The sequence below is a fragment of the Pseudomonas sp. No.21 genome, assembly GCF_054558415.1.
The window spans coordinates 1-57,544 of the sequence record NZ_BAAJNO010000010.1; the positions used below are offsets into that span (position 1 = coordinate 1).

The following is a 57,544-nucleotide window of genomic DNA, read 5'->3' on the forward strand; positions in this document are numbered from 1 at the left end:
GCACCGTCATAGCCGTTGAGGGTGTCATTGCCCTTGCCGCCGATGATGATGTCGTTACCGAAGCCGCCGAAGATGGAGTCGTTGCCACTCAGCCCCAATATATAGTTGTTGTTAGCCGTACCTATCAGCGCGTCGTTGGAGTCGCTGCCCAGTTGAATATGCTGAGAGCTAAGCTCGGCTATCTGGTCGCGAAACTCATTAATCTCCACTGCGGATAACTGATCTACTATTGCAGGAATGAAAGAGAGCTTTAAAGAGTCGGCTGATTTTTTGTCTTTCCAAGCTTGGGAGAATTCTAATGCGTCGCTAATAGCCTTGAGTGGATTTTCACTCGCTATAGTTGCGAATAGCGTGTGCATCTGATTGTAATCAGGCTCCATCCCGGCATTCGTGATATTTAGATTAATTGCATCTACATATGTTTTTAGGCGAGTCTGCAGTAATAGCCCATCGTAGATGGACTGCTTGAGGCTTTCGTAAGCCTGATTCAATAAGCTGGCTTGTCCAGCATTCAGTGATAGTTGTTTTTCGTTGATTACTACGTTGCCTTGGGCAGTGTTGTAAGTGCTATTGCTGCTGCCAGCACCAATGCTAATTGACAACGTCAGACTGTTTGCCCCAGCTTTCACCTTGCCGAACTCTAGGATGTTCTGCGCATTGAACACTTCCAGCGCTTTCACACGCTCAAGAAGCTTCCGGGTGTTCTGCTGCGCTTCGGTCGGTTGAGTGCCGCTGGCTTCCCAGGAGTACTGGAAGCGTACATCGGTGGTGCCGTCATCCAGCGCATCGATGCGCTTATCGAAGGTCTGGTAGTCGGCGCTCTTGGCCCATTCGGCGATCAGCTGATCCAGCAGGCCCATCTGTTCTTCGCGGGTCTGCGCCTGGGAGTAAGTGGTCAGCAGGGTCTTGAGCTCGGCGTTGAGCATCGAGGCTTCGCGCAGGTCACGCACCGCGCCGGAGCCTTTCATGTCCGGCAGGGCCTTGGCCGTGTCGTCAAGGGCGATGTGGTCGGTGAATTCGCGATAGAAGGGGTTGCTGGCCAGGTCCAGATTGGCGGCCAGGCTTTGGTTGGCGTTGACGGTGCCTTCGCTGCCATCGCCACGGACGAAGCTGCCGACGGCGCTGATCAGGTTGCCGTTGGAGTTGTAGCTGCTCACCGTCGAATCCAGGTTGATGGCGACGATATTGTGCTCGGCCAAGGTCTTGAGTTCGCCCGCCTGGGCGATGCCGTCCTGGTTGGCGTCCTGCCAGATCTTCACATTGGCGAACTGGGTGTCCCGGGCATCGAAGACGCCATCGCCGTTGCTGTCGAAATCCTTTAGCGCATCGAAGCCATTGCTGGCCTTCTGGCCGTTGGCCTTGACGGTGTCGACGCCGAACAGCTCGCCGCCATTGTCGATCTGGCCGTTGCCATTACGGTCCAGCACGAGGAAGCCGTCGTCGCCCTTGACCCAGCCGGTACCGGTCTTCAGGCCATCGCCATCGAAGTCGAAGGTGATGCCGGTATTGGCGCCGACGGTTTCAATGCCGTCGCCGTCCAGATCGAGACTGAGGGGGTCATAGCGGCGTTCGACGAAGGCGTTTGCTTCGTTGAAGCGCTGGTTGGTTTCTGCTTTGACTTGGGCCTGATTTCTTTTCCGCACCCATACGATGTAGGAGTCGGTAGTTTCACCATTGACGAATGCGTCCGTATATTCATCACGGCTTCCCAAAAGCTGACCAACACCAGAGTTTTCAACCGCAGCGTAAGCGGTGTCAGCGATCTCAGGCAGTGTCATGCCAAATATCTGGAGTTCGCCATCGAGTGACCATCCATCTTGTGGCGTCCACTCCAGTTTCACACCAACGCTTACAAACATGACTCTTTTACCAAGAGACAGCGGGGTCCCAGAGATAGTGGCTCTCTCTATGCTGGTCTTCCCGTCAGCCCCTATTTTGGAGACGATAGTTGTCTCGCCTGGTCCTCGTTCTGTATGAAGCGTTACAGTTCCGTCCGTCTCTACCTTTATGGTGGAATTTCCAGAGACATAGGTAACTGATGAACCGTCGAAGCTCGGTTCGAAGATGTTTCCGTGTTTGTCTTTGAATACAACGGATCCATCCAGTCCTATTTCAGCCTCATACCCGCCCGTATCATAAACACGCAGGCCATCTGTGCTGATAACTACGTGGTCGCGGGGTTGTTCTTCATTAGACATCGTACGTTCCTTGTCTTTATTGAGTATTGAATTTTGAAGTGGAAGAGTGGTGTTACCGCTCCCCCAAACTCTCATCCTGATATTCCTTCAACGGACTCAGGAAATAATCGATCACCTTTCGCTTGTCCGTCTTCACCTCCGCCCGCACGGCCATGCCGGGGGAGAGTTCGATGCGGTTGTCGCCGACCTGGATGCTGTTTTCCTTGAGCAGGATGCGGGTGCTGTAGACCAGGCCGCGCTTTTCGTCGTCGATGGCGTCGTTGGAGATACTTTGCACGGTGCCGTGCACCACGCCGTATTTGGTGAAGGTGAAGGTTTCGACCTTGATCTCCACTTCCTGGCCGGGGTGGACGAAGCCGATGTCCTTGTTCTCCAGCATCGCTTCCACTTCCACCGGCTGGTCGCTGGGCACGATGACCATCAGTGGCTGGGCTTCGGTGACCACGCCGCCGTTGGTGTGGATGGCCAGTTGCTGCACGGTGCCGTCCACCGGGGCGGTGAGGCGCATCAGGCGGTCGCGCTGTTCGGCCTTCTTCAGCTCCTGGGCGAGGGAGGCGGCGCGTTGCTCGGATTCGTGCTGCAGGTCGAGCATGGCGCGGCGGGTCTGGGCCAGCACGGTGTTGCGCTGGCGTTCGGCGGCGCTGCGGGCAGCGGTGAGTTCGATGACACGGGCCTGCTGGATGGCCAGTTCGCGCTCCTGGTCGAGGCGCGCCTGTTCCTTCTCCAGGTAGGCGTGCTTGGCCACATAGGCCTTGTCCAGCAGGCGCTTGTAGTCGGCGGAGAGCTGGCGGGTGATGGGCAGGGATTCCTCCAGCTTGGCCACCCAGGCCTTGGCCGCCTGGATCTCGGCGACGCGCTGGTCGATCTCGGCGTCGGCCTGGTCGAGGGTGCTGCGCAGTTCCAGGTACTGGCCCTGCAGCCAGCGCTGGGCGGCCAGTTGCTGCTCGGGGCTGGCCTCGGGGATCAGCGCGGCGAGGGAGGTGGGTTCGCCGCCGTCCTGGATGGCATCGAGCAGGGCGCGGGCGCGGGCGCTGTCCACCTGGGCGGCGAGCAGGTCGCTCTTCAGGCGGTCGACGTCGGCGCCGGTGATCTGTGCGTCGAGGTCCACCAGCAGGTCGCCGGCCTTGACCTTCTGCCCGTCGTAGACGTGGATCGCCTTGACCACCGCCACCTCGCTGGGCTGGATGATCTTGGTCTTGCCGCTGGGCACGATCTTGCCGGTGGCGGTGGCCACCACGTCGATCTCGCCGACGCAGGCCCAGACCAGCGCGAGCGCGGCGAAGGCGATGATCGCCCACTGGATGTAGCGCGGTGCCGGGTGTGGCGGCTGCTCCTGCAGGGCCAGGGCGGCGGGGAGGAATTGCACCTCGTGGCTCAGGCGCTGCGGGGCGTCCATGGCCTTGCGGTGGCGCCAGGCGTGACGCCAGGCGGTGCGGTAGCGGTTGATCAGTTCGCGTTTGGCGCCCATGGCTTACCCCTGCTGCAGTCGGTGCAGGCGCGAGTAATGCCCGGCCTGGTGGGTGAGCAGTTCGGCGTGGGTGCCCTGCTCGACGATCTGCCCGCGGTCCATCACCACGATGCGGTTGGCATCGCGAACGGCAGAGAGGCGATGGGCGATGATGATCACCGTGCGGCCCCGGCAGATGTCCTTCATGTTCTGCTGGATGATGCGTTCGGACTCATAGTCCAGTGCACTGGTGGCCTCGTCGAAGATGAGGATGCGCGGGTTGCCGATCAGCGCCCGGGCGATGGCCACGCGCTGGCGTTGGCCGCCGGAGAGCGAGGCACCGTGCTCGCCCACCACCGTGTCATAGCCCTCGGGCAGCTCGAGGATGAACTCGTGGGCACCGGCCAGCTTGGCCGCCTGCATCACCACCTCGATGGGCGCGCCGGGGTCGGTGAGGGCGATGTTCTCGCGGATGCTGCGGGCGAACAGCATGTTGTCCTGCAGCACCACGCCTATCTGCCGGCGCAGCGAGGACACGTCCGCCAGCGCCAGGTCCATGCCGTCCACCAGCACCCGCCCGCGCTCGGGCGTGTAGAGGCGTTGCAGCAGGCGGGTGAGGGTACTCTTGCCGGAGCCGGAGCGGCCGACCACGCCTATCACCTCGCCGGCCTGGATGCTCAGGCTCACCCCGCGCAGCACCTCGGAACCATCCGGGCGATAGCGGAAGTGCACCTGGTCGAACTCGACGTTGCCACGGATCGGCGGCAACGCACTGCGCGCCGCCTGGGACAGTTCGGTACGGGTGTTGAGGATGTCCCCCAGGCGCTGCACCGAGACGCCGGTCTGCTGGAAGTTGGTCCACAGCTGGGCCAGGCGCATGATCGGCTGCGACACCCGCCCGGCGAGCATGTTGAAGGCGATTAGCTGGCCGACGCTGAGGTCGCCGTCGATCACCAGCCGCGCACCCAGCCACAGGGTCGCCACGGTAACCAGCTTGCCCACCAGCCCCACGCCCTCGTTGGCGATGGTCGACAGGGTCTGGGTCTTGAAGCTCGCCGCCACGTAGCCGGCCAGCTGGTTGTCCCACTTGCGGTTGATCTGCGGTTCCACCGCCATCGCCTTGAGCGTGTCGATGCCATTGACCGTCTCCACCAGGAAGGCCTGGTTCTCCGCACCGCGGGCGAAGCTCTCGTTGATCCGTGCGCGCAGCACCGGGGTGATGATCAGGGAAATGAGGAAGTACAGCGGCAGCGACAGCAGCACCACCAGCGTCAGCCAGCCGCTGTAGAAGAACATCACGGCGATGAACACCACCGAGAACAGCACGTCCAGCACCAGGGTGATGGCGTTGCCGGTGAGGAAGCTGCGGATGTTCTCCAGCTCACGCACCCGCGCCACCGAGTCGCCCACCCGGCGCGCCTGGAAGTAGGCCAGCGGCAGGGTCACCAGGTGGCGGAACAGCCGTGAACCCAGCTCCACGTCTATGCGGCTGGCGGTGTGGACGAACACGTAGCTGCGCAGGCCCGACAGCGCCGTCTCGAACAGCATGATGCCGAGCAGGCCGATGGCGATCACATCCAGGGTCGACAGGCCGCGGTGCACCAGCACCTTGTCCATCACCACCTGGAAGAACAGCGGAGTCAGCAGCGCGAAGATCTGCAGCACGAAGGACACCAGCAGCACTTCGCCCAGCAGCTTGCGGTACTTGACGATGGCGGGGATGAACCAGGTGAAGTCGAACTTCGCCAGTTCGCCGGCCAGGGAGGCCTCGGAGCGGATCAGGATCAGCTCGCCGCCCCAGCGCTCGGCCAGGGCCTCGAACTCCAGCACCTCGGGGCGTTGGGCGCGCGGGTCGTGGATCAGCGCCTTGCCGTCGTCCAGCCGCGCGATGATGAAGAAGCCACCCTCGCGGTCACAGGCGATCGCCGGCAGCGGCGTGCGCTCCAGGCGGGCGATGGTGCTGCGGGCGGGGCGTGCCTTGAGGCCGAGCTTCTTGGCGGCGAGCAGCAGCTCGGCCTTGCCGAATGGGTGGCCGTCTTCGGCGAATTCGTGGGCGAGTTGTTCGGGGGAAGCGGCGACGTTATGGAAACGCGCAAGCATGACCAGGCATGCGAGGCCCGCGTCGAGCCCTTGCCCTGGCTCGTTAGGGGTGCTGTCCTGCATCAGGAGTCCGTCCTTGGTGGTGGCATAGCGCCATGCAATGCGCGCGTCATTCTGCCAATGCTCGGCCAAGCCGCAAAGCAGGCAGTTGATGAGCGGTTCTCATTCTGCGTGGCGAAAGTCCGGGAGGCCCGGGTTTGACCGCTCCGATGGCGGCGTCCTGCCATCTTTCCCGGGCGAAACGGGCACAACTAGCTACATTTTCCTCAGGCAGCGCTCGGCGCTGTGCACCACAGCCCAGCGGTCACCAGGGAATCGGCGACGCGTTGGGCGCCCGTCTACGGGTCTTGCGCATCCATTCCAGGGACAGCCGATGAACGCTACCGCCAGCATCGACGAAAGAAGTTTCCGCCGCATCCTCTCCCGCAATGTGGCCCTGCCGATCGGCATTGGCGTGCTCGGCGCCGCGCTGTTCATCGCCCTGATCGGTTACCTGCTGTACGTGCTGAGCTGGGTCGAGCACACCGACATGGTCATGGCCAAGGCCAATGAAGGCTTCCGCTACACGCTGGATCGTGAATCGAGCCTGCGCGGCTACCTGATCGCCGGGGAAGACGAGTTCCTCGACCCGTTCGAAGAGGCCACGCCGCGCCTGGAGTCGCGGATGGAGGAACTGGCCGAGCTGGTCGGGGACAATGCCGTCCAGCTGGAGAAGGTGCGTCGCATCCAGGCCATGCAGGAGCGCTGGGGCACCTTCGCCCAGGAGATGATCGAGCGCCGCCGCGCCAACCAGGACATCACCACCGCCATCCGCGAGAAGCGGGGCAAGCAGTTGGTGGACGGCATCCGCCGGACCTTCGCTGATTTCATCGCTGCCGAGCAGCAGCTGCGCCACGAGCGCAACGAGCGGGCGAGCAACACCGCCATCTTTACCGTCGTCGCCTACCTGCTGTTCAGCCTCGGTTTCAGCGGGTTGCTGGCGTTCGTCGGGCGGCGTGAGCTGCTGGGCCTTTCCCGCGCCTACGGCGCCACGCTGGAGCGCCAGCTCGCCGACAACCGGAAGCTGCAGCAGCAGGCCTGGCTGCGTGAAGGGCAGTCGCGCCTGGCCGAGTCCATCATCGGCCAGCAGACCTCCACCAGCATCGGGCGGGCGGTGCTGGATTTCCTCGCCCAATACATGGGCATGGTGGTGGGTGCGCTCTACGTGCGGCAGGAGAGCGGTGAGCTGCGCCGCGTGGCGGACTACGGCTTCTCCCCCGAGGAGCGGGCCCGCGAGCAGGCCTTCGCCGATGGCGCCGGTATGGTCGGCCAGGTGGCGGTGGAGCGTCGCTCCCGCGTACTGGAGGGTCTCGCCCCTGGCTACCTCAAGGTTAATTCCGGGTTGGGCAGCGACGATCCGCTCTCGGTGATGCTCGCGCCCACGGCCACCGAAGGCAGCGTCAACGGCATCGTCGAGCTGGGCTTCCTGCGGCCGCTGGATGAGCGTGACCAGGCTTTCCTCGATGCCATCGGCGGCAGCCTCGGGGCCTCCATCGAGGCTGCGCGTTATCGCCAGCGCCTGCACGACGTGCTCACCGAGACCCAGCAGCTCAATGAGGAGCTGCAGGTGCAGCAGGAAGAGCTGCGCACCGCCAACGAGGAGTTGGAGGACCAGGCGCGGCTGATCCGCGAATCCCAGGCCAGCCTGGAGACCCAGCAGGCCGAGCTGGAACAGACCAACGAGCAGCTCAACGAGAAGACCCTGCGCCTGGTGGAGCAGCGCGACACCCTGGACGAGCGCAACCATGCCCTCGACCGGGCGCGCAAGGAGCTGGAGCAGCGGGCCGAGGAGCTGGAGCGGGCCAGCCGCTACAAGTCCGAGTTCCTCGCCAACATGTCCCATGAGCTGCGCACGCCGCTGAACAGTTCGCTGATCCTCTCCAAGCTGCTGGCGGAGAACCGCAAGGGCAACCTCGACGGGCAGCAGGTGAAATACGCCGAGCTGATCTACTCCTCCGGCACCGACCTGCTGAAGCTGATCAACGACATCCTCGACATCGCCAAGGTCGAGGCCGGGCGCCTGGAGATACGCCCGGAACAGACCGAGCTGGCGCGCATGGTGGAGAACCTGGAGAACCTCTTCCGGCCACAGGCGACGGAGAAGCAGCTGGCGTTCGAGGTGCAGGTGGACGCCGCCGCGCCCCGGCAGTTCTTCAGCGACAGCCAGCGGGTGGAGCAGATCCTCAAGAACCTGCTTTCCAACGCCTTCAAGTTCACCCATGAGGGCAGCGTGCGCCTGCGCGTGCGCCCGGCGGAGGGCGGCATCGCCTTCGATGTCGCCGACACCGGCATCGGCATCAGCCAGGAACAGCAGAACTTCATCTTCGAGGCCTTCCGCCAGGCCGACGGCACCACCAACCGGCGCTTCGGCGGCACCGGCCTGGGGCTGTCGATCTCGCGCAACCTGGCGCAGATGCTCGGTGGCAGCATCGAGCTGCGCAGCGAGCCGGGGCAGGGCAGCCTGTTCACCCTTTGGTTGCCGGAGAGCTACCAGGCCGAGGAGGCGACCCCGGAGCCCGCCGAGCCGGCCCCCTTGCCCGAGCCGACGCCGGCCCCGGACGAGGAGAAGCCGGAGGTGCCGGCCTTCCCCGACGACCGCGGCCTGGCCGACCAGGACGGGCGTTGCGTGCTGGTGATCGAGGACGAGCCCAAGTTCGCGCAGATCCTCTACGACCTGGCCCACGAGCTCGGCTACCGCTGCCTGGTGGCGCAGAGCGCCGGCGAGGGGCTGCGCCTGGCGGGCGCGCACGGGCCGGATGCCATCCTTCTCGACATGCGCCTGCCGGACGACTCCGGCCTCTCGGTGCTGCAACGGCTCAAGGACGACCCGCACACCCGCCACATTCCCGTGCACGTCGTCTCCACCGACGATCGCACCGAGCCCGCGCTGCACCTGGGCGCCATCGGCTATGCGCAGAAGCCCACCACCCGTGAGCTGCTGGTGGACGTCTTCTCGCGCCTGGAGGCCAAGCTCACGCAGAAGGTCAAGCGTGTGCTGGTGGTCGAGGGCGACGCTTCGCAGCGCGACGGCATCGCCCGCCTGGTGGGCGACGAGGACATCCAGGTGGTCGCCGCCGAACGGGGCGAGGAGGCCCTGGCGCGGCTGCGCGAAACCCAGTTCGACTGCATGATCATCGACCTCAAGCTGCCCGACATGCATGGCAACGAGCTGCTCAAGCGCATGGCCGCCGAAGACCTCGGCACCTTCCCGCCGGTGATCGTCTACAGCTCGCGCAACCTCACCCGTGACGAGGAGGAGGACCTGCTCAAGCATTCGCGCTCGATCATCATCAAGGGCGCGCGCTCGCCCGAGCGCCTGCTGGACGAGGTCACGCTGTTCCTGCACAAGGTCGAGTCATCGCTTTCCAGCGAACGCCAGCGGATGCTGCAGACCGCGCGCAACCGCGACAAGGTGTTCGAGAAGCGCAAGGTGCTGGTGGTGGACGACGACGTGCGCAACATCTTCGCCCTCATCAGCGCGCTGGACGAGAAGGGCGCCCAGGTGGTGACTGCGCGCAACGGCCAGGAGGCCATCGAGAAGCTCGAGGAGAACCCCGACATCGACCTGGTGCTGATGGACGTGATGATGCCGGTGATGGATGGCTACGAGGCCACCCGGCGCATCCGCCAGGAGCCGCGCTGGGCCAGGCTGCCGATCATCGCCGTCACTGCCAAGGCGATGAAGGATGACCAGGAGCAGTGCATGAAGGCCGGCGCCAGCGACTACCTGGCCAAGCCCATCGACCTGGAGCGCCTGTTCTCGCTGATCCGCGTCTGGCTACCGCAGCTGGAGCGTTTCTGAGTGTTTTCAGCGACCTCGATCGGGCGCTGACGCTGAAGCAGGGAGGTCATCATGGTCGATCATGTGAACGCGGTATCCGGGTTGCGCTGGCAGCCGTACCGGGGCGAGTCGGTCCGAAATTGCGCAGCTTGTACCGCGGCCGGGGCCGTCAACCTGACGGTTGGGCACTCGAGCATTTCTTCCTCCCATGTCGCTCAGGCCCGGGAAACCGGGGACTGCCAGACGACCATGGGGCCCGATACCAAGGCCCAGGCCATTGCGATCGCCGACTATGTCGCCGTCAATACCGGCCGAAAGGCCATTCACTCGGGTGACGCCCTCGATCGCGCCGATGCCGAGGCGTGGATGCGGGGCCAGCCGGAGAAGACCGTTTTCGCGGTGCTGGCGTCGGGTTTCGTTCCTCATGACAGCGAGAACAAGTGCCATTGGCTGAACGCGATACTGGCCGGGGGAACGCTCCGCTATTTCGACTTCCAGACCATGCGGCCGAGCCGGTTGGGGGGTGACTTCGTGGGTAGCCGCAATCCCTCGACCTCGACCGCCCCCTTCGTCGGCGTGATAACCCAGTCGCAGAACGATGCGAACCACTGGCAGATGCACAGCGCCCGGCAACCGGGCTCTTTCGATGGCTCGGTGAAGCTGACGGTCATTGCCTTCCCGCCAGCCTGACTACTCCGCTTACCGTCAATCATCAGCCTTGCGGTTCAGGCGCACGCCGCGCGGCGGCTTGGCCAGGTAGCTCCACAGGGCGTTGGCGATGGCGTTGTGGTTGAGGCCGTCGCCGAACAGCTGCTGGCCGATGCACAGGCCGAGCTGGCGGTAGCTCTCGAACTGGGCCTCGTCGAAGAACTGGTCGGCGGTGCTCTGGTTGGGGAATACCGGGTTGGCGCGGGCGTAGTTGAACACGTCCACCGGCAGCGATTCGATCAACCGCGGCTTGAGCAGGAGGATGCGGCTGGTGAGGGTGCGCGGAGCCTCGGCGTCGTCGCGTTCGCCGCTGCTGAAGACGTTGAGCAGCATGGCGCAATGGCGATCGGTGGGCGTCGGTGGTTGGCGGAAAGCCTCGAGGCTGGCGAACACCTGCGACAGCAGCGGGTGGTCGAGCACGTCGGTGTCTTCCTCGATCTCCAGGGCGTGGTCGATGCGTGACAGGCGGATGAGGTTGGCCAGGTCGTCGAAGCGGTAGTCCGGGTCGCAGCCGCAGTCGCACATGACGATCAGTTCGATGTCGCGCTCTGGGCGTACCAGTTCGTAGGTGGCGGTGTTCTCGAAGTGGCCGCCGTCGGTGAGGTAGAGCTTGTCGCGGCGATGGCCGTGGAAGTGCGCGGTGAGTTCGTAGAACAGGTAGGTCTGCGCCGGCAGCCAGCGCGACAGGCGCTCGGAGTTCTTCGACGGGCCGGCCTGGCGCGGCGGGAAGTTGCTCTGCCACCAGGTGCCCAGGCGCACGTTGGCCAGGCCCAGGGCCAGGGAGGTGCCCAGGCTGGTGGCGCGGCCCAGGCCGGTGCTGAAGGCGGCGCCGGAGGTGGCCACCCATTGGCCGAGGGACAGCGGCTGGTTGATCTCGCCCTTGCCGCTGGGCGCGATGCGCACCTTGCGCTCGCCGTCGAGGATGAAGCTCACCGCCTCGGCGCCGGGGTTGCCCGGGGCGTACCAGTAGGGCGCCACGCACAGCGGCTTGCCCTTGCGGTCGCGCTGCACCAGTTGCTCGGAGGGGTCGACCGTGAGGTTCATGGTGACGTTGATCAGGTGCAGCGGGCCGGCGGTACGGGTGCGGTAGTAGGCGTCCAGGGCGATGTCGTCGCGGGACAGGGTTTGCGCCACGCTCATGCGCTTGCGGCTCTGCCGGCTGGGCACGTCGAAGCGCTGGCCGTTGGAAGCGCCGAGGTAGGCACGGGTCAGGCGGGCGGCGTAGAAGGCCTGCAGGGTGGAAAGGTTGATGAAGCCGATGAACTGCCCGGAGACCCAGGCCAGCAGCGCAGCCACGACGGCGAGCCCGGTGAGGCGCTGCAGGGCGAAGGGCGGCATGACATCCGGGCCGGGCACCTGGCCGTTCCAGGCCACCCATTGCACCAGCAGGCCCCAGAGCAGGGCGATGCAGACCAGCATGACGATGCCGGCGACCAGGGCGATGACGTCCAGCGGCAGCTTGCTGAGCCAGCTGGGTAGCGGCTTGTCGTCACTGGCACGGGCCAGGTGGCGGGCGATCCAGGCCAGCGCCGGCAGCAACGCGGCGGGAGCGGACGCCTGCCAGTAGCCCCGGGCGAGCACCACGTAGAGCTCCTGGGCCAGTTGGTGGAGCAGCACCAGGGCCAGCAGCGCGCCGGTGAAGGTGATCGCCTGGCTCAGCGCGCGGGTGACCCGCAGCCGGTAGTTGCGCACGTTGTTGGCGTCGAGGCCGGCGTCATCGGGGGTCGAGCCGTGGTCCTGGGTGAAGACCAGCGCCGCGCACCAGAGCAGCCCGAGCACGGTGACGATGATGGTCAGCCACAGCAGGATTTCCACCGGGTTGGTGGTGTCGGGCGTGTGCAGTTGCAGGTAGAGGGCGGGGATGGCCATGGCGATGACGATCACCACGGCGCACAGGGTCGCCCAGTTGGCCAGGGCCGGGGGCTCGTCCTGGCTCTTGCGCGAGTAGATCAGCCAGTAGGCGAGCATCAGCGGTGCCACGCTGAGCAGCGCCACCCCGCCGGGCACCAGCAGCAGGCTGGCGCAGAGCGGGCAGGTCGGCCAGAGGTGGCAGACGACACCCTGGGCGAGGGCGATCAGGGCCAGCACCAGCAGCATCGGCATGCCGATCACGTACTGCACCGAGAGCCAGTTGCGCCAGGTCATCGCCAGGGCGTAGATCAGGTCGCCGGCACCGGTGGGTGTCAGGTAGCGACCGTTCTCCCGCAGCCAGGCGGTGGGGCCGGCGCCCACCGGGGCGTCCCGGTAGTTGTCGGAGGAGTGGATGCGCCCCGGCGGCTGGTAGCGCATCACCCGGTAGGCGTCGAGGGCGGCCTGGCGGGCCTTTTCCTGCTCGTCGCCATTGACCGGTCGCAGCCGCTCGGGCTGGAACAGGCTGGAGAAGAACGAGCCCATGTAGCCGCCGCCACTGACGGTGGAGAGGTAGTCGAACCGCGGCAGCAGGCGTGCGTGCGGGTCGTCTTCGTCGCCTTTCGATGGGCGATTGGCGCCGGGGTCGATGGGCGCGCGGGCCAGGGCCTGGAGCACGCCGAAGCAGAAGGTGGCGCTGCGGATGCCGCCACCGGAAAGGGCCAGGGCCCAGGGGCGTCTCGGTGTCTCGTTGCCGCTATCGAGGCCCAGGGCCTTGCGGCGCCAGGTGATCCGGTCCTGTTCCGCCTTGTACTGGTCTTCCATCGCGCCGCTCCCTGGTCGTCATCGCTCGTCGAAGTCCGCCAAGTAAAGCAGGAGTCGGGCCGATTGCCATCATGGCAAGCGGGGTGGCAGGGGGCTGCCGCATCCGGCAAGCACTGGCCCATGCAGTCTCGTCGAGGGCTGCAGGCCGCGGCTGGCGTGGGTTTTCAAGCCGTTGAAGGCAAAGGTTTTTGTCGCCGGGTGCCCTGTGTGGCCGGTGGCTGGCACGGCCATTGCTCCCCAGGCCCTGTGCTTGAAATTCCGTATGGCAGCACACGCCGGCTTGGTGCAGTTGCAAGCCCCAGCCCCCCAACCCCGGCAGCGGTTCGCCGGGCACGGCCAAAAGGAAACCCCATGAAGATCAACGCAGGAGTGAACGACTGGTATTCCTACATCAGGCAGTCCAACGCGATGAAAGACCCCTCGATCTCCGCCCTCGACAGGTCCGTCCAGGTCCAGGAGGACAACGCTTCCCGCTACCAGGACAGGGTGACCATCTCCGAGGAGGCCAGGAGCCTTCTCGACCAGGTCGGTGGAGGTGACCCTGGCTTCGCTGACGATCCGTCGAGCCAGGCGGCGCCCAAGGCGGTCTACAGCCCCGCCAGCCAGCAATCCTCCGCCGCCAGCGATCCGCAAGCGCAGGCGGCCACCCGCGATGGCGTGGCCGTCGACGCGTCCGGCCCGCCCTGGCGCGTCCTCTCCGCCGGCCAGCCCCTGACCGCCATCAGCCCGGCCGAGGCCGAGGCGCGTATCGATGAGGTCACCCGCCAACGCGTCGCCCTCTATCAGAGGGCCGTGGAGGCCGGTGCCAGTGACGAGGAGATCGGGCGGCAGATGGCCGCCTTCAACGCGGCGTTGCAGGGTGACGGCAAGGCCCCTGCCGACAAGACCGAAGACCCCGCCGCTGCGCTGCGGGCGATGACCGGGGGGGCGGGGCTTGCGGTCAGCCAGGACCCCGACGCGCGGCTGAGGTCGCTGGGCATGCAGCTGGGCTGATGTTCAGTGGGCTCCCGCGCTCGCGGGGGCCCACGGACAAGCTCCGCAGGTTTACTCCCCCTACGGCTTGCCTGTGCATGCCGCGCCCTGTGGCTGGCGCGACAGATGCAGGGCGATCAGCAGCGCCAGGCCGAGCATGAGGCTGATGAACAGGCCGATGCCGCTCCAGCCGGCGCGGTGCCAGAACAGCCCGCCGAGGGTGCCGGCGATCCCCGAGCCCGCGTAGTAGAAGGTCTGGTACAGCGAGGCCGCCTGGCCCTTGGCCTGCACGGCGCGGCGCCCGACCCAGCTGCTGGCCACCGAGTGGGCGCCGAAGAAGCCGAAGGTGAACAGCAGCATGCCCAGCAGGACCAGCGCCAGCGGCTCGAGCAGGGTCAGGCCGAAGCCGGCCAGCATCAGCAGGATCACCACCCAGAGCACCTTCTGCCGGCCGACGCGATCCGCCAGCGAGCCGACCATCGCCGAGCTGTAGGTGCCCGACAGGTAGACGATGGAAAGCATGCCCACGGCCGCCTGGCTGAGCTGGTAGGGCGCCTCCAGCAGGTGGAAGCCGATGTAGTTGAAGAAGGTCACCAGGCTGCCCATCAGCAGGAAGGCTTCGAGGAACAGCAGCGGCAGGCGCGCATCGCGAAAATGCAGGGCGAAGCCGCCGAAGAGGTTCTTCGCGGTGATGGGGCGCGCCTGGAAGTGCCGTGACTCGGGCAGCACGCGCCAGAACACCAGGGCCGCGATCAGTGCCAGCGTGCCGATGGTGGCGAGCGTCCAGTGCCAGGAGACGTAGTCGACCATCACCCCTGCCACCAGTCGCCCGCTCATGCCGCCGATGGCGTTGCCACCGATGTACAGCCCGACCGCGAGGCCGGTATGGCGCGGGTCGATCTCCTCGCTCAGGTAGGTCATGGCCACGGCGGTCAGCCCGCTCAGCGACAGCCCCACCAGCACGCGCATGGCCAGCACCATTTCCCAGCTCTGCATGGCCGCGCTGGCGAGGGTGAAGAGCCCGGCGCAAAGCAGCGAGACCACCATCACCCGCTTGCGCCCGAGTGCGTCGGAGAGCGAGCCGGTCAGCAGCAGGCCGCAGGCCAGGGCGAGGGTGGAAACCGACAGGACCATGCTGCTCTGCGTGGCGCTGATGGCGAATGCCCGGGCCAGCACCGGCATCATCGGTTGCACGCAGTAGAGCAGGGCGAAGGTGGCGAAGCCGCCGCAGAACAGCGCGAGGCTGGTGCGCAGGAAGGCGGGGGTGCCTTTGGCGATATGGCTGGGCAGCGCGGTGTCCTGGGCGGACGCTTTCATCATGGACCTCGGCAGGCGATATCAGGGCCCCGGCGCCTGTCGCGCAGGCGTGTGCCGTCGCACCCTCTGGTGGGGTGGAGTGGCTGGTTCGTTCGGGATATGGGAAAAGCCTATCGGCCGGGACTGATACTTTCCAATATATTGTTCGGCATATTTGATAGGCAGGACATATCATTCCAGCCATGGAACTCCGTCATCTCCGCTATTTCATCGCCGTCGCCGAAGAGCTGCATTTCGGCCGCGCCGCCGAGCTGCTGGGCATCTCCCAGCCACCCCTGAGCCAGCAGATCCAGGCGCTTGAGGAGGAGCTGGGCGCGCGCCTGTTCGAGCGCACCAACCGCCGCGTGGCGCTGACCGAGGCGGGGCGGCTGTTCCTCGTCGAGGCGCGCCAGGTGCTGGCCCAGGTGGGGCAGGCGACCGAGGTGGCGCGCCGGGCCCAGCGCGGCGAGCTGGGTGAGCTGAAGGTCGGCTTCACCTCGTCGGCGCCTTTCACCTCGGTCATCCCCGAGGCCATCTTCCGCTTCCGTCGCGCCCATCCGGACGTGCAGCTGGAGGTGCACGAGATGGTCAGCCGCGACGTGGCCGAGGCGCTGCTCAACGGGCGCATCCAGGTGGGGCTGATCCGCCCGCTGCCGCTGCCCGAGTCCCTGGTGGCGGTGGAGCTGTTCCGCGAGCCGCTGGTGGCGGTGCTGCACGCCGACCACCCGCTGGCGACGGACCCGGCCTTCGATGCGGGCCTGCATCTGCAGGCGCTGGCCGCCGAACCCTTCGTGTATTTCCCGCGTACCGCCGGCACCGGGCTCTATGACCAGTTGATCGCCCTGACCCATGAGATGGGCTTCAGCCCGCGTATCACCCAGGAGTCCCACAGCGCGCTGACCATCATCGGCCTGGTGGCGGCGGGGCTCGGCGTCTCGGTGCTGCCGGCCTCCTTCACCCGCATGCAGTTCGATGGCGTGGTCTATCGCACGCTGCTCGACCCGTCGGCGACCACGGCGGTGTGGCTGGTGCGCCGCAGTGACGAGCGCTCGCCGCTGTCGCGCTCCTTCATCCGGATGCTGACCGCGTGAGATTCGCAGGATCAGGCAAGCATCGCGCAGGAATCGTCTAACCGGAAAAGCCTTCCTGTCCGTAGTCTCTCCCTGTATCGGCGCCCATTACGGGCGCCGCATGCCGAGGTCGAAGGCGATGCGAGAGCCGCATGCAAGCAATCCGCGCAAGGCCGATCGTGCAGCACTGCCGACGGTCTTGTGGCTGCTGGTGCTGACGTCCCTGTTCCTCGCCACGCCGCTGATCGAGGCCTGTGTCCTGGGCCACGTGCAAGAGGAGAGCAGACCATGACCCTGTCCCCAACCTTTACCAGCCTCGCATCCCTCCGCGCCCGCAACGGGCGCTCGGAGGAGCTGGGCGAGCGCCTGCTGGCGCTGGTCGAGCCGGCGCGTCGCATCGAAGGCTGCATCAGCCACGAGGTGCTGCGCGCCCCCGACGACCCCGACCTGTGGCTGCTGCAGGGCTGCTGGGCCAACCAGACGGCGCTGGAGCACTATTGCGATGGCACCTGCGGGCAATGCCTGGCCGATGTGCTGCAGGGGACGCTGGTGCTCGAAGCCCGCTATTTCACCGACCACGCCTAGCGACAGCCGCGGCGCTGCAATGGCGCAGGCGTACCCGCTCGATCCGCAGCGGCTTTCACACCCATAGAGAATCCCTAAGAGCCGCGCCCCGGCTGCTTCCCTATCATCGGCCCCACTGATTTTCGCAGCCCAGCTGCCACTTCGAGGAGAGCCTGAATGAGCGAGCAAAACGCGGCGGTCGCCCTGGACGATGCCACCCTGCAATTCGCCGACAAGGTGTTCGACCTGGCCCGTAGTGGAGAGGCGCAAGGCCTCGCCACGCTGCTTGCCCGGGGCCTGCCGGCGGATCTGCGCAACCACAAGGGCGACAGCCTGCTGATGCTGGCCAGCTACCACGGCCACCAGGAGGCGGCGCGGGTATTGCTGGAGCGCGGCGCCGACCCGGACCTGCGCAACAACAACGGCCAGACCCCGCTCGCCGGCGCCGCCTTCAAGGGCGACCTGGCCATGGTCGAGCTGCTGCTCGCCCACGGCGCCGATGTGGAAGGCGCGACGCCCGACGGCAAGACGGCATTGATGATGGCGGCCATGTTCAACCGCGGCGAGATCATCGACAGCCTGCTGGCCCACGGCGCCCGCATCGACGCCACCGATGCCGGCGGCGCCACCGCCCTGTCCGCTGCCCGGCAGATGGGCGCGGCGCAGGCGCTGGAGCGGCTGTCCGCCCGGCATTGATCCCGGATGGGGCCCGGTGGGAGCGGATTCATCCGCGATTGGATTGACTCCGTGCCCGCCGCATCCCCGTAGGTTGGTGCCGAGCGTAGCGAGGCCCAACGTTGCGTGCTTCGGGTCTGTCGCGTTGGGCTTCGTACCTCAGCCCAACCTACGGGGCTCCGAGTTCCCAGGCAGCACTGCCTGGTGGATGAAAAGAGCGTCATCCACCCTACAAAAGCTGTCGGCGGCAGGGCGTGGAAAGGGGGCGGCCGTAGGGCGGGTGCAACCCGCGAAAGCCTTCCTCTCAGATTTCCAAACACCAGAAATGAAAAAGGAGCGGCGCTTGTGGCGCTGCTCCTTTGCCCGAAGGCCTTGGGTGGCGGGACGAGCCGCCTGTTGGAAAAGGCGCCAGGCGGATCACCGGGAACCTTGGGGGCCCACATCCCTCTTGAGGAGGCGGGCGCCAGGGGCCGGAGCCCCTGGTTGGAACGGGTGGCGGGCCAGGTGTTCGCCGGGCCCGCCGGCCATCAGCCGATGGTCATCAGGCTGGCGTTGCCGCCGGCCGCTGCGGTGTTGACGCTCAGGGCGCGCTCGATCAGCAGGCGCTCCAGCGGCACTGCGGTCTCGCCCTGGGACAGGCCCTGGACGCCGATGATCGGACCCTTGCGTGCGGCGACCTGTTGGCAGATGCCGCGCAGCTGGTCCGAGTCACCGTGGTGCAGCACGGCGTCGAATTCCACGCCTTCGGCCTTCCAGTCGGCGACCAGCTGGATGCGCGCCTGTACCGCCTTGGGCAGCTTGCCGCGCAGGGCCTTGGTGAGGTCGCCGTCCTGCCAGATCACCGCGCTGCCGACCGCCAGGGCGGCGGCCAGCTGTACCAGTAGGTCGCCTTCGTCGTCGGCCAGGCCCAGCACGTTGGCGCGGGGCAGCAGCATGTAGGTGTTGCGCTCGCCGGTCGGGCCGGGGAGGGTGCGGGTCAGGCCGCTCTGGGAGAGTTCGGCGAAGCTGTCGCAAAGGCTGGCCAGCTCGGCCTTGCCTTCCTTGCCCGCCCATTCCTTAAGCGCATCCAGCGGCTTGCCCAGGCGTTGCTCCAGGCTGGTACGCAGGTGGGCGTCGGCCGCCTGTTCGTCCATGCGCTTGAAGGTGCGGCTCACGGCATCCATCGGACGGGTGGCCAGCAGGCGGTACATGTACAGCGGGCCGCCGGCTTTCGGGCCGGTGCCGGAGAGACCTTCGCCACCGAAGGGCTGCACGCCGACCACGGCGCCGACCATGTTGCGGTTGACGTAGAGGTTGCCGGCATGGGCCTTGTCCACCACCTTGGCGATGGTCTCGTCGATGCGGGTGTGCACGCCGAGGGTCAGGCCATAGCCGGTGGCGTTGATCTGGTCTAGCAGCTGGTCCAGGTCCTGGCGCTTGTAGCGCAGCACGTGCAGCACCGGGCCGAACACTTCGCGCTCCAGCTCGTCCAGGCTTTCCAGCTCGATCAGGGTCGGCATCACGTAGGTGCCGCGGCTCATCACGTCGCCTTCGGTGCGGGCGACCTGGAACACGTGGCGGCCCTTCCTGCGCATCGTCTCGATGTGCTTGTCGATGCCGGCCTTGGCTTCGGCGTCGATAACCGGGCCGATGTCGATGGCGAAGTTGTCCGGGTTGCCCAGGCGGCATTCGGACATGGCGCCCTTGAGCATCTCCAGCGCGCGGTCGGCCACGTCTTCCTGGATGCACAGCACGCGCAGGGCCGAGCAACGCTGGCCGGCACTGTCGAAGGCCGAGGCGACGACGTCGGTCACCACCTGTTCGACCAGCGCGGAGGAGTCGACGATCATCGCGTTCTGCCCGCCGGTCTCGGCGATCAGCGGGATCGGGCGGCCCTGGGAGTCCAGGCGGCCGGCAACGTTGCGGGCGAGGATGCCGGCGACTTCGGTGGAGCCGGTGAACATCACGCCCTTGACGCGCTCATCGCTGACCAGCGCGGCACCGACGGTATGGCCTTCACCCGGCAGCAACTGCACGGCGCCTTCGGGGATGCCGGCTTGCAGCAGGATGCGCACCGCCTGGGCGGCGATCAGCGGGGTCTGCTCGGCGGGCTTGGCCAGCACGGTGTTGCCGGCGGCCAGGGCGGCGGCCACCTGGCCGCTGAAGATCGCCAGGGGGAAGTTCCACGGGCTGATGCACACCACCGGGCCCAGGGGGCGGTGGCTGTCGTTGGCGAAGTCGTGGCGCGCCTGGGCGGCGTAGTAGCGCAGGAAGTCCACGGCCTCGCGCACTTCGGCGATGGCGTTGGCGAAGGTCTTGCCGGCCTCGCGGCACAGCAGGCCCATCAGCGGCTGGATCTCGGCCTCCATCAGGTCGGCGGCGCGATCCAGGGCGGCAGCGCGTTCGACCGGCGGGGTGGCCTGCCAGATCGGCGCGGCGCTGAGCGAGGCGAGCACGGCGTTGCCGACGTCTTCCAGGCTGGCGTTCTGCACGTGGCCGACGATGTCGCGGCGGTCGGCCGGGTTGGTCACCGGCAGGCTTTCGCCTTCGGAGACCGGGCAGCCCAGCATCGGGCGGGCGCGCCAGTCCGCGTGGCCGCTGCTGAGCAGGGCACTGGACAGGGAGCCCAGGCGGTGCTCGTTGGACATGTCGATGCCGCTGGAGTTGGCGCGGGCGGCGCCATACAGGTCACGCGGCTGCGGGATGCGCGGGTGCGGCTTGCCCAGGGCGCCTTCGGCGGCGGCCATGGCTTCGATGCTGACGACCGGGTCTTCCACCAGTTGCTTGATGGAGATGGTCTGGTCGGCGATGCGGTTGACGAAGCTGGTGTTGGCGCCGTTTTCCAGCAGGCGGCGGACCAGGTAGGCCAGCAGCGTCTCGTGGGTGCCCACCGGGGCGTAGATGCGGCAGGGGCGGTTCAGCTTGCCGTCGGCGATCTTGCCCACCACCTGCTCGTACAGCGGCTCGCCCATGCCGTGCAGGCACTGGAACTCGTACTGGCCCGGGTAATAGTTCTGCCCGGCGATGTGGTAGATGGCCGAGAGGGTGTGGGCGTTGTGGGTGGCGAACTGCGGGTAGATGGCATCCGGCACCGCCAGCAGCTTGCGCGCGCAGGCGATGTAGGACACGTCGGTATAGACCTTGCGGGTGTAGACCGGGAAGCCTTCCAGGCCGTCGACCTGGGCGCGCTTGATCTCGCTGTCCCAGTAGGCGCCCTTGACCAGGCGGATCATCAGGCGGTGGCGGCTGCGACGGGCCAGGTCGATCACGTAGTCGATCACGTACGGGCAGCGCTTCTGGTAGGCCTGGATGACGAAGCCGACGCCGTTCCAGCCCTTGAGCTGCGGCTCGAAGCAGAGGCGCTCGAGCATGTCGAGGGAGATTTCCAGGCGGTCCGCTTCCTCGGCGTCGATGTTCAGGCCGATGTCGTACTGCTTGGCCAGCAGGGTCAGCGACAGCAGGCGCGGGTACAGCTCGTCCATCATCCGGTCGTACTGGGCGCGGCTGTAGCGCGGGTGCAGGGCGGAGAGCTTGATGGAGATGCCCGGGCCCTCGTAGATGCCGCGGCCGTGGGAGGCCTTGCCGATGGAGTGGATGGCCTGCTCGTAGGAAGCCAGGTAGCGCTGGGCGTCTTCCTCGGTCAGCGCGGCTTCACCGAGCATGTCGTAGGAGTAGCGGAAGCCCTTGGTCTCGAAGGCGCTGGCGTTGGCCAGGGCCTCGGCGATGGTTTCGCCGGTGACGAACTGCTCGCCCATCAGGCGCATGGCCATGTCCACGCCCTTGCGGATCAGTGGCTCGCCGGACTTGCCGATGATGCGGTTCAGCGAACTGGAGAGGCCGGCCTCGTTGTGGGTCGACACCAGCTTGCCGGTGATCAGCAGGCCCCAGGAGGCGGCGTTGACGAACATCGAGGGGCTCTGGCCCAGGTGCTGCTGCCAGTTGCCGTTGCTGATCTTGTCGCGGATCAGGGCGTCGCGGGTGCCCTTGTCGGGGATGCGCAGCAGGGCTTCGGCCAGGCACATCAGTGCCACGCCTTCCTGGGAGGAGAGGGAGAACTCCTGCAGCAGGCCCTGGACGATGCCGGCGCGGCCGCTGGCACTCTTCTGGTTGCGCAGCTTCTCGGCGATGCCGTAGGCGAGCTTGTAGGTGGCCTCGGCCATGTCGGCGGGCAGGCGTGCCTGCTCCAGCAGCATGGGCACCACCTCTTCCTCGGGGCGGCGGTAGGCGCCGGTGATGGCGGCACGCAGCACGGACTGCGGCAGGATGCTTTCGGCGAAATCGAGGAACGGCTGGTGGATCGGGTCGATCAGGGCTTCCACCGCTTCCAGGTCACCCTCGGCCAGGCGCGCGGCGATGCCCTGGAGCTCGGGAAGGGTCTTGCCGCTTTCCAGGGTCTCCAGGTAGCTGTAGATGGCCTGCTTGATCAGCCAGTGCGGCGTGCGGTCGATCTGGCGTGCGGCTTCCTTGAGGCGCTCACGGGTCGCTTCATCGAGTTTCACGCCAAGGGTGGTGGTGGTTGCCATTTCTTATCCTCATTCCTGCCGTGGTCGCGACGGCTTAGCGGCGCCAAGAGTATCCGCGCGTGAAGCGAGGTGCAACCAGGTGCAACCTAAGTTTTCCGGTATTTCCGATCACCTGTTTCCGACCAGTCCGTTACTCGCACCGCCTTGGTGCCAGCGGGCTGGCGGCTTTCCCTGCAAAGGTGCAACCCGGTGTTTCGAGGGCGGTTGCGGCGCCCAGTCGTTAGCCTAGACCGTTTCTGGTTGCACCTGTGGGTCAATCGGGATTTCTGCGGGGCCCGGCGGAACGACGGAGCGGGTCGAGGAGGGGCTTGAGGCCGTTGTGGTCGATCTCCTGCATCAGGGCGAGCAGTCTGCCGATCTCACCTTTCGGGAAGCCTTCACGGGCGAACCAGTTGAGGTAATGGCCGGGCAGGTCGGCCAGCAGGCGGCCCTTGTACTTGCCGTAGGGCATTTCACGGGTCACCAGGAGCAGCAGGTCTTCGGGTTTCATCGGTCTCGCGCCGGCCGGGAGGGGGAAGTGGGCAAGAATACCTGCTAACCGGCTGCTGTCACTTGAGCCTGAGTCACGAAGCCGATATTTTTGAGCCGCCTAATCATTAGTCTGCTACCAAACCGGGTGCGGACCACCCCGGAATCCCCATGAGTACCAACCCCCCATCGCTGCGACGAGAGGAGCCCCTGAAGGGCATCCTGCTGGTGTGCCTGGCGATTTTCCTGTTCTCCAGCCATGACGCGATCTCCAAATACCTGTCCGCGTTCTACCCGATCGTCATGGTGGTGTGGGTGCGCTACCTGGTGCACACGCTGCTGATGGCGGGCTTCCTGCTGCCTCGAGAGGGCCTGCGCGTATTGCGCACCCAGCGTCCGCTGCTGCAGCTCGGCCGGGCGCTGTGCCTGATCGGCACCAGCCTGTTCTTCACCACCGGCTTGCGCTACATCCCCCTGGCCGAAGCCACGGCGGTGAACTTCCTGGCGCCGCTCCTGGTGACGGCGCTGTCGGTGCCCCTCCTCGGCGAGCGCGTCACCCGCGGGCAGTGGCTGGCGGTGCTGCTGGGCCTGGGCGGGGTGATGCTGATCGTGCGGCCGGGCAGCTCATTGTTCACCCCGGCGATCCTCCTGCCGCTGGCCTCGGCGCTGTGTTTCGGCTTCTACCAGTTGCTCACCCGGCGCCTGAGCCAGACCGACAGCCCCGGCACCAGCAACTTCATCACCGGCATCACCAACACCCTGATCATGAGCACCCTGGTGCCGTTCTTCTGGCAAGCACCGACCACGCTGGCCCACGGCCTGCTCCTGCTGGCGCTGGGAGCCTGCGGAATGGGCGGGCACGTGCTGCTCACCCAGGCCTTCCGGTACGCGTCACCGGCCCTGCTGGCGCCGTTCAGCTATGGGCAGATCGTCTTCGCCGGGCTGCTCGGCTTCGTGCTGTTCGGCCACGCGCCGGATGCCATCGGCCTGGTCGGCATCCTGGTGATCGTCGGCAGCGGCCTGTTCACGGCCTACGCGCAGCGGCGCTGAAGTCGTCGACGCTGCGTGCCAGCGTGTGGCTGGCCTGGGCGTTGTCGACGTACTCCTTGAGCCAGCGCAGCACCTCCACCGGCTCCCAGCGGGCCGGGTCGAAGAGGGCATAGGCCAGCCCCTGGTAACCCACCACATCGAGCTGCTTGTGGTAGCCGGCGCGCTGGAACAGCGCCTCGATCTCCGCCAGGCAGGTGTTGAAGTGCACCCGCGTGAACGGCGTCTTGCCGTCGGTCACCAGCCCTTCCAGGCGCAGTTCCGCGACCGCTTCGCTCACCGTGTCCACGGCCATCCGATTGACCGTGTATTTCAGCTGCAGTACGTCGACCATCCCTGTTCTCCTCCTCAATGCGGGCCATGCGCCTTGATGCGGCTTCCAGCCGGCTGGCGCAGGGGGCGGGTGTCCGGCCGCTTCGGCAAGCGGGGTGGAAAGCCGAGACCGGTGACCTGGGAAACGATGATCCCAGGGATTTGTGACAGTGGTTTTGGCAAGGCCAACGGAGCTGAAAGGTTCATAGGACGCTTCTCTGAAATACTGTATATTTATACATCTATCAGCTTCGCCGCTTCGTTTGCAACAAAACTCCGATGAACAAACGTTGTCAGTGAGAGCCTTGAAAACAGCCGTACCGGGAACCCCAGAAGTAATGATCCGTTTCGTCCTGCTGCTGAGCCTGCTATTGGCCGGCACCGCCCATGCCTCCGCCCCCCGCACCTTCCAGGAAGCCAAGAAAGTCGCCTGGAAGCTCTACGCCTCACACCCCGTCGAGTTCTATTGCGGCTGCCGCTACAGCGGCAACAAGGTCGACCTCAAGAGCTGCGGCTACGTGCCCCGCACCAATGCCCAGCGTGCCAAGCGCATCGAGTGGGAGCACATCGTCCCGGCCTGGGTCATCGGCCACCAGCGCCAGTGCTGGCAGAAGGGCGGGCGCGAGAATTGCGCGAGGCACGACGCCGCCTTCCGCCGCGCCGAGGCCGACCTGCACAACCTGGTGCCGAGCATCGGCGAGGTGAACGGCGACCGCAGCAACTACGGCTTCGGCTGGCTGCCGCAGAAGCCCCGCCAGTACGGTGCCTGCCAGATGGTGGTGGACTTCAAGGCGCGCAAGGCCATGCCGCGCCAGCAGATTCGCGGGATGATCGCGCGCACCTACTTCTACATGAGCGAGCGCTACGGCCTGCGCCTGTCCAGGCAGGACCGCCAGCTCTACACCGCCTGGAACAAGCAGTACCCGGTGGAAGCCTGGGAGCGGAACCGCAACCAGCGCGTGGCCTGCGTGATGGGGCACGGCAATCATTTCGTGGGGGCGGTGAACCTGAAGGCGTGCAAGTGAGGGAAGCGGATTTGCTGCGAAAGACGGTGTCGAACCTTATCTGCGCGATGTAGGGGCGACTTCAGTCGCCCCTACAGGTTGTGCTTGCCTGATGAGGTAGCATCGCCAGTGGTCGCGCGGGGAGGCCTTCGGGTCTGCCGGTTCCCGTTAGCCGGTTCGCCAACCCCGCGCGGCCACCTCCTCAAGAAGCCTGCTTGCCCTCTCGACCCTCCATCCCTATCCTGCGCCGGTCACGGTCAATCCCGTGATCGGGTTTGGCGACCCGTTACTAACAGGCGCGATAGCGCCTGATGGCGTTTGCGAGAACGGTGAAGTGTTCTTGCAGGCCCCTGCGCGTGCACAGTTTCCTGTGCTGCTCCATGGCAGATCGCGCGGGGAGACCTTCGGGTCTGCCGGGTCCTGTTAGCCGGTTCGCCAACCCCGCGTGATCTGCCACCTTCATTTGGCGATGAAGGTGGTGGCCGCTCTGCACTAACAGGAGAACCACCATGCACGACGCATATATCCCCATCGTCTTCCCACGTCATAACCGCCAGCTGCGCGCCGTGATGATCGATCACCAGCCCTGGTTCGTGGCCCACGATTTCGCGCTGCTGATTTCGGCAAGACGCCCCTATCGATTGCCCAGCCGCATGGACCCGGAGCAGAAGCGTGCCGTGGTATTGGAGTACGCCAGCGGCTTTCGCGAGGAGGTGGAGGTGATCAGCGATTCCGGCGTGTTCAAGGCGCTGTACCGCTTCTGGCATCCGGAGCACCGCAGCCTGGCCAAGTGGATGAGCGACGAGGTGCTGCCCACCCTTTACTGCGCCCACCGCGAGCCGGATGCCAGCCCGCAACGCGCATTCATGAGCTGGGCAGAACAACGCGTCGGCGTGGTGAAGTGGCAGGGTGAAGTCTGGATCGCCCGGCGCGACCTGCCGACGTTCATCGCTGCGCTGGACGATCCCGAGCTGGACGATGGGCCGAGCTGGAAGAAAAGGCCGTGTCGTGGCTGTGGAGAGCGTGTGTAGAGGCCGTTGATGCAGGGGCGATTCCATTCGCCTCTGCAGGTTGTGCAGCGCATCAACCGCGAATGCCTCTGGAACAGAGCATCGCGAATGAATTCGCTCCCACGAGGCGGCAGTGGAGGCACCCTTTGTGGAGCGGCCTCAGCCGCGAAAGACCTTCCGCCGGCACCCGGTTGCGAATGGCCGGGTAACCCCGGGGCGACTGCAGTCGACCTACAGGGCAGCCCGGCGCTGTATGCCGTTTTTCCCAGCGATCTGTGCCTATCGGCCGCCGCGCCCTGCGCCCTAGCATCGGTCATCGATGAAGAGGGTGGTGCAATGGACGGGATTCCCGGCGGTATCGAATTTCCTGGCCTGCAGGTGCGGCGGCTGGTACCGGACGACCTGGAGCGGGTTTGCGTGCACCGCGAGGCGATGTTCCTCGAGGCGGGAGGCGACCCGGCGCGGCTTAGGGTGATGACTGAGCACTTCCGCCCCTGGCTGCGCGAGCGCCTGGCCGATGGGCGCTACTACGGTTTCGCGCTGATGGACGAGGCGCGCGTCGCGGCGGCCATCGGCCTGATGAGCATCGAATGGCCGCCGCATCCTTCCCATCCGGAGGTGGGCCAGCGTGGCTACGTGCTCAACGTGTTCGTCGAGCCTGACTACCGGCGCCGGGGCCTGGCCTCGGCGCTGATGAAGCTGGCGGAGGCCGAGTTCAACCGTCGTGGCCTGGGCTTCGCCGTGCTGCATGCGACCCAGGTCGGCAGGCCGGTGTACGAGGCGCTGGGCTGGGCCGCCACCAGCGAGATGGCCAAGGCCATCGGCTGAGCCGGGGTTGTCTGTTTTCACATCGCGTGATGTCCCGTTAAAGCCCCCTGGCTGTCCGCCATTGCCCTCAGCGGCCGGGGGCGCCTGGCTTAACGTTGCCCTCTACCCACCACGACAAGCAGCCGTGCCGCCTGGCACGGTAGAAGAGGGGAGTGCGATGCCGAAACCCGCGAACCTGCTGATTCCCGCCCTGCTGGCCCTGGCCGGGCTGCTCGGCGGCTGTGGCGAGGAGGCCAAGCCGGCCGCGCCGCAGAATGCCGCCACCCTGGCACCGGCCGACCCGGCCCTGGCCAAGGTCTACGACACCAGCTGCAAGCTGTGCCACGCCAACCCCGCCTCCGGGGCGCCGCAGAGCGGTGACGCCGCCGCCTGGGCGCCGCGTGTCGCCCAGGGCACCGACAGCCTGCTGGACCACAGCATCAACGGCTTCAAGGGCATGCCGCCGATGGGCATGTGCATGCAGTGCTCGGAAGAACAGTTCCTCGCGCTGATTTCCTTCATGTCCGGTCAGCACCTCGAATAAGGCGTCCTCCATGGCTATGAACCTCACCCGACGCCAGCTGCTGCAACGGGCCGGCGTCGCCGGCGCCTTCACCGCGCTGGCCTGCACCCCGGCGCTGGCGGAACTGGCCCGCGCGCCCCGGCTGATCCCCTGGCGCAACTGGTCCGGCGGGCAGAGCTGCCTGCCCCAGGCACGCCTCGCCCCGCAGAGCCTGGACGAGCTGGTCCAGGTCATCCGCCAGGCCGAAGGCAAGGTACGCCCGGTGGGCTCGGCTCACTCCTTCAGCGCCCTGGTGCCCACCGACGGCACCCTGGTGTCGCTGGCCTACTTCAACGGCCTGCTTGCCCACGACCCGGCCACCCTGCAGGCGGAGTTCGCCGCCGGCACGCCGATGTCCCTGATGGGGCCGGCGCTGCAGGCGGTCGGCCAGGCGCTGCCGAACATGGCCGACATCGACTACCAGACCCTGGCCGGGGCCATCGCCACCTCGACCCACGGCACCGGCGTCGGCTTCGGCTCCTACTCCTCACTGGTCACCGGCCTGCAATTGGTGACCGCCAGCGGCGAGGTGCTGGACTGCGATGCCCAGCGCCACCCCGAGGTGTTCAATGCCGCGCGGGTGTCCCTGGGCGCCCTTGGCGTGGCGACGCGGGTGCGCCTGCAGAACCGCGAGGCCTATCGCCTGCGCGAGAAGCAATGGATTGCCAGCTATGAGGAGCTATTGGAGGACGTGGGCAACCTCACCCGCGACAACCAGCACTGGGAGATGCTGGTGATCACCCATTCCGACTACGCGCTGTCCGTCGCCCTCAACGAGACCACCGACCCGGCCACGCCGCCGCTGGACCCGGCGGAGGAGGGCGGCAACGGCTTCGTGAAGATCATCGAGAACCTCGACAAGTACGGCAGCGACTTCCCCGCCGTACGCCGCGCGCTGCTCAACAGCCTGCGCCACATCGCCAGCTTCGACGACCGGGTCGGCGACTCCTACGAGATCTACGCCAACGTGCGCAACGTGCGCTTCAACGAGATGGAGTACTCGGTGCCCGCCGAGCATGGCCCGGCCTGCCTGCGGGAGATCCTCGCGCTGATCCGCGACAAGGACCTGCGCACCTGGTTCCCCATCGAGTACCGCTACGTGAAGGCCGACGACATCCCCATGAGCATGTTCGAGGGCCGCGACAGCTGCTCCATCTCCGTGCACCAGCACTACAGCATGGACCACCACAACTTCTTCGCCGCCGTCGAACCGATCTTCTGGAAGTACGCCGGCCGGCCGCACTGGGGCAAGCTGCACACGCTCAACGCGCGCACCCTGCAGGCGCTCTACCCGCGCTGGAAGGAGTTCACCGAGGTGCGCCAGGCGCTGGACCCGAGCGGCAAGTTCCTCAATGCGCACCTGTCCTCGATCCTCGGCGTGGCCGGATAACAAGGAGAAGCCATGAACCGTCGCAAATTCCTCGTCGGCACGGCCGGTGCCGGCGTACTGCTCGCCGGTGTCGGCGCCTGGCTGCGGCCGGCCGACAAGGGCGCCCCGTACAGCGATTACTTCGCCCGCCTGAACCGCGAGCTGAAGGCCCAGGGGCCGATGCACCCGGTGATGCTGATCGACCTCGACCGGCTGGATCACAACATCGACGTGGTGATGCAGTCGGTGCGCCGTGCCGGCAAGTCGCTCCGCCTGGTGGAGAAGTCCCTGCCCTCGCCACAACTGCTGGACTACATCGCCAAGCGTGCCGGCACCCAGCGGCTGATGTCGTTCCACCAGCCCTTCCTCAACCACGACGCCGAGCGCTTCCCCGAGTCGGACATCCTGCTCGGCAAGCCCCTGCCGGTGCGTGCGGCGCAGCTGTTCTACGAGGCCCATCGCGGCCCGTTCGACCCGGCCCGGCAGCTGCAGTGGCTGCTCGACACCCCCGAGCGACTGGCGCAGTACCTGGCGCTGGCCAAGGCCCTGAACATCCGCATGCGCATCAACATCGAACTGGACGTGGGGCTGCACCGGGGCGGCGTGCAGGACACGGCCGGCCTCGGGCGGATGCTCGACCTGATCGGCGCCAACCCGCAGCACCTGGAGTTCGCCGGCTTCATGGGCTACGACCCCTTCGTCGGCATGGGCGTGCCCGGCATCCTCGGCTCGCCCGAGGCGCTGTTCGCCAAGGTGATGACGCTGTACGACGGCTTTGTCGACTACACCCGCACCCAACACCCCACGCTGTGGCGCCCGGACCTGACCCTGAACACCGCCGGCAGCCCCAGCTACCGTATGCATGAGTGCGAGCGCACCAGCAGCGAGGTCTCGGTGGGTTCCGCGCTGCTCAAGCCCACCCACTACGACCTGCCGTCCCTGGAGGAGCACCAGCCGGCGGCCTATATCGCCACGCCGGTGCTCAAGAGCACCGGTGCGGTGCGCATCCCGGCGCTGGACGGCAAGTCGGCGTTGTTCTCCTGGTGGGACCCGAACCAGCGCGAGACCTTCTTCATCTACGGCGGCAACTGGATGGCCGAACCGGAATCGCCCAGGGGCCTGCAGTTCAACGGCCTCTACGGACGCAGCTCCAACCAGGAAATGATCAACGGCTCCCACGCCGTCGGCCTGTCCGTGGATGACCAGGTGTTCCTGCGGCCGACCCAGTCCGAATCCATCCTCCTGCAGTTCGGCGACCTGCTGGCGGTGCGCGACGGGCGCATCGTCGAGCAGTGGCCGGTGTACAGCTGAGCACGGTGTCGGCCACCCCTGCGTGAAGTGTTTCGCGAGCAGCGCTCGCTCCTGCGGTCGGTGCCAACTGGGCGAGAGAACCCCAGGCCATTGCCTGGGGTTCTGCGTTCCGGGAAGGGTCAGAGGCTGAACGGCAGGTTCAGCTTGGCCCAGAACATCTCGCCTTCCGGGCGGTTCTCCACGGCGAACTCCTTGGCCCAGCGCATCTCCACGCTGGCGTACTGGAGGAAGGTCAGGTGCACCGCCGGGCCGATGGCGAAGACCTGCCCGCGCACGCCGTCGTCCACGTCCTCGCCCATGAAGGTCACCGTGCGGCCGAACTGCCTGTCGTCGGTGGTCTGCTTCACGTAGTAGCCGTTCAGGCCCAGGCGCAGGCTGTCGGTCACCCGGTAGCTGGTGGAGTAGTCGAAGTGGAACAGCCGGCCGGACTGGTAGTCGGTGTCCGGGTTCTCCCTGTTGAAGCTGTAGGTGGCCTTGACCGACAGCTCGGTGCGCTCGCCGGGCTGCCAGGTGGCCGAGAGCAGCGGCTTGTAGGTGACGAAGTTGTTGCCGGTGTTGGCCGGCCGCGCGGCGTCGTAGCTGCCGGTGGGCAGGGTGATCTCCAGGGCGGCGCCCAGGGTCAGGTCCTTGCCCATGTCCCAGAGGATCAGCGGGGCGATGGTGGTGTCGCCCTGGGCTTCGCGGCGGCTCTGCTGGCCGAACAGCGCCACCTGCTGGCGCATGTAGGGCTGCGCCACGTAGCCACCGACCCGGCCGCCCAGCAGGCGCAGCGGGCTGAGGTAGTCCAGGCGCGGGATGATCGCGTCGGAGGTGATCTTCACCTCCGGCACCTTGCCGCCCAGGGAGCTGATGTCGAGCTTCTTCGACTCGTAGTGGTTGTAGTAGAGGTTGAAGGCGAACATGTGGTCCGGAAGGCTGTTCACCTCCAGCGGCAGGACGAAGAAGCCATCGGTGCCGGGGCCGATGTTGTCGACACCGTTCTCGGTGGCCTGGGCGGGCAGGGTGAGGGACGTCGCGACGACGAGTGAGGCTGCCAGCGAGGGCAGCTGGGGAACGCGGATCGGGTTCATGATTGAGCTCATTTCTTATTGTTGGCGGACGGTGCGGAACCGGGGTTCCGCGCCGGCCCATAGAAATAAGCGCTCAAGGCCGCGCGATGCAGGGCATTGCCGGACAGGCAGGGGGCTTTTCGGGGACAGCTAGCAATATTCTGTTACACCCGCTCTTGGTGCACCCGCTAACGCGTTATGATGGCGCCGCCGCGCGTCCTGGCCGCAGAACAAGAACCTCAGGCGCCTCGGTTCGGGAACTGCCTGCCATGACTACCGCCACCCTCGATCCCCAGCTCGACCTCGCCCTGGTTTCGCCCTTCCTCCTGCAGACCCTCACGGAGGTGGCGAACGACAAGGGCGTCAGCAGCGAGCGCCTGTGCCGTGGGCTCGGCTTCACCCCGGAGGAGTTGCAGGACCCCGCCCAGCGCATCTCCTACCGCCAGGCGGTGACCCTGATCCAGCGCGCCCTCGCGGCTTTCCCGGACGGAGGCCTGGGGCTGTGGGTCGGGCACCGCAACGTGCTCGGCACCCTCGGCCTGCTGGGCCACGTGCTGTCGTTGTGCAAGACCCTGCGCGATGCCTTCGATGTCGGGCGACGCTTCCAGCACACCACCGGCGGCATGGCCGTCTACACCCTGCACGAGGGGGCGAAGGAGAGCGTCGTCGAGGTGGAATGCCGGCTGCCCCATGCCGACGTCCAGGTGTTCGCGGTGGAGGAGTTCTTCGCCAGCCTGATGGTCTACAACCGCGCCTTGGTCGACGCCGAATTCCAGCCCCTGCGCTTCGAGTTCACCCATGCCGCGCCCAGCTACCTCGTCGAATACCAGCGCCTGCTGGGCCCCAACCTGCATTTCGGCTGCCTGCACAACCGCATGGTGATCGCCAGCCACTGGCTGGACATGCAGCTGCCCAGCCACCAGCCCGTCGCCCTGCGCCAGGCGCTCAACCTGCTGGAGCTCGAATGCGCGCAGGTGCAGCAGAAGATGGACCTGCTGCAGACGGTGGAGCGCGCCATCAGCCGTGACCTGGCCCATGGCAGCCAGATCGACAAGGTCGCCCGCGATCTCAACATGAGCAGCCGCACCCTGCGCCGTCGCCTCACCGAGCACGGCATCACCTTCGACGCCTTGCAGGAGCAGGTGCGCCGGGCGCGCGCGATGAGCCTGCTGGGCAACCCGGACCTGCCCATCGAGCGCATCGCCGAAGCGCTCGGCTACAGCGATGTGCGCGGCTTCCGCCGGGCCTTCAAGCGCTGGACCGGGCAGAGCCCCTCCGCCTGCCGCGACGAGGTGATGGCCGCGCAGTGATGGGCCGGGCGAGCGGCGTCTACGCGGGCTCGCCGATGCACCACCACTGGACGGGCAGCTCGTCGTCGGCCTGGGTCACGTCATGTCCGTGCTCGATGAAATGGGCGGGCACCCTCAGCGCGAGCCTGTCGCTCAGGCGCTCGGGTGCGAGCCCGTTCCCCTGCCCGAGAAAGCCGAGGTAATAGTCGCGGTCGTGGAACACCGCCACCTCGCTCTGGTGCAACCAGGGCCAGACCAGGATGCAGGCGACCCGGTAATAGCCCTGGCTGCGATCCGCTGCGCGGGACAGATGGGCGGCGGCCTCCAGCATCTGCTGGGCGCAAAAGGCCTGGTGTTCGATGCGCGCCTGCGGCCCCTGGACCAGGGTGTTTGGCACCGGGATCTTCCAGTTCAGGTAGCGCGTCATGTCCGGGCCGCGTGGATGGAACTGGCCGTGGAAGCCCGCCGCCCACCGCTCCAGGGCCCGAAGGCGGCGGTGGACGCCACGGAGTTTCTTGTCGCTCAGGGTGAAATGTCGCAAGCAGGGCCTCGGCGGCAGGTGGCGTGGCGGGAAGGGGCGCCCTGCGAGGGCGGGCGCCGGGCGGGAGCCGGCGGATGATAGGGGAGGCGCCCGGGTGGGAAAAGGGCCCGCCAAGGCGGCGGGCCCTGGCGCGGCTGTCACACGCGGAAGCGGGTCACCATCGTGCTCAGCTCGATGGCCAGGCGCGACAGCTCCTGGCTGGAGGCGCTGGTCTGGTTGGCGCCGGCGGCGGTCTGCATGGACAGGTCGCGGATGTTCATCAGGTTGCGATCCACCTCGCGGGCGACCTGGGCCTGTTCTTCGGACGCACTGGCGATGATCAGGTTGCGTTCGTTGATCTGCGAGATCGACGCGGTGATCCGCTCCAGTGCGGCACCGGCGCTGGCGGCCGACCTGAGCGTCTGCTCGGCCTGCTCCGCGCCGGCCAGCAGGGCGCCGACGGTTCCCTGGGTGCCGGTCTGGATGTTGTCGATCATCACCTCGATCTCCTCCGTGGAGCTCTGGGTGCGTTGGGCCAGCGAGCGCACCTCGTCGGCGACGACGGCGAAGCCGCGCCCGGCCTCGCCGGCGCGTGCCGCCTCGATGGCGGCATTGAGCGCCAGCAGGTTGGTCTGGGCGGCGATGCCCCGGATCACGTCGAGTACCGTGCTGATGTCGCGGGTCTGGTTCGCCAGTTCGGAAGCCTGGACCGAGGCCTGGGTCACCTGGCCGGCCAGGGTGCGGATGGAGGCGATGGCCTCGTTGACCTGGGCGAAGCCACGGCGCCCCTCGTCGTCGCTTTCCTTCGAGGCGGTTGCGGTGCTCGCGGCGTTACGCGCGACCTCTTCCACGGCGGCGGTCATTTCGTTCACGGCGGTGGCGGCCTGCTCGATCTCGGCGTTCTGCTGGTGCAGCCCACGGTTGGAATCCTCCGTCACGGCATGCAGCTCCTCGGAAGCCGAGGCCAGCTGGTCGGAGGAACTGCCGATCTGCTGGATGGTCGCCCTCAGGTTGGCCTGCATGCCCTTGAGGGCGGCCAGCAGCAATGCCGGCTCGTCCTTGCCGACCACGCTGATGTCCCGGCTGAGGTCGCCGCTGGCGACCCGCTCGGCGATGGCCACGGCCTCGCCCAGGGGCAGGATGATGCTGCGGGTCAGCAAGGTGGCGGCGCCGACGGTGATGAGGAGGATGGCGCTCAAGGCGACGACGGCCACGACCCGGGCTTCATCCGCCGCTTCGTCGCTGAGCTGTGCCGCGGCGAAGGCATTTTCGGAGTTGAAGCGGATCAGTTCGTCCAGCGCCCTGGTCATGGTGCCGGCGTATTCGGCCAGCGGACCGTTGGCGAGCCTGTCGGCGTCGTCGATCCGGCCGGCGTCCACCGCATCGAGTATCTGTTGCTGCAGGCCGCGGTAGGTTTCGTAGGTGCTGACGAAGTGATCGTAGAGCTTGCGATTCTCCGCCTGGGCGATGGCGCCTTCGTAGGCTTCGAACTGCTTGGGCAATGCCTGCAGGTTCGCCTTGATCCTGGCCATCGTGTGCTGCCGTACGGCCGGCTCGTCGACGATGATGCTGCGCAGGGTCAGGGCGCGGGTGTCGCCGATCGCCGCCCCCAGCTCGCTCAGGGCGACGACGCCCGGCAGCCAGGTGCCGCGGACCTCGGTCGAGGCGGCATCCATCCTGCCGGTCTCGTAGAGGTTGATGCCGCCCATCGCCAGCACCATCAGGGCCAGCAGCGCGAAGATGAGTCCGGCCCGTTTTCCGATCTTGAGGTTCCTCAACTGAATACTCCTTCAAATGACAGTTGGTGGTTGTGAAAAGCCAGGGGCCCCGTGCGGACGTCGGCCGTGCACGGTGGGTGTTCGTTGCCGCCGCGCCTTGCCGGCGGTCCATGGGCTGGCGCCGGCAACGGGCCGGCCTGCTAGGCGCCGGAGTGGCCGGCGGGGTGTGGCTGATCGGTCTCGAGCGGGGTCGAGTGCCGCTGGGCCTGGCGCAACCATTCGTTCTCGCTGCGCAGGTCGTGGCTGAATTCGGCGAGCCCGACGCGGATGCGTGCCTCGGGCAATCCCTTGCCGCTGGTGAAGCAATGCACGAAGGCCTCTTCGATGCGGCTGGTCAATGCCTGCGCGCCGAGGGTCCGCGCCTGCTGTAGGAGCACCAGGAATTCGCCGGGGCGCCGCATGCAGACGAGGTCGGTGCTGCGCAGTCCGGCGACGATCAGGTGTCCCAGGCGGACGCTCAGGGCGTGGGTCACCAGCGCGCCGTGCCGCTGCCCGAGTGCCTCGAAGTCGTCGATGCGGATGTGCGCGACGGTGGCCTGGCCGGAGCCGCACCGGCAGCGCAGGAAGACCTGCGCCAGCTGGTAGAGCCAGCGGTCATGGGGCGTGAGCATGCGCTCGTCGAAGCCGGCGACGATGGACAACGCCTTCTGCTGCCTCAGCAGTTGCTTCGCCAGGCTGTAGCTCGCCCAACCGACCACGAAGGGATAGATGACCAGCATGGGTAGGCATGCCCAGATGACCCGGGCCGGCGTTTCCCAGGTGACCTCGAAACCCATGCACGCCCCGGCCAGGAAAATGCCCGCAGCCGCAGCCGCGAGACCCTTGCAGAGGAGGTGGATGCCCTTGGCCGTGACGCAGTTCATCGCGACCATCGACAGCAACAGCAGCGATGGCAGCGCGCTGAAATGCATGGCCACGACCCACCCCCCGGCGAAGGCGCAATCGAGCTGGAGGTTGCGCAGTTCGGCCTGGTAGGGCGCGGGCGAGGCGATGGCGATGCGGTAGGCGAGGTAGGGCCAGATGAAACCGTTCAGCCCCATCAACCCCCAGAGCGGCCAGGTGCCCGGGTAGGTGGTGGTCGCGACATAGATGAAGCTCAGTGCGCAACCGATGGCTCGCGGTTTGTAAATGCGGTTGGCAAAACTGATCCCTGCCGCCGAATTACGATCGATAGCCATAAGCCGCCCCGCGGATTGGCAGTAAAATTGTGATGTATGCCCCGAAGGAATTGGCCTGCGCAGTCCCAGGAGACCGCGCAGCGATTTCGGTTGGTAGGCAGGGGTGCGTCCGGGTCGGGCAGCGTTTCCGCGCCTGCCTGGACAGCACCCAGGATGCGCTGGGTGAACCTCGGTGCGAGCCCCGGTGAGGGGGTGCAAATAAAAATACGATCGTATTCTAATTCAGAGAACCGTGATGAGTAAACGTCCCGTGATCGACAGGAACCTGGTGTTGGACGCCGCCATCTCGGTTGTCATGGAACAGGGCATTTCTGCGTTGAGCATCGGCGAAGTGGCCAAGGCCGCCGGGATCAGCAAAGGCGGCGTGCAGTCCTGCTTCGGCACCAAGGACGGGCTGATCGAGGCGATGGTCAATCGCTGGAAGACCGACTACGAGCTTTCGGTGCGTTCGCGCCTGGCGCCCGATGCCGGCATGCTCGACCACCTGATCGCGCAGATCGGCATCATCGCCATACCCGACGAGGAGTTGAGCCGGCGCGCCGCAGCGATCCTCACGGCGATGTTCAGCCACGAAAGCCTGAAGACACAGGCCAACGACTGGTACCGTTCCCTGCTGCTGGGCGAGGCCTTCGAGACCGAACGCGGCAAGCGCGTGCGCCTGGCCTTCCTGGCTGCGACGGGCGCGTTCTTCCTGCGCTCGTTCAGCATCATGGACATCTCCGAAGGCGAGTGGCGGACCTTCCACGAGGACATCGCCCAACTGCTGCCGGGCGAGGAGCCCGAGCGCTAGCAGCGGCCTCGTCTGCACCCCCTTTCCGAACACGAGGAACCGCCATGCTGGCCAGGGCCTTTCAATACAAGTGCTGGGCGGACCGCCGCGCCCTGGAGGCCATCGGCCTGATCGACGCCGCGCGGTTTCCCGAGTCGCTGGCCTTCACCCTGCAGCAGCTCAACCACATGGTGATTGTCGAGGACCTGTTCCGCGCGCGCCTGACCGGGGCGGCCGAGCCTCACGCGGCCACCAACAGCGATGCGGTGCCCGACTACCCGACGCTCAGGCGCCGCCTGCTCGCGTCCGGCCAGTGGTACGCCGAGGCGGTCGCCCGGCTGGCCGCTGCCGATGCCGCGCAGGAGATCGGCTTCCGCTTCACCGATGGGCGCATGGGCCGGCTGAGCCGCGAGGAGATGTTCTTCCACGTGCTGAACCACGGCACCTACCACCGGGGCAACATCGCCCACGCCCTGGACCTGGCCGGCGTGGCGCACCCGGCGGACACCTACACGGTGTTCGTGCATGCCACCGAGCCCGCGCGCCGGGAGACGCCCTGACGCTGCGCTAGGGCGCGCTGTCCTGGGCGCCGGCCAACGGCTCTTCGGGGCGCGGCTTGTAGAACAGCAGGCGCTGGGTCTGTGCCGTGCGGGTGAAGGTCTTCGCCCAGGATGGCGAGACGTTGCGGTCGTGGAAGTACAGCGCGCCGTCGGTGCGGTCCCGCAGCTGGCCGTTCAGCGCCTTGCGGGCGATCTCCCGGGCGAGGGTGAAGCGGTCGTCCTCCACGGCTTCGTCGGGGCGACCATCACACCACCAGGAGAACTGGCAGCTGCGGCTTTCCGAGCCTTGCTTGACCACCGCGCAGACGGTCTTGGGGAACTGCTCGTTGCCGAGACGGTTCATCACCACGTTGGCCACCGACTCCATGTCCTGCGCCGGGGCGCCCTTGGCCTCCCAGTAGATGGAGCGGGCGAGGCAGGTGATGGGATCGTCCAGCGGCGCCTCGCCGTCCGGGTCCACGGCGCGGGCTTCACTGCGGGTGATCGGCGGGGTGTCGGCTGGCACCGGCGCCTGGCTGGCGGCCTTCTCTTCCAGCACCTGGGCCTTGCCTTCCGCCGCCTGGGCCTTCTCCCGGGTTTCCCCGGCGTGGGCGGGGCCGCCGACGAGCAGCGCGGCCACGCAGAGCATTCCTGATATCCAGCGCATGATCGACCTCGCCTACGCCGAGCTTCCGGGACCGCCCCGGGCCGGGCGGCTGCCAGCGGGGTGCACCTGGCTCGCCCCGCACGAGGCATAGACTGCGGCTGCGCTGGATCATTCCCTGGTGGCGGCGACTCCCACCCCGTCGAAGGCGTTGCCGATCACCCGTTCCTGGCGTTCGACGTTCTGCTGGGTGAAGGCCATGAATGCGGCAAGCGGCAGCGGCTTGCTCAGCAGGTAGCCCTGGAACTGCTGGCAGCCTCGCTCCAGCAGGCACTGCATCTGCGCCTCGGTCTCGACGCCCTCGGCGATCACCGTCAGGCCCATGCTCTGGCCCAGGGCGATGACGCTGCAGACGATGGCCTCGCTGTTGGCGTCGGTGAGCAGGTCGCAGATGAAGGAGCGGTCGATCTTCAGCTTGCCCAGCGGCAGGCGCTTGAGGTGACTGAGGGACGAGAAGCCGGTGCCGAAGTCGTCGAGCGAGAAGGACACGCCGTGCTCCACCAGCTGCGACATCTTGCGCGTCAGGTCTTCCAGGTCCTGGACCAGCATGGTCTCGGTCAGCTCCAGCTCCAGACGGCTGGCGTCCATGCCGTGGCGCCTGAGCATCTCCAGCACCTCGGGCACGAAGCTGGCCTGGCGGAACTGCTTCTGGCTGATGTTGACCGCCAGGCACAGGTCCTTGTGGACGGGGTCGTCCGCCCAGCTGCGCAGTTGGGCGCAGGCCTGCTCCAGCACCCACTTGCCGATGGGGATGATCAGCCCGCTGCGCTCGGCGTGGTCGATGAACTCACCGGGTGGCAGCAGGCCGCGCTGCGGGTGGCGCCAGCGGATCAGCACCTCGGCACCGATCACCCGCCCGGCGACGTCGAGCTGCGGCTGGTAGTGCAGCTCGAACTGCCGCTCGCGCAGGGCCGCCTGCAGCTCGCGCTCCAGCACCGAGCGCTCGGCGGCGTCGGTCTGCAGGACATGCAGCAGGGCGAAGAGCATCGCCATCGCCGCGCCGGCCTGGGCCCAGGAGCCGGGCGTGCGCACCTCGTCCGGCAGGTTGTGGCCGGGGAGCGGTGTCCAGTTGCTGGAGGCCAGGCAGGTGAAGGTCACCAGGCACAGCAGCGCGACGCCATAGCGCAGCCACAGGCCTTCGTCGCGGAAGGCCATCAGCGCGGCGAGGGTGAGCGGCAGCAGGTAGAGGTGGGTGGCGCGGGGGGCCGCGGCGTTGGGCGCGTCGAGCACGATGGCGGTGCCGGCGATGGTGACGATCAGCACGCTGAAGAGCAGGAGGTTGGCGCTGCGCGCCTTGTTGCACACCGTGAGGTGGAAGACCGCCAGGCCCGAGGTGATCAGCACCGCATCCATCGCGACGATGGCCCAGAGCCCGCGCAGGCTGAAGACCACCGCCCAGATCAGGCCCAGCACCAGCATCACGCTGCTCGCCAGCAGGCGCATGCGGCGCTCGCGGCGCTGGGCCACCGACACCAGGTCGGCGGCATGCCACAGCTGCCTTAGGCGCTTCCACAAGCGAGTTGTCGCGTTCATTCGGGGTTCCCGTGCGCCCGTGTTCAGCCGGGCCGTCCGTTCCACGCGGCGATCCCTGCAGGCTGGGAAGGATTATAGAAGGCGGTTTTCCCAGGCGCAGCGGCAGGGCGGAGGCCCATGGGATTCAGGTCGTTTTTGCCTGTGCCCGCTGCGGCGCGAGGTCGAGCCGGGGCAGGGGGCAGCCCTGCTCAGTCCATTTCCACCTGCCACCAGGCCGGCAGCAGGCGGCGGATCTCCGGTTGGGCGAAGCGGTCGTCCATCAGGTGCACCACGCCGCGGTCGCCCTGGGTGCGGATCACCCGCCCGGCGGCCTGCACCACCTTCTGCAGCCCGGGGTAGAGGTAGGTGTAGTCGTAGCCGGCCTGGAAGATCGCGGCCATGCGCTGCTTCAACTGCTCGTTCACCGGGTTCACCTGGGGCAGGCCGAGGGTGGCGATGAACGCACCGATCAGGCGCTCGCCCGGCAGGTCGATGCCTTCGCCGAAGGCCCCGCCGAGCACCGCGAAACCGATGCCGCGTCCGCCCTCGGCGAAGCGTTCGAGAAAGGCCGTGCGCGCGCCCTCGTCCATGCTCCGCGACTGGCTCCAGGCGGGGATGAAGGGGTGGCGTTCGGCGAACAGCGCCGCCACCTGCTCCAGGTACTGGTAGCTGCTGAAGAAGGCCAGGTAGTTGCCCGGGCGCTGATGGAACTGGTCGGCCATGCGCTCGACGATGGGTTCCAGGGATTGCATGCGGTGCTGGTAGCGGGTGGACAGGCGCCGCGCCACGCGCACCTGCAACTGCTCGGCGGCGAAGGGCGACTGCACCTCCAGCCAGGGCGTGTTGGCCGGCACCCCCAGCAGGTCGGCGTAGTAGCGACGCGGGTTGAGGGTGGCGGAGAACAGCACGGTGGAACGGCTGCCGGCCAGGCGCGGGCCGAGGAAGGGCGCCGGCACCAGGTTGCGCAGGCACAGGGTGGAGCGGCTGCTCTTGCCCGCCTGGTATTTGCTCAGGTCGAACAGCGAATGGCGGTCGAACAGCTCGGCCATGCGGCCGAAATGCATGGCGTCGAAATAGAACGCCATCAGCTCGGGGTCCAGCGGTGCGCCGGGCTGTTCGGCGAGGTGGTCGGTGATGGCGGTGACTGCGCTCTGCAGGGCGCCGAGCAGCTTCTGCGGCGGCTCGTCGTAGGCCTGGTAATCCACCACCTGGGCCTTGTTCAGCTCGTTCCAGCTGCGCTGCACCCGCTCCAGGGGCTTCTTCAGCGGTGCCGGCACGCTCTTGCACAGGGCCTTCAGCGCGCCTTGGCGCAGCTCGGCGGAGTACATGGCGCGGGCCCGCTCCACCAGGTTGTGGGCTTCGTCCACCAGCACGCCGACGCGCCACTGGTTGGCCTGGGTGAGGCCGAAGAGCAGGGCACCGAGGTCGAAGTAGTAGTTGTAGTCGCCCACCACCAGGTCGCTCCAGCGCGCCATCTCCTGGCCCAGGTAGTAGGGGCAGACGTCATGGGCCAGGGCCACCTCGCGCAGGGCCACGCGGTCCAGCCAGCGGCGTTCGGCGGCGGCCGCGCGCGCGGCCGGCAGGCGGTCGTAGAAGCCCCGCGCCAGGGGGCAGGCCTCGCCGTGGCAGGCGCTGCCGGGGTGCTCGCAGGCCTTGTCGCGGGCGGTGAGCTCGAGCACCCGCAGGGGCAGCTCGTCGACGCTGTCGCGCAGGGTCGCCAGGCTGTGCAGGGCCAACTGGCGCCCCGGTGTCTTGGCGGCGAGGAAGAAGATGCGCTCCAGGCGCTCGCCGCCCAGGGCCTTGAGCTGGGGGAACAGGGTGGCCAGGGTCTTGCCGATGCCGGTGGGGGCCTGGGCCAGCAGGCAGCAGCCGGTGCTGGCGGCCTTGTACACCGCCTCGGCCAGTTCCCGCTGGCCGCTGCGGAACGCCGCGTGGGGGAAGCGCAACGCCTGGAGCGCCAGGTTGCGCACGCCCTGGTGGGCCAGCTCCGCCTCGGCCCAGGCGATGAAGGCCAGGCACTGCGCCTCGAAGAAGGCGCGCAGCTCGGCGGCGCTGGCGCGCTCGGTGAACAGGGTTTCCTTCTGGCTGGCGACATCGAAATACACCAGGGCCAGTTCCACCTCGTCCAGGCCCCGCTCCTGGCACAGCAGCCAGCCGTAGACGCGCACCTGGGCCCAGTGCAGCTGGCGGTGGTTGGCCGGCTGGCGGGCCAGGTCGCCGCGATGGGTCTTCACCTCTTCCAGGCGGTTGCGCGCGGGGTCGTAGCCGTCGGCGCGGCCGCGCACCTTGAGGGTGCGGAACTCGCCCGCCAGCGCCACCTCGCTCTGGTAGCCCTCGCCCCGGCGCGCCGCCACCAGGGCGTGGCCGGCCATGCCTTCCAGGGCTGTTGGGGCGGGGGTGAAGCGCAGGTCCAGGTCGCCGCACTTGGCGGTGAATTCGCAGAGCGCACGCACCGCCACCTGGTAGCTCACGCGATGGCGGCCTCGGTTTCGGCCCATTGCACGTAGCAGACGGTGACCGGCATCTGGTGCTCGGCGCAGAAGTCCAGCCAGCGCAGCTGGTTGTCCTGCAGGCGGTCGCCGGGGCCCTTCACCTCGATCATCTGGTAGCGGCGTTCCCGGGGCCAGAAGCGGATCAGGTCCGGCAGCCCGGCGCGGTTGGTCTTGATGTCGGCCAGCAGGCGCTGGAACCACAGCTTCAGGTGCGCGGCGGGCAGGCACGCCAGCGCCTGCTCCAGCAGCGCCTCGTCGAGCACGCCCCAGTAGACGAAGGGCGACTGCAGGCCGTACTTGGCGGCGTGGTTGCGGCGGATGGTGGCCTGCCAGGCATCGCTGTCCAGCTGCGCCAGGCAGGCGGCGAAGGCCTCGCTGCGGCGCGCCTGGAAGTCGGCGGCGAGCAGGTCCGCCGGGGCGGCGTGGAAGGGGTGGAAGAAGGCGCCCGGCACCGGCAGGAAGATCGCCTCCCAGCAGAGCAGGCCGAACAGCGAGTTGACCAGGGTGTTCTCGACGTAGTGCACCGGCCCCGGCTCGTCCGCCAGGTGCCGGGCGACGCTGTGCTCCACCGAGACGAAGTCTTCGCCCCGGGGCAGCCGCAGGTCCAGGCGCGTCACCGGCGTGGGCGCGCGCGGTGGCTGCTTCGGCAGGCCCAGCCTGCGTCGCAGGCGCGGCAGGATGCGTGTGAGGTGCTGCTGCTCCTCGTCACTGTGCACGCCGGCCGCCAGCTCCAGGGCGAGGCGATGGGCGTCGTCGAAGGCGGCGAGCTTCTCCAGCACGCGGATGCGGCGGATACGCGCGCCGGGGTCGCTGCACCCGGCATAGATCTCCAGCGCCAGGTCCAGTTCACCCTGGCGCTCGCAATGCTGGCCGAGCTGGAACAGCAGGCGCGCGCGGCGTCCCTGCAGCCAGGGGTTGTCGTTGGCCGGCGGAATGCTCGCCAGCACCTCGGCGGGCTCCTCGCCGGCTTCGAAGCGCTCGCGGCACTGGTAGAGATGCAGGTACAGCTCGATGTCGGCGCGGTGGCGGAAGCCACGCGAGGCGGCGTCCAGCTCCACCTTCTCGTACTGGTAGATGCCCAGGTCGGCGAGGACGAACTCGGACCAGTCCTGGGCCAGGTTGCCGAAGAACATCAGCCGCAGCCGGTCGCACAGGGCCATGAGCTGCAAGGCATGGACGCGCTCCTCCAGCTCCGGGCACCAGGCGTCCAGGGGCTGCGCCTCGGGGTATAGGGGTTGCAGCAGGGCGAGCTGGTCGGCCTTGCGCAGGGCCGCGCGGCCCAGGTGCGTGGCAAAGCAGGCGGCGATCTCCGGCTTGCGCAGCAGGGCGAAGAGTTGCGCAAGCGTCAGCTGCGGTGCCGGGTCCACCCAGCCCAGCGCCACCAGCGGCTCAATGGCGTCGCGGGTGGGGCCGATCTCGGCGTAATCCAGCTTGCTTTCGCGAAACAGCGTGCCCTTGCGCATCACCATGCGCACCAGCAGCGCGCGGGAGGCCTTGGGCAGGCCGGCGAAGGCCGCGATGAAGCCGCGCTCCTCGTCGTCCAGCAGGTCGTCATAGCGGGCGCCGATCCAGTCGAGCACGGCCTGGAAGTTGTTCAGGTAGTAGAAGGGGTCGTCGAGGGCGCTGGGCATGGCGGAACGGCTTGGGCGAATGGCTGGCTATTTATACAGCTATCGACCCCTGCCGCCCAAGGGGATTTCGATCAGTGGAAGGGCATCCTCTGTAGGAGCGAGCTCTGCTCGCGCCCCTCCTCCGGCAGGGCGGTGCTGCGCACCGCTGGGCGACTGAAGTCGCCCCTGCAGAGGCCACCGGGCTTAGCCTCAGCGCACAGGCAGCCCCGCCAGCTTGTCCGGGTTGCGCATGATGAAGATCTGCTGCAACGCGCCGCTCTCGTCGTAGCCGAAGGAGACGCTGGCGGCGATGGCGTCGCCGTGGCGGAGGATGACGCCACGGCTGCCGTTGATCTCCGTCTCCTGCCATCGGTACTCGCCCCAGTACAGGCGCAGGGACTGCTCGATGAAGCCCAGCACCGCCTCGCGTCCATGCAGGGTCTCGCGGAGGGTGGGCACCTTGCCGCCGCCATCGGCGCGCAGCTCCACCTCGGCGCCCAGCAGGCCGGCCAGGGCGCTGCTGTTGCCGCCCTCGATGGCATCGCGAAAGGCCGCCAGCAACTGTTCCTGGCGTTCCACCGGGGTGACGTGGCGCACCCGCGCGTCCTCGACATTGGTGCGCGCCCGTGACACCAGCTTGCGGCAGGCGGACTCCTGCACGGCGAGGATGCCGGCCACCTCGGCATAGGGACGCTCGAAGATGTCGTGCAGCAGGTAGGCGGCACGTTCCTTCGGCGACAGGCGCTCCAGCACCAGCAGGAAGGCGGTCTGCAGCGAGGCGGCCAGGACCATGCCCTCGTCGGGGCCGTCTTCCGCCAGGCCGTGGATGGGCTCCGGCAGCCAGGAACCGACGTAGTCCACCCGCGTGCGCCGGGCCGAGCGCAGCAGGTCGATGCAGCGGCGTGTGCACAGGGTGGTCAGCCAGGCGGCCGGGTTGTCGAGGCCGGCAAGATCGGCCTCCTGCCACTTCAGCCAGCAGTCCTGCAACGCATCCTCGGCGTCGGCGCGCGAGCCGAGGATGCGATAGGCGAGGCCGAGCAGGCGCGGGCGGTGCTGCTGGAAGAGTTCGAGGTGGGCTCGGGTCTGCATCAATGCTTCGACACCTGGATACGGTTCCACAGGTTGATCATCGCCACCTGGGTGGTCAATGCGCTGATCTGCGTTTCGTCGAAGCGTTCGCGCAATGCCTGGCGCAGGGCGGCGTAGTCGCGCTCGTCGTCGATGCGGGTCAGCGCCTCGGTCCAGGCCAGGGCGGCCTTCTCGGCGGCGCTGAAATCCCCCGAATGGCGCCACACCACCAGGCGGTCCAGGCGCTCGCTGGTCTCGCCGCCTTCGCGGGCCTCGCGGGTGTGCATGCGCACGCAGAAGGCGCAGCCGTTGAGTTGCGAGGCACGCAGGTGGACCAGATGCACCAGGGCGCGGGGCAGGCCGAGCTTGTCCAGCTCGGCATGGACGCTGCCCAGCACGGCCAGCACCTGGGGGATTTCCTGTTCGTAACGCACGGCGCGGGTATCGCTCATTCTTCGTCTCCGTCAGGGGGCCGGAGTGGCCCCTTTGATGACTCGACGGATCAGCCTGTGGGGTTGTGACGTGGTGGGGAAAATAATTTTTGCGGGGGAGGGGGGACAGCCCTGCGGGCGAATGGATGGGTTCTGTCTGCGTTGGTTATTGGGGTTTAAAGCAAATCCTCAAGTACGGTGGTTTCCGGGCATCTATGGACTTCTGCCACCTCTACCGCATGGGTTTCGCTTCGCTCGCGGAACGCCGCCCGACCCATCCTAGGAAGGTCCGTGCGCACCACGTGGTGAGGTGCTGGGCGAAGAACGCTGGAGCAGCCGACAACGCCCCTACAGGGACGAGGTGCGCCTCAGCTTTTCGGTACGCCAGGCGGCACCTCGTAGGATGGGTAGAGCGGAGCGAAACCCATCGGGCGGAGTCATCGGCGGGGCTGATGACGTCCCTTCAACGCCGGCGCAGCAGGCCCACGAAGAACAGCCCGCCGATGGCGGCGGTGGCGATGCCGATGGGCAGGTCCTCGGGGGCGACCAGGGTGCGGGCGGCGACGTCGACCCAGACCAGGAACAGCGCGCCGAGCAGGGCGGCCACCGGCAGCAGGCGACGGTGTTCGGCGCCCACCAGGCGGCGCGCCAGGTGCGGCAGCATCAGGCCGATGAAGCCGATGGCGCCGCTCAGGGCCACCAGCACGCCGGTGAGCAGCGAGGCGCAGAGGAACACCTGCAGGCGTACCCGGCGGGCGCTGAAGCCCAGGCTGATGGCGGTCTGCTCGCCGGCCATCAGGGCGTTCAGCCCCCGGGCCTGGGCGAGCAGGGCGACCAGGCCCAGCACCAGGCACAGTGCCGGCGGCCAGAGCAGCTCCCAGCGTGCGGCACCGAGCCCGCCGAGCATCCAGAACACCACCGAGCTGGCGGCATGGTGGTCGCCGAGGAACAGCAGCAGGTTGACCAGCGCCATGCACAGGAAGGACACGGCGACACCCGCCAGCAGCAGGCGATCGCTTTCCAGGCGGCCGTGGCGGCTGGCGATGGCCAGCACCAGTAGCATGCTGCCCAGTGCGCCGACGAAGGCGGCCAGGGGCAGGCTGAGCACACCGATGAATTCGCCCAGGTAGAGCAGCACCAGCACCGCGCCCAGGGCCGCGCCGGAGCTGACCCCGAGCAGGTGCGGGTCGGCCAGCGGATTGCGCGTGGCCGCCTGCAGTGCGCCACCCACCAGGGCCAGGCCGGCACCGACCAGCGCCCCGAGCAGCACCCGGGGTGCGCGGATCAGCCAGACGATGTGTTCCTGGCCCCGGCTCCAGTCGCCCGCAGCGCTCATGCCCAGGCGCTCGGCGAGGATGCCCCAGACATGTGCCTGGGGCACCGCGGCCGGGCCGAAGCCCAGGGCGGCGATGCAGGAGAGCACCAGCGCCACGACGAGGCCGAGCAGCAGCAGGCGGTAGGCGCCGGGCGTGCGCACCGGGCTCATGGCGCCTTCCCGGCGAAGCGTTCGGGGTGCAGGCCGGCGGCCAGGGTCTCGATGGCCTCGATGTTCTCCACCGAGGGGGTGACGGCGAGGTAGGGCAGGACCAGGAAGCGCTGCTCGCGGATCGCCTCGACCGATTGCAGGGCCGGGTGGGCGAGGAGGAAGTCGCGCTTCTGCTGCCAGCTGCGTTCGCCGTAGTCGACGATCAGGATCACCTGCGGGTCGCGCTCGACCACGGTTTCCCAGTTGACCTGGGTCCAGCTGGCGGCGAGGTCGTCCATCAGGTTGTGGCCGCCGGCGGCGGTGATGATCGCTTGGGGCATGCCCAGGCGGCCAGAGGTGAAGGGGCGGTCCTCGCCGCTGTCGTAGAGGAACACCCGGGGCGCCTCGCCACCGTTGGCCAGGCGCCTGGCCACCTCGGCCTGGCGCGTGCGCAGGGCGGCGACCAGGGCGTTGGCGCGGGCCTCGACGTCGAAGATGCGGCCGAGGTTGTCGAGGTCGCGGTAGAGGTCTTCCAGGCTCGCCGCCTCGCGCGGCATCACGTGGGCACAGGATTCGCTCAGCTCGTACACCGGGATGCCCAGGGGCGCGAGGGTGGCCGGGGTGACCTCGCCGCCCACGCGCATGCCGTAGTTCCAGCCGGCGAAGAAGAAGTCGGCATCGACGTTGAGCAGCGTTTCGATGGAGGGGTATTTGCGCGCCAGCTCCGGCAGGTCGCCCAGGGCGGCCATCAGCCGGGCGTCCGGGGTCTTCCAGCCGCTGATGCCGCTGTAGCCGACCATGCGCGATTGCAGGCCGAGGGCGACCATCATGCCGGTGAGGTTGATGTCCTGGCTCACCGCCCGCTGCGGCGCGCGCTCGAACACCACCTGGCGGTCGCAGCTGGTGACGCGCAGCGGGTAGTCGGTGGCCTGGGCGAGGGGGGCCAGGAGCAGGGCGAGCAGGGCGATCGATGAAGGCTTCATGGGCTGATCCAGGTGATGCGCGGGTGGTCGGCGAGGGGGTGGCGGTCCACCAGCGCGTGCACGCCGAACACCTGTTGCAGCAGCTCGGCGGTGAGCACGTCGGTGGGCGTCCCGCTGGCCACCACGCGGCCTTGGTCGAGGACGTAGAGGCGGTCGCAGAAGGCCGCCGCCAGGTTGAGGTCGTGGAAGCTGGCCAGGGTGCTCAGGCGCAGGCGCCGCAGCTGGTGCAGCAGCTCCAGCTGGTAGCGCGGGTCGAGGTGGTTGGTGGGCTCGTCGAGCAGCAGCAGGCCGGGGCGCTGGACCAGGGCGCGGGCCAGCAGCACGCGCTGCTTCTCGCCGCCGGAGAGGCGGGCGAAGGGGTGCGCGTGGAAGCCGCCCATGCCCACGGTGGCCAGCGCCTCGGCGACCAACGCGGCGTCTTCGGCATCGTCGCCATCGAACAGGCCCTTGTGCGGCGAACGGCCCATGGCGACCACCTCGGCCACGGCGAGGCCGAAGTCCTGGGGGAATTCCTGCAGCACCACGGCGATGCGTTGCGCGCTCCAGCGCGGGGTGCGTCGCCAGAGGTCCTCGCCATCCAGCGCCACCCAGCCGGCGGCCGGGCGCTCGGCGCGGTAGGCGCAGCGCAGCAGGCTGGTCTTGCCGCTGCCGTTGGGGCCGATGAGGCCGACGAACTCGCCCTCGCGCACCTGCAGGTCGATGCCCTGCAGAAGCCAACGGGGGCGAGCGTCGGGTGCCCAGGCGAGGTCGCTGATGTTCAGTGAGGGCATGCCGGGCACTCCTTTCGCCGGATCAGAAGCTGTAGTCGGCGGTGACGAAGAAGGAACGGGGCTGGCCCAGCAGCCATTGCTGGCCGCCGTTCTGCTGGGTGACGGCGTAGCGGCGGTCGAGCAGGTTGTTCAGCTCCAGCCCCAGGCGCGTGTCCGGCAGCACCTGCCAGCCGAGGTTGGCGTCGAGCACGGTGTAGCCGGGCACCTTCACGGTGTTGGCGGCGTCGGCATAGCGGGCATCGACGTAGCGCGCGCCGATGCCGGCGTCCAGGTCATGGCCGAGTGCCTTGCTGACCCAGAGGTTGGCGGTGCGCCGTGGCACGTCGGTGGGGCGGTTGCCGGACCGGGAGACGAGCTGGCCGCCGACGGATTCGTTGAAGTCGTCGTATTCGGCGCGCAGCAGCGAGGCGTTGGCCGAGACGTGCCAGCCCTGCTCCAGGGCCAGTTCCAGGGTCGCCTCCAGGCCGTCGGAAGACTGCTGGCCGATCTGCTGGGTGGGGCGGGTCACCGATTCACGAGAGAGCAGCTTCTTCTTGACGATGTGGTAGGCGGCCAGGGTCCATTCGCCGCGCCCGTCCCAGAACTGTTGCTTGAGGCCGAACTCGGTCTGCTTCGACTCGGTCAGGTCCATCTGTTGCTGGGTGGGGCTGAGGGTGATGAGGTTGCTGACGCCGTCCTCGCTGGTGGAGTACTGGCCATAGAAGGACAGCTGCGGGGTGGCGGCGAACACCAGGCCGGCGCGCCAGTTGCCGCCCTGGATGCTGCGGTCGCTGCGGCTGTTGGCACGCAGGTCGGTGCGGTCGACGTGGTTCTGGTCGCGGCGCAGGCCGGTGACCACGGACCAGCGCTCGCCGAGCTGGGTGCGGTTCTCGGCGAACAGCGCGGCGGTGCGGGTTTCGCTGCGCGAGTGCGGGCGGTAGGCCGAGGCGCTCTGGTAGTAGCCGGGCGCGGGGTTCCAGGGGTCGACGTAGTCGCCGCCGATGTCGGTGTAGGGCGAGTTGTTCAGCAGGTCGAAGCGGATGCGGTTGAACTCGCCGCCGACCAGGGTGCGGCTGTCGAGGCCGAACAACGAGTGGTCGAAGGTGAAGGTCTGGCGGTCGCCGATCTGCTCCTGCTCGTGCTTGATGCGCAGGTTCTCGGCGCGCTCCAGCTGGCCCCGGCCGGCGTCCCAGGTGTAGGCCTCGGCGTTGCGCCAGTAGCGGCGGCTCTTGATGTGGTAGAGCTGGTTGCTGGCGCTGAAGCCTTCGCCGGGCGTCCAGTCGGTGACGAGCCGGGTCCACTGGTCGTTGTAGTGCTGCTCGGCGTTGTGCAGGTTGTAGTTCTTCTCCTTCAGGCTGTCGCGTAGGTGGCCGTCGATCAGCGGCGTGCCGAAGTAGTTCATCGGCGTGAGGTCGCCCTGGTCATGGGCCAGGGTGAAGGCCAGGTCGTCGCTGGCCTGCCAGCGCAGGGCGGCGCTGAGGCCGAGGTTCTTCGAGTCGCCCCGGTCGATCCAGCCGTGGCTGGTTTCGCGGTTGAGGTTGAGGCGGTAGCTGAGGGTGTCGGTGAGCGAGCCGCCGCTGTCCAGGGCCATCTGCTGGCGGTCGTCGGAGCCGTAGCCCAGGCGCAGGCGGTTGCGGATCTCGCCGTCGAAGGGCTTCTTCGGCACCACGTTGATCACCGCGCCCGTGGCGCCTTCGCCGTAGAGCACCGAGGCCGGGCCACGGATCACGTCGATGCGTTCGACCATCCACGGGTCGGTGGGGAAGGTGGTGGTGCCCATGCCGGTGTAGAAGCGCGTGCCGTCGTACAGCTGCATCACCGAGGCGTGGCCGGTGAAGCCCCGGGCCGAGAGGGCGGTGCCGCCGTTGCCGGGGGTGCCGATGTGGGTGATGCCGGGGCTGCGGGTCACGGCGTCCTGCACGGTGGCGTTGTTGCGTGCGCGCACTTCGTCGCCGCTGATGGCGCTGGTGCTGGCCGGGGTTTCCAGGGCGGAGAGGCCCAGGCGCGAGCCGGCGGGCACGGGCGTGTCGAGGCGGATGGTCGTGTCGTCCGCCTGGTCGGTGACGGCGGTGGCCGGTAGCGCCAGGGTGCCGTCTTCGGCGTGCAGGGCGAGGGAAATGGACAGCGCGAGCAGGCCGAGGGCGGCGCTCGCCGGAGCGTTGGAGCTGAAGGTACGGGTCATGTCGTTCCTATCACGTCAGGAATGAATGGAGCCCGGAGGGAATGCAAAGGCGCGCGCGGGCGCGTGCACCCGTGCGAGAAACCGGCCCGTGCCCGCCCACCGCGGGTTTGCCTATCGATGCTCCAGGCCGGTCTCCGGGCTTGCGAGGATCACGTCGCATCCGCCTTCCCATGCCATGGGCACAGTGGCGTATCGGATGCAGCGCTCGCTTACCGTTGCGGGGGCAGCGCCGGACTGGTCCTGATGGACGCACCGGCTTCCCGTTTAACCCCACGCACGACGGCGTGGGACACCTGGAACGGCGCGCATATGACCATCCGCGCGCTCGGGCGTCAACGTTGAAATCGTGCGCGGGATGGCGCAATCCCCCTTCCCAGAGCCGTAGCGACGTTGCCGGAATGCCTTCCTTATTGTCATATCAACAATGTTGATTTGAGATTCTGCGCTCACGTATCGTCCGTCCACGGGCTGCAGGGCGATTCCCTCGCAGGGCCGCCCGCCATCCCCCCGAAACCGCTCGCCGACCCCGGCAGAGCCAGGAGCCTCGAGATGACCGATACCCCGAACAGATCCATCCCTTCCGGCCTGCAGATCCTCCAGGCGGTGATCGACGGCAAGCTGCCCGCGCCCTCCATCGGCGAGACCATGGCGATGAAGGCGGTGGGCGTCGAGCCCGGGCGTATCTTCATCGAGGCGCGGCCGGATGTACGTCACCTCAACCCGGCGAACACCGTACACGGCGGTTTCGCCGCCACCTGCCTGGACGGTGCCGCGGGCCTGGCGCTGTTCACCACGCTGCCCGGCGATACGCGGTATTCGACGGTGGACCTGGGCGTGAAGTACCTGCGCCCGCTCAAGGCCGGCGAGGTGTACAGCGTGGAGGGCTGGGTGGTGGAGCGCACCCGCAGCCTGGCGTTCTGCGATGCCCATATCCGCGATGCCGCCGGCACGCTCTGTGCCCGCGCCACCACCACCTTCAGCGTGAGGGACTGAGCCATGCGCGAACTCATCGTCAAGGGCGCGGGGCGCCTGGCCTGGGAGGAGGCGCCGTCACCGGTGCTGGATTCGCCGCTGGCGGCGCTGGTGCGGCCCATCGCCTCGGCCTCCTGCGACCTCGACCGGCGCCTGATCGCCGGGCTGACACCGTTCAAGCCGCCCTTCGCCCTGGGCCACGAATGCGTGGCCGAGGTGCTGGACGTGGGCGCGCAGGTGGGCACGGTCAAGCGCGGCGACCTGGTCTCGGTGCCCTGGAAGATCGCCTGCGGCACCTGCCGCCAATGCCTGGCCGGGCGCAGTACGGCCTGCACGGGCGTCGCCCGGCATGCGGCCTATGGCGTGCCGGCGGGCGGGCACTGGGGCGGGCTGTTCTCCGAGGTGGTGCGGGTGCCTTTCGCCGACGCCATGCTGGTACCGCTGCCCCCGGGGCTGGACCCGGTGGCCGTGGCCAGCGCCAGCGACAACCTCACCGATGCCTGGGTGGCCACCAGCCGCCCGCTGGCGACACGGGAGGAGGCGAGGGTGCTGGTGGTGGGCGGCACCGAGAGCCTGGGCATCCTCGCGGTGCAGATGGCCCGCGCCGCCGGGGCGGCCGAGGTGGATTACCTGGATGGCGACGGCTACCGCGACGAGCTGGCCGTGCGCAGTGGCGCGACCCTGCGCAGCGGAGCCGATGGCGCGCTGAACGAACGCTACGACCTGGTGGTGTCGGCCACCCGCGACCCGCAGGCGCTGCGTACCGGCCTGCTGGCGCTGGCGCCGGGCGGGCATTGCTCGTGCATCGGCATCATCTTCGAGGACCCGGCCATCCCGCTGTTCGGCCTGTACATGCGCGACGTCACCCTTTCGGTCGGCGCCTGCAGCGTGCGTCCGCACATCCCCCGGGTGCTGGAGCTGGTGGAGCAGGGCCATTGCGACCCGCTGCTGGTGAGCCCCAGCGTGGTGCCCTGGGAAGAGGCCACCGAGGCATTGATCCGGCCGCTGGCCAAGTGCATCGTGGTGCGCGAACGCATCACCACGGCGGGTTGATCAGTCGAGGCGGGCGGCCAGGGATTGCATGACCGAGTGCCAGGCGACCCGGCCGTCGGTGTCGGTGGTGTCCAGCGCGGCGCGGATGGCCTGGCGTTCCAGGTCGGTGGCGCGGCGCTCCACGTCATGGCCTTCCGGGCTGAGGGAGAGACGCTTGTAGCGGTGCTGTTCCGGGTCGCGTTGCTGGGTCACCAGGGCGCGTTCGAAGAGGTGGGTCAGCGGGCGGTGCAGTGCCTGCTTGCTGACACCGAGGAGGGCGGCCAGCTCGCCGACGTTGATGCCTTCGACGCGCCGGATGGCGTAGAGGATGCGGTGGTGGACGCGCGACAGGCCGAGGGTTTCCAGGTAGGCGTCGGCGTCCAGGGTGAGGCCGCGGAAGCCGAAGTGCAGCAACTCCAGCGCGACATCCAGGTCGTCCAGGCGTCTGATGTCTGCGGAGTCCAGTTTGATTTTCCTGTCGATGACCATGGGCAGCTCCCGGGCGCGATGGGCGGGGATGCTACCGGCGCCGCCGGTGGTGGTCCAGTTGCAACGACAGCGGGCGCCGGCATTGGGCCGGCCCGCGAACAGGAGCATTGAAGACATGAAACTGATCTACGCAGGGGCGTCCCCCTTCGCTCGCAAGGTCCGGGTGCTGGCGCTGGAATCCGGCCTGGCGGCTGGCATCGAGATGCTCGATACCGCCGTGCTGCCGATCAAGGAGAACGCCGAGGTCAACCGCGCCAACCCGCTGGGCAAGATCCCGGTGCTGATCACGAGCGAGGGCGAGGCGCTGTTCGACAGCCGCGTCATCTGCGAATACCTCGATGCCCTGCAGAGCGGCGACGCCTTCTTCCCCCATGGTGCCGAGCGCTGGACCTGCCTGACCCGTGCGGCCCTGGCCGACGGCCTGATGGATGCGGCGCTGCTGGTGCGCTACGAGGGCGCCATCCGCCCCGAAGCGCTGCAGTGGCAGGACTGGAAGGACGGCCAGCTGGGCAAGATCCATCGCGCGCTGGATGCCCTCGAAGCCATCGCCGACCAGCTCCACGGCCCGCTGGACATCGCCCAGATCGCCGTGGGTTGCGCGCTCGGCTACCTCGACTTCCGCCTCTCCGACCTCGGCTGGCGCCAGGGCCACCCGGGGTTGGAGCGCTTCTTCGCCACCTTCTCCGAGCGCGACTCGATGAAGGCGACGGTGCCGGCCTGACACCTCTTCGCCAGAACCTTCGTCGATGTGCGCACTGCGCTCCGGGCGCAGTGGCTTGCGTAGGGTGGCGTAGAGCGAAGCGAAACCCACGCGGTGGCCGTGACGGGACGCCATAAATGCCCCGCAAGGCACCGTGCTTGAGGCTTCGCATCACGTTCACCACAGAGCCCATGAATTCGCTCCCACGGTCGTGATGCTTCCCGCAGGAGCGAGCTCCGCTCGTGAGTCGCCCTCAGTCCGTCGCCAGCGCCACGGCGCGTGCCTGGTGCGCCCGGGCCAGGCGGAACAGGCCGAAGGCGGCGAGGGCGAAGGTGACGTTGAGGCCGATCATCGGCAGCGCGCTGTCGTTCTGCAGGGCGCTGAGCAGCAGGCCTGAGAGCGTGGCACCGGCCATCTGGGCGAAGCCGATGAAGCCGGCGGCGAGCCCCGCGCGGGTCGGGTTGGGGATCACCGCGCCGGCCACCGAGCCGGGCAGCACCATGCCGGCACCGAGGGTGAGCAGCACCTGCGGCAGCAGCAGGCCGGGCACCGAAGGGCCGGCGGCGAGCAGCACGGCGAGGGTGATCAGCGCACCGGTGGCCACCAGCGCGGTGCCGATGCCCACCAGGCGCGCCGGGCCCCATTTCATGATGAGGCGGTTGCTGAGGATGGCGCCGGTGATCAACCCCGAGACGATGCCGCCGAAGACCAGCCCGTACTGGGTGGGGCTCAGGCCGAGCTGGCCGACGAACACCCGCGAGGAACCGGCGATCACGCAGAACATGGCGCCGTAGGTGCCGGCGATGGCGAAGGAGAAGGCACGCACCTCGGCCCCCTTGAGCAGTTCGCGGTAGTTGCCGGCGAGGGTGGCCAGGCGCCCGGCGAGTGGGTCCTTGGCCTGGTTGCTTTCGCGGTAGAGCAGGGTGCAGGCGAGCAGGGCGAGGATGCCGATGATCACCGTGGCCACCACCACCGCCCGCCAGGAGCCGGCCTTGGCGGCGATCAGACCGCCGATGACCGGCGACAGCATGATGGTGCAGAGCATGCCGATCACGGTGAGGGCCATGATCGGGCCGGCCTTCTCGCGCCACACGTCGCGCACGATGGCCCGGGCCACCACCAGCGCCGCGCAGGCGCCGAGGCCCTGCAGGGCGCGCCCAGCGATGAACTCCGGCATGGAATGGGCGAAGGCCATCCACAGCGAGGCCAGCACGTAGGTGGCGACCCCCGCCAGCAGCACCGGCTTGCGGCCGATGCGGTCCGACAGCGGGCCGAAGAACAGCTGGCCGACGCCGAAGGCACCGACGAACACCGAGAGCGCCACTAGGGATGAGCCGGGCGCTGCCGCCAGGCCGTGCTCGATGGCGGCGAGGCTGGGCAGCAGCATCTGGGTGGACATCTCGCCCAGGCCGCAGAGGACGATGAGCAGGGTCAGCAGCAGGCCGGAGCGGCGGGTGGCGTCCACGGATGAGTCCTCCGGTGGGCGACGGGGTTTGCGCACCAGCACCAGGGTGCACAGTGCCGGCAGGAACAGCAGGGTGAGCAGGGTGCCGACCAGCACGCCGCCGATCAGCACGAAGGCCAGGGACGACCAGAACACCGAGAGCGTCAGCGGGATGAAGGCCAGGGCCGCTGCCAGGGCGGTGAGCACCACCGGGCGGGCGCGGCGCACCGTGGCTTCGATGATGGCTTCGCGCACGTCCTGGCCGGCCTCGCGGTTCTGGCGGATCTGGTCGGTGAAGATCAGCGTGTTGCGCATGAGGATGCCGCCGATGCCGATCAGCCCGAGGATGGCGTTGAAGCCGAAGGGCTGGTCGAACAGCAGCAGGGTCGGTACGGCGCCGATCAGGCCCAGCGGCGCGGTGGCGAAGACCATGAACATCACGCCGAAGGAGCGCACCTGGAACATGATCACCACCAGGGTCAGCAGGATCATGATGGGGAACAGCGCGGCCAGGGCCTTGTTGGCCTTGGCGCTTTCCTCCACGGGCCCTGCGATCTCCACCCGGTAGCCGGAAGGCAGCTGCGCCAGCAGCGGCTGCAGGTCGCGCCACACGGCCATTTCCACGTCCGGGGGCTGGGTGCCGTCGACGATGTCGGCGCGCACTTCGAAGGTGATGTCGCGGTCGCGACGCTTGAGCACCGGGTCCTCCATCACCGCCTGGAAACGCCCGACCTGTTCCAGCGCCACGGATTGCCCGGCGGCGTTGGTCAGGGTCAGGTCGGCGAGGTTGCCGAGGTTCTCGCGCTGGTCATCCAGTGCCCGGGCGACGACCAGCACATTGCGGGTGCCTTCGCGCACCTCGGTGACGGTGTTGCCGGTGAGCAGGGCGTTGACCTGGCTGCGCACCTGGTCGGGGGTGAAGCCGAGCAGGCGCAGGCGGTCCTGGTCGAGCACCAGGCGGTAGGCGCTGGTGCGCTCGCCCCAGTCGAGGAAGCTGTCGCGGGTCAGGGCGTTGGCGGCCACCACCTGGCGCACGTCCTCGGCGATGCCGCGCAGTACGTCGGCATCCGGCCCGGCCACGCGGAACACCACGGGGAAGGGCACCGGCGGGCCGAACAGCAACTGGGTGACGCGCACCCGTGCCGAGGGGAATTCACCGGCGGCGATGCGTTCGCGCATGCGCGCCTTGAGGGCGTCGCGGTCGTGGGCGCTGGCGGTCTGCACGATGAGCTTGGCGAAGGCCGGGTCCGGCAGTTCCGGGTTCAGCGAGAGGAAGAAGCGCGGTGCGCCGCCGCCGACATAGGCGTCCACCAGCTTCGTCTGTGGCTCTTCCAGCAGCGCGGTTTCCACCTGGGCGACCACCGCTTCGGTGGCCTTGAAGGCGCTGCCCGGCGGCATGTACACCTCGAGGATCAGCTCGGAGCGGTCGGAGTTGGGGAAGAACTGCTTCTTCACCGCGCCCATGCCCAGCACGCAGAGCACGAAGGCGCCGAGCACCAGGGCGGTGACCCGCCAGCGGTGCTCGACGCAGGCGCTGACCAGGCGGCGCAGGCGCGCATACCAGGGGCCGGCGTAGAGGGCGTCGTGGCCGCCGGGCACCGGGGCGATGCGCGGCAGCATCTTCACCCCCAGGTAGGGCGTGAACACCACGGCCACCAGCCAGGAGGCGATCAGCGCGAAGCCGACGATCCAGAAGATGTTGCCGGCGTATTCCCCGGCACCGGAGCGGGCGAAGCCCACCGGCAGGAAGCCGATGATGGTCACCAGGGTGCCGGTGAGCATGGGCGCGGCGGTGGAGCTCCAGGCGAAGGTGGCGGCCTTCATGCGGTCGAAGCCTTCCTCCAGCTTCACCACCATCATCTCGATGGCGATGATGGCGTCGTCCACCAGCAGGCCGAGGGAGAGGATCAGCGCGCCGAGGGTGATGCGGTCGAACTCGCGGCCGGTCATCAGCATGATGACGAAGACGATGGACAGCGTCAGCGGCACCGCCGCAGCCACCACCAGGCCGACGCGGAAGCCCAGGGCGAGCAGGCTGATGAGCATGACCACGGCCAGGGCGACGAAGAACTTGAGCATGAATTCGTCCACCGCCAGGCGGATGTTCTTCGCCTGGTCGGAGACCTTGTCGAAGCTGACGCCCAGGGGCAGGTCGGCGTGGATGCGGTCTTCCTCGGCCTGCAGGGTGCGGTCCAGGTCGAGGCCGTTGAAGTGCGGCTCCATGATCACCCCGAGCATCAGCGCCGGGTCGCCCTGGTGGCGGATGCGGTAGCTGGCGGGGTCCTCGTAGCCGCGGCTGACGGTGGCCACGTCGGCGATGCGCAGCACCCTGCCGCCGGCGGCGATGGGCACGTTCTCGATCAGCGCGAGGGTGTCGAAGGCGCCGTCGATGCGGATGTAGGCGCGCGGCCCGGCGGTTTCGACGAAGCCGGCGGGGGAGACGCCATTCTGCGCGGCCAGGGCGGCGAAGATCTGCTCCGGCTTGATGCCGAGGGTGGCCAGGCGCTGGTAGGAGAATTCGACGAACACGCGCTGGGCCTGCTCGCCGAGGATGTTGACCTTCTTCACCCCCGGCAGGCGCAGGAAGCCCTGGCGCAGGTCCTCGGCCATCTTCACCAGCTCGCGGTGGGGCAGGTCCTTGGCTTCCAGGGCGTAGAGGGCGAAGTAGACGTCGGAATACTCGTCGTTGAAGAACGGGCCCTGCACGCCGCGGG

The 57,544-nt window shown here is 67.8% G+C and carries 42 protein-coding genes, 2 pseudogenes and 1 riboswitch (1 of these 45 cut by a window edge); of the genes and pseudogenes, 19 read left to right on the plus strand and 25 right to left on the minus strand.

Translation table 11 applies throughout. The annotated features are described in order from the left end of the window. The 3 genes and pseudogenes from ACYJSS_RS20815 to ACYJSS_RS20825 form a co-directional block, all read right to left on the minus strand. Positions 1-2,198 (minus strand): annotated as a pseudogene (locus ACYJSS_RS20815) (hypothetical protein); the annotation flags it as partial. A 52-nt stretch (positions 2,199-2,250) separates the two neighbouring features. Beyond that, positions 2,251-3,666 carry an HlyD family type I secretion periplasmic adaptor subunit gene (locus tag ACYJSS_RS20820; RefSeq protein WP_111263128.1) on the minus strand — a complete coding sequence of 472 codons (1,416 nt, stop codon included), beginning with the start codon at positions 3,664-3,666 and terminating at the stop codon, positions 2,251-2,253. A gap of 3 nt (positions 3,667-3,669) precedes the next feature. Further along, positions 3,670-5,808, minus strand: coding sequence for a type I secretion system permease/ATPase (locus tag ACYJSS_RS20825; RefSeq protein ID WP_236204957.1), 2,139 nt, complete (start codon positions 5,806-5,808; stop codon positions 3,670-3,672). A gap of 310 nt (positions 5,809-6,118) precedes the next feature. On the opposite strand from ACYJSS_RS20825, the gene ACYJSS_RS20830 reads away from it, so the two are divergent. Both ACYJSS_RS20830 and ACYJSS_RS20835 read left to right on the plus strand, forming a co-directional pair. Next, on the plus strand, positions 6,119-9,586 hold the full coding sequence (locus ACYJSS_RS20830) for a response regulator (RefSeq protein WP_236204958.1): 3,468 nt from the start codon (positions 6,119-6,121) through the stop codon (positions 9,584-9,586). 51 nt (positions 9,587-9,637) lie between these two features. Next, positions 9,638-10,255 (plus strand): hypothetical protein, encoded by a 618-nt coding sequence (locus tag ACYJSS_RS20835; protein WP_111263126.1) that lies wholly within the window; start codon positions 9,638-9,640, stop codon positions 10,253-10,255. Positions 10,256-10,270: 15 nt separating this feature from the next. On the opposite strand, the gene ACYJSS_RS20840 is transcribed toward ACYJSS_RS20835, so the two are convergent. Continuing rightward, on the minus strand, positions 10,271-12,946 hold the full coding sequence (locus ACYJSS_RS20840) for a patatin-like phospholipase domain-containing protein (protein ID WP_236204959.1): 2,676 nt from the start codon (positions 12,944-12,946) through the stop codon (positions 10,271-10,273). A gap of 351 nt (positions 12,947-13,297) precedes the next feature. Here ACYJSS_RS20840 and ACYJSS_RS20845 point away from each other — a divergent pair, with 351 nt between their 5' ends. Next, positions 13,298-13,939 (plus strand): hypothetical protein, encoded by a 642-nt coding sequence (locus ACYJSS_RS20845; protein WP_236204960.1) that lies wholly within the window; start codon positions 13,298-13,300, stop codon positions 13,937-13,939. 60 nt (positions 13,940-13,999) lie between these two features. Here ACYJSS_RS20845 and ACYJSS_RS20850 read toward each other — a convergent pair whose 3' ends face one another. Further along, complete coding sequence (locus ACYJSS_RS20850; protein WP_236204961.1) at positions 14,000-15,235, minus strand: MFS transporter; 1,236 nt, start codon at positions 15,233-15,235, stop codon at positions 14,000-14,002. A 182-nt stretch (positions 15,236-15,417) separates the two neighbouring features. Here ACYJSS_RS20850 and ACYJSS_RS20855 point away from each other — a divergent pair, with 182 nt between their 5' ends. The 3 genes from ACYJSS_RS20855 (at position 15,418) to ACYJSS_RS20865 (ending at position 17,544) form a co-directional block, all read left to right on the plus strand. After that, entirely contained in the window at positions 15,418-16,305 is an 888-nt protein-coding gene (locus ACYJSS_RS20855) for a LysR family transcriptional regulator (RefSeq protein WP_111263122.1), read from the plus strand. Positions 16,306-16,572: 267 nt separating this feature from the next. Next, positions 16,573-16,869 carry an antibiotic biosynthesis monooxygenase family protein gene (locus ACYJSS_RS20860; RefSeq protein WP_236204962.1) on the plus strand — a complete coding sequence of 99 codons (297 nt, stop codon included), beginning with the start codon at positions 16,573-16,575 and terminating at the stop codon, positions 16,867-16,869. A gap of 156 nt (positions 16,870-17,025) precedes the next feature. Further along, complete coding sequence (locus tag ACYJSS_RS20865) at positions 17,026-17,544, plus strand: ankyrin repeat domain-containing protein (protein ID WP_236204963.1); 519 nt, start codon at positions 17,026-17,028, stop codon at positions 17,542-17,544. 506 nt (positions 17,545-18,050) lie between these two features. On the opposite strand, the gene putA is transcribed toward ACYJSS_RS20865, so the two are convergent. Further along, the gene (gene putA, locus ACYJSS_RS20870) at positions 18,051-22,025 is read right to left on the minus strand and encodes a trifunctional transcriptional regulator/proline dehydrogenase/L-glutamate gamma-semialdehyde dehydrogenase (RefSeq protein WP_236204964.1); all 3,975 of its coding nucleotides are present in this window, start codon (positions 22,023-22,025) and stop codon (positions 18,051-18,053) included. 253 nt (positions 22,026-22,278) lie between these two features. Continuing rightward, a complete protein-coding gene (locus tag ACYJSS_RS20875) occupies positions 22,279-22,515 on the minus strand; it encodes a DUF3820 family protein (protein ID WP_111263118.1) in 237 nt (78 codons plus the stop codon). Positions 22,516-22,664: 149 nt separating this feature from the next. Here ACYJSS_RS20875 and ACYJSS_RS20880 point away from each other — a divergent pair, with 149 nt between their 5' ends. Beyond that, positions 22,665-23,543 carry a DMT family transporter gene (locus ACYJSS_RS20880; protein ID WP_111263117.1) on the plus strand — a complete coding sequence of 293 codons (879 nt, stop codon included), beginning with the start codon at positions 22,665-22,667 and terminating at the stop codon, positions 23,541-23,543. Here ACYJSS_RS20880 and ACYJSS_RS20885 read toward each other — a convergent pair. Then, positions 23,518-23,874 carry a transcriptional regulator gene (locus ACYJSS_RS20885; protein WP_111263116.1) on the minus strand — a complete coding sequence of 119 codons (357 nt, stop codon included), beginning with the start codon at positions 23,872-23,874 and terminating at the stop codon, positions 23,518-23,520. The genes ACYJSS_RS20880 and ACYJSS_RS20885 overlap by 26 nt on opposite strands. Before the next feature lie 316 nt (positions 23,875-24,190). Here ACYJSS_RS20885 and ACYJSS_RS20890 point away from each other — a divergent pair, with 316 nt between their 5' ends. The 6 genes from ACYJSS_RS20890 to ACYJSS_RS20915 all read left to right on the plus strand — a co-directional run bounded on the left by ACYJSS_RS20890 (position 24,191) and on the right by ACYJSS_RS20915 (position 29,915). Continuing rightward, on the plus strand, positions 24,191-24,877 hold the full coding sequence (locus ACYJSS_RS20890) for an endonuclease (protein ID WP_236204965.1): 687 nt from the start codon (positions 24,191-24,193) through the stop codon (positions 24,875-24,877). Between the two features lie 488 nt (positions 24,878-25,365). After that, entirely contained in the window at positions 25,366-25,887 is a 522-nt protein-coding gene (locus tag ACYJSS_RS20895) for a BRO-N domain-containing protein (protein ID WP_111263114.1), read from the plus strand. A gap of 315 nt (positions 25,888-26,202) precedes the next feature. Then, a complete protein-coding gene (locus ACYJSS_RS20900) occupies positions 26,203-26,694 on the plus strand; it encodes a GNAT family N-acetyltransferase (protein WP_111263113.1) in 492 nt (163 codons plus the stop codon). A gap of 157 nt (positions 26,695-26,851) precedes the next feature. Then, positions 26,852-27,217, plus strand: coding sequence for a c-type cytochrome (locus tag ACYJSS_RS20905; RefSeq protein WP_044412685.1), 366 nt, complete (start codon positions 26,852-26,854; stop codon positions 27,215-27,217). A gap of 76 nt (positions 27,218-27,293) precedes the next feature. Further along, positions 27,294-28,625, plus strand: a complete 1,332-nt coding sequence (locus tag ACYJSS_RS20910) for a D-arabinono-1,4-lactone oxidase (RefSeq protein WP_236205038.1) — start codon at positions 27,294-27,296, stop codon at positions 28,623-28,625. Positions 28,626-28,706: 81 nt separating this feature from the next. Beyond that, positions 28,707-29,915, plus strand: a complete 1,209-nt coding sequence (locus ACYJSS_RS20915) for a DSD1 family PLP-dependent enzyme (protein WP_236205039.1) — start codon at positions 28,707-28,709, stop codon at positions 29,913-29,915. Positions 29,916-30,034: 119 nt separating this feature from the next. Here ACYJSS_RS20915 and ACYJSS_RS20920 read toward each other — a convergent pair whose 3' ends face one another. Next, positions 30,035-30,985, minus strand: coding sequence for a SphA family protein (locus ACYJSS_RS20920; RefSeq protein ID WP_236204966.1), 951 nt, complete (start codon positions 30,983-30,985; stop codon positions 30,035-30,037). 248 nt (positions 30,986-31,233) lie between these two features. Here ACYJSS_RS20920 and ACYJSS_RS20925 point away from each other — a divergent pair, with 248 nt between their 5' ends. Beyond that, positions 31,234-32,274 (plus strand): AraC family transcriptional regulator, encoded by a 1,041-nt coding sequence (locus tag ACYJSS_RS20925; protein WP_111263108.1) that lies wholly within the window; start codon positions 31,234-31,236, stop codon positions 32,272-32,274. 19 nt (positions 32,275-32,293) lie between these two features. Here the strand turns inward: ACYJSS_RS20925 and ACYJSS_RS20930 are convergent, their stop codons facing one another. The 3 genes from ACYJSS_RS20930 to ACYJSS_RS20940 all read right to left on the minus strand — a co-directional run bounded on the left by ACYJSS_RS20930 (position 32,294) and on the right by ACYJSS_RS20940 (position 35,729). After that, on the minus strand, positions 32,294-32,794 hold the full coding sequence (locus tag ACYJSS_RS20930; RefSeq protein ID WP_236204967.1) for a DUF3916 domain-containing protein: 501 nt from the start codon (positions 32,792-32,794) through the stop codon (positions 32,294-32,296). 137 nt (positions 32,795-32,931) lie between these two features. Next, on the minus strand, positions 32,932-34,551 hold the full coding sequence (locus ACYJSS_RS20935; RefSeq protein WP_459480464.1) for a methyl-accepting chemotaxis protein: 1,620 nt from the start codon (positions 34,549-34,551) through the stop codon (positions 32,932-32,934). A 140-nt stretch (positions 34,552-34,691) separates the two neighbouring features. Then, on the minus strand, positions 34,692-35,729 hold the full coding sequence (locus tag ACYJSS_RS20940; protein WP_236204968.1) for an MASE2 domain-containing protein: 1,038 nt from the start codon (positions 35,727-35,729) through the stop codon (positions 34,692-34,694). Between the two features lie 235 nt (positions 35,730-35,964). On the opposite strand from ACYJSS_RS20940, the gene ACYJSS_RS20945 reads away from it, so the two are divergent. Next, the gene (locus ACYJSS_RS20945; protein WP_111263104.1) at positions 35,965-36,519 is read left to right on the plus strand and encodes a TetR/AcrR family transcriptional regulator; all 555 of its coding nucleotides are present in this window, start codon (positions 35,965-35,967) and stop codon (positions 36,517-36,519) included. 44 nt (positions 36,520-36,563) lie between these two features. Beyond that, on the plus strand, positions 36,564-37,058 hold the full coding sequence (locus ACYJSS_RS20950; RefSeq protein ID WP_111263103.1) for a DinB family protein: 495 nt from the start codon (positions 36,564-36,566) through the stop codon (positions 37,056-37,058). Positions 37,059-37,065: 7 nt separating this feature from the next. Here ACYJSS_RS20950 and ACYJSS_RS20955 read toward each other — a convergent pair whose 3' ends face one another. The 10 genes from ACYJSS_RS20955 to ACYJSS_RS21000 all read right to left on the minus strand — a co-directional run bounded on the left by ACYJSS_RS20955 (position 37,066) and on the right by ACYJSS_RS21000 (position 50,193). Further along, positions 37,066-37,704 carry a cell wall hydrolase gene (locus ACYJSS_RS20955; RefSeq protein WP_236204969.1) on the minus strand — a complete coding sequence of 213 codons (639 nt, stop codon included), beginning with the start codon at positions 37,702-37,704 and terminating at the stop codon, positions 37,066-37,068. A gap of 108 nt (positions 37,705-37,812) precedes the next feature. After that, positions 37,813-39,234: a putative bifunctional diguanylate cyclase/phosphodiesterase gene (locus ACYJSS_RS20960; RefSeq protein WP_236204970.1), complete on the minus strand. Its 1,422-nt coding sequence runs from the start codon at positions 39,232-39,234 to the stop codon at positions 37,813-37,815. Positions 39,235-39,422: 188 nt separating this feature from the next. Next, positions 39,423-41,711 (minus strand): ATP-dependent DNA helicase, encoded by a 2,289-nt coding sequence (locus ACYJSS_RS20965; protein WP_236204971.1) that lies wholly within the window; start codon positions 41,709-41,711, stop codon positions 39,423-39,425. Further along, complete coding sequence (locus ACYJSS_RS20970) at positions 41,681-43,336, minus strand: VRR-NUC domain-containing protein (protein WP_236204972.1); 1,656 nt, start codon at positions 43,334-43,336, stop codon at positions 41,681-41,683. The genes ACYJSS_RS20965 and ACYJSS_RS20970 overlap by 31 nt, the downstream gene beginning before the upstream one ends. A gap of 189 nt (positions 43,337-43,525) precedes the next feature. Then, positions 43,526-44,404 (minus strand): RNA polymerase sigma factor SigJ, encoded by an 879-nt coding sequence (gene sigJ, locus ACYJSS_RS20975; protein ID WP_111263098.1) that lies wholly within the window; start codon positions 44,402-44,404, stop codon positions 43,526-43,528. After that, entirely contained in the window at positions 44,404-44,835 is a 432-nt protein-coding gene (locus ACYJSS_RS20980) for a carboxymuconolactone decarboxylase family protein (protein ID WP_111263097.1), read from the minus strand. Before ACYJSS_RS20980 ends, sigJ begins: the two co-directional genes overlap by 1 nt. A gap of 442 nt (positions 44,836-45,277) precedes the next feature. Then, a complete protein-coding gene (locus ACYJSS_RS20985; RefSeq protein WP_236204973.1) occupies positions 45,278-46,300 on the minus strand; it encodes a FecCD family ABC transporter permease in 1,023 nt (340 codons plus the stop codon). Continuing rightward, positions 46,297-47,262, minus strand: coding sequence for an ABC transporter substrate-binding protein (locus tag ACYJSS_RS20990; protein ID WP_111263095.1), 966 nt, complete (start codon positions 47,260-47,262; stop codon positions 46,297-46,299). The genes ACYJSS_RS20985 and ACYJSS_RS20990 overlap by 4 nt, the downstream gene beginning before the upstream one ends. After that, entirely contained in the window at positions 47,259-48,032 is a 774-nt protein-coding gene (locus tag ACYJSS_RS20995; protein ID WP_111263094.1) for an ABC transporter ATP-binding protein, read from the minus strand. Before ACYJSS_RS20995 ends, ACYJSS_RS20990 begins: the two co-directional genes overlap by 4 nt. 22 nt (positions 48,033-48,054) lie before the next feature. Continuing rightward, positions 48,055-50,193 (minus strand): TonB-dependent receptor, encoded by a 2,139-nt coding sequence (locus ACYJSS_RS21000; RefSeq protein ID WP_111263093.1) that lies wholly within the window; start codon positions 50,191-50,193, stop codon positions 48,055-48,057. Positions 50,194-50,301: 108 nt separating this feature from the next. Beyond that, positions 50,302-50,505, minus strand: a riboswitch (cobalamin riboswitch). Positions 50,506-50,742: 237 nt separating this feature from the next. Here ACYJSS_RS21000 and ACYJSS_RS21005 point away from each other — a divergent pair. Continuing rightward, positions 50,743-51,186, plus strand: a complete 444-nt coding sequence (locus tag ACYJSS_RS21005; RefSeq protein ID WP_111263092.1) for a PaaI family thioesterase — start codon at positions 50,743-50,745, stop codon at positions 51,184-51,186. A gap of 3 nt (positions 51,187-51,189) precedes the next feature. Continuing rightward, entirely contained in the window at positions 51,190-52,218 is a 1,029-nt protein-coding gene (locus tag ACYJSS_RS21010) for a zinc-dependent alcohol dehydrogenase (RefSeq protein ID WP_236204974.1), read from the plus strand. On the opposite strand, the gene ACYJSS_RS21015 is transcribed toward ACYJSS_RS21010, so the two are convergent. Then, positions 52,219-52,803: a MarR family winged helix-turn-helix transcriptional regulator gene (locus ACYJSS_RS21015; protein ID WP_236204975.1), complete on the minus strand. Its 585-nt coding sequence runs from the start codon at positions 52,801-52,803 to the stop codon at positions 52,219-52,221. It lies immediately after the preceding gene. Between ACYJSS_RS21015 and ACYJSS_RS21020 the strand changes: the two genes are divergently transcribed. Then, positions 52,802-53,407 (plus strand): glutathione S-transferase, encoded by a 606-nt coding sequence (locus tag ACYJSS_RS21020; RefSeq protein WP_111260428.1) that lies wholly within the window; start codon positions 52,802-52,804, stop codon positions 53,405-53,407. The genes ACYJSS_RS21015 and ACYJSS_RS21020 overlap by 2 nt on opposite strands. Positions 53,408-53,639: 232 nt before the next feature. Here the strand turns inward: ACYJSS_RS21020 and ACYJSS_RS21025 are convergent, their stop codons facing one another. After that, positions 53,640-54,785 (minus strand): MFS transporter, encoded by a 1,146-nt coding sequence (locus ACYJSS_RS21025; protein WP_373875105.1) that lies wholly within the window; start codon positions 54,783-54,785, stop codon positions 53,640-53,642. A gap of 84 nt (positions 54,786-54,869) precedes the next feature. Beyond that, positions 54,870-57,544, minus strand: a pseudogene (locus ACYJSS_RS21030) (efflux RND transporter permease subunit) (its annotated part continues 376 nt past the right edge of the window); the annotation flags it as partial.

Coding starts and splice junctions, on each gene's coding strand:
- ACYJSS_RS20970 (WP_236204972.1), bottom strand. CDS start 43,336: ATGCCCAGCGCCCTCGACGACCCCTTCTACTACCTGAACAACTTCCAG.
- ACYJSS_RS20995 (WP_111263094.1), bottom strand. CDS start 48,032: ATGCCCTCACTGAACATCAGCGACCTCGCCTGGGCACCCGACGCTCGC.
- ACYJSS_RS20875 (WP_111263118.1), bottom strand. CDS start 22,515: ATGAAACCCGAAGACCTGCTGCTCCTGGTGACCCGTGAAATGCCCTAC.
- ACYJSS_RS20965 (WP_236204971.1), bottom strand. CDS start 41,711: ATGGGCCGAAACCGAGGCCGCCATCGCGTGAGCTACCAGGTGGCGGTG.
- ACYJSS_RS20835 (WP_111263126.1), top strand. CDS start 9,638: ATGGTCGATCATGTGAACGCGGTATCCGGGTTGCGCTGGCAGCCGTAC.
- ACYJSS_RS20920 (WP_236204966.1), bottom strand. CDS start 30,985: ATGAACCCGATCCGCGTTCCCCAGCTGCCCTCGCTGGCAGCCTCACTC.
- ACYJSS_RS20860 (WP_236204962.1), top strand. CDS start 16,573: ATGACCCTGTCCCCAACCTTTACCAGCCTCGCATCCCTCCGCGCCCGC.
- ACYJSS_RS21005 (WP_111263092.1), top strand. CDS start 50,743: ATGACCGATACCCCGAACAGATCCATCCCTTCCGGCCTGCAGATCCTC.
- ACYJSS_RS20820 (WP_111263128.1), bottom strand. CDS start 3,666: ATGGGCGCCAAACGCGAACTGATCAACCGCTACCGCACCGCCTGGCGT.
- ACYJSS_RS20855 (WP_111263122.1), top strand. CDS start 15,418: ATGGAACTCCGTCATCTCCGCTATTTCATCGCCGTCGCCGAAGAGCTG.
- ACYJSS_RS20880 (WP_111263117.1), top strand. CDS start 22,665: ATGAGTACCAACCCCCCATCGCTGCGACGAGAGGAGCCCCTGAAGGGC.
- putA (WP_236204964.1), bottom strand. CDS start 22,025: ATGGCAACCACCACCACCCTTGGCGTGAAACTCGATGAAGCGACCCGT.
- ACYJSS_RS20950 (WP_111263103.1), top strand. CDS start 36,564: ATGCTGGCCAGGGCCTTTCAATACAAGTGCTGGGCGGACCGCCGCGCC.
- ACYJSS_RS20850 (WP_236204961.1), bottom strand. CDS start 15,235: ATGAAAGCGTCCGCCCAGGACACCGCGCTGCCCAGCCATATCGCCAAA.
- ACYJSS_RS20945 (WP_111263104.1), top strand. CDS start 35,965: ATGAGTAAACGTCCCGTGATCGACAGGAACCTGGTGTTGGACGCCGCC.
- ACYJSS_RS20990 (WP_111263095.1), bottom strand. CDS start 47,262: ATGAAGCCTTCATCGATCGCCCTGCTCGCCCTGCTCCTGGCCCCCCTC.
- ACYJSS_RS20865 (WP_236204963.1), top strand. CDS start 17,026: ATGAGCGAGCAAAACGCGGCGGTCGCCCTGGACGATGCCACCCTGCAA.
- ACYJSS_RS20985 (WP_236204973.1), bottom strand. CDS start 46,300: ATGAGCCCGGTGCGCACGCCCGGCGCCTACCGCCTGCTGCTGCTCGGC.
- sigJ (WP_111263098.1), bottom strand. CDS start 44,404: ATGCAGACCCGAGCCCACCTCGAACTCTTCCAGCAGCACCGCCCGCGC.
- ACYJSS_RS21020 (WP_111260428.1), top strand. CDS start 52,802: ATGAAACTGATCTACGCAGGGGCGTCCCCCTTCGCTCGCAAGGTCCGG.
- ACYJSS_RS21015 (WP_236204975.1), bottom strand. CDS start 52,803: ATGTCTTCAATGCTCCTGTTCGCGGGCCGGCCCAATGCCGGCGCCCGC.
- ACYJSS_RS20940 (WP_236204968.1), bottom strand. CDS start 35,729: ATGGCTATCGATCGTAATTCGGCGGCAGGGATCAGTTTTGCCAACCGC.
- ACYJSS_RS20885 (WP_111263116.1), bottom strand. CDS start 23,874: ATGGTCGACGTACTGCAGCTGAAATACACGGTCAATCGGATGGCCGTG.
- ACYJSS_RS20980 (WP_111263097.1), bottom strand. CDS start 44,835: ATGAGCGATACCCGCGCCGTGCGTTACGAACAGGAAATCCCCCAGGTG.
- ACYJSS_RS21025 (WP_373875105.1), bottom strand. CDS start 54,785: ATGTCCACCCAGATGCTGCTGCCCAGCCTCGCCGCCATCGAGCACGGC.
- ACYJSS_RS20900 (WP_111263113.1), top strand. CDS start 26,203: ATGGACGGGATTCCCGGCGGTATCGAATTTCCTGGCCTGCAGGTGCGG.
- ACYJSS_RS20925 (WP_111263108.1), top strand. CDS start 31,234: ATGACTACCGCCACCCTCGATCCCCAGCTCGACCTCGCCCTGGTTTCG.
- ACYJSS_RS20840 (WP_236204959.1), bottom strand. CDS start 12,946: ATGGAAGACCAGTACAAGGCGGAACAGGACCGGATCACCTGGCGCCGC.
- ACYJSS_RS21010 (WP_236204974.1), top strand. CDS start 51,190: ATGCGCGAACTCATCGTCAAGGGCGCGGGGCGCCTGGCCTGGGAGGAG.
- ACYJSS_RS20955 (WP_236204969.1), bottom strand. CDS start 37,704: ATGCGCTGGATATCAGGAATGCTCTGCGTGGCCGCGCTGCTCGTCGGC.
- ACYJSS_RS20825 (WP_236204957.1), bottom strand. CDS start 5,808: ATGCAGGACAGCACCCCTAACGAGCCAGGGCAAGGGCTCGACGCGGGC.
- ACYJSS_RS21000 (WP_111263093.1), bottom strand. CDS start 50,193: ATGACCCGTACCTTCAGCTCCAACGCTCCGGCGAGCGCCGCCCTCGGC.
- ACYJSS_RS20960 (WP_236204970.1), bottom strand. CDS start 39,234: ATGAACGCGACAACTCGCTTGTGGAAGCGCCTAAGGCAGCTGTGGCAT.
- ACYJSS_RS20890 (WP_236204965.1), top strand. CDS start 24,191: ATGATCCGTTTCGTCCTGCTGCTGAGCCTGCTATTGGCCGGCACCGCC.
- ACYJSS_RS20830 (WP_236204958.1), top strand. CDS start 6,119: ATGAACGCTACCGCCAGCATCGACGAAAGAAGTTTCCGCCGCATCCTC.
- ACYJSS_RS20895 (WP_111263114.1), top strand. CDS start 25,366: ATGCACGACGCATATATCCCCATCGTCTTCCCACGTCATAACCGCCAG.
- ACYJSS_RS20845 (WP_236204960.1), top strand. CDS start 13,298: ATGAAGATCAACGCAGGAGTGAACGACTGGTATTCCTACATCAGGCAG.
- ACYJSS_RS20905 (WP_044412685.1), top strand. CDS start 26,852: ATGCCGAAACCCGCGAACCTGCTGATTCCCGCCCTGCTGGCCCTGGCC.